Origin of the sequence: Streptomyces sp. NPDC085937, assembly GCF_044540535.1 — a bacterium.
GTDB lineage: Bacteria > Actinomycetota > Actinomycetes > Streptomycetales > Streptomycetaceae > Streptomyces.
Genome location: NZ_JBITSH010000008.1, coordinates 69,171 through 126,841, shown reverse-complemented (window position 1 = coordinate 126,841; position 57,671 = coordinate 69,171). Strand labels below are relative to the sequence as shown.

At 72.1% G+C, this 57,671-nt stretch carries 46 protein-coding genes, 1 tRNA gene and 1 pseudogene (1 of these 48 only partly in view); 39 read left to right on the top strand and 9 right to left on the bottom strand.

The window, feature by feature from the left end:
• Positions 1 to 83: the 3' portion of an oxidoreductase gene (locus tag ACIF8S_RS18765; RefSeq protein ID WP_400000154.1), read on the top strand. 742 nt of this gene lie to the left of the window's left edge; only the last 83 of its 825 coding nucleotides appear in the window; its start codon lies beyond the left edge, outside the window; its stop codon occupies positions 81 to 83.
• A 409-nt stretch (positions 84 to 492) separates the two neighbouring features.
• Here ACIF8S_RS18765 and ACIF8S_RS18760 read toward each other — a convergent pair whose 3' ends face one another.
• The gene (locus ACIF8S_RS18760; protein ID WP_400000153.1) at positions 493 to 1,326 is read right to left on the bottom strand and encodes an HAD family hydrolase; all 834 of its coding nucleotides are present in this window, start codon (positions 1,324 to 1,326) and stop codon (positions 493 to 495) included.
• Positions 1,327 to 1,903: 577 nt separating this feature from the next.
• Between ACIF8S_RS18760 and ssd the strand changes: the two genes are divergently transcribed.
• The 7 genes from ssd (at position 1,904) to ACIF8S_RS18725 (ending at position 7,062) form a co-directional block, all read left to right on the top strand.
• A complete protein-coding gene (gene ssd / locus ACIF8S_RS18755; protein ID WP_400000152.1) occupies positions 1,904 to 3,010 on the top strand; it encodes a septum site-determining protein Ssd in 1,107 nt (368 codons plus the stop codon).
• On the top strand, positions 3,007 to 4,224 hold the full coding sequence (locus tag ACIF8S_RS18750; RefSeq protein WP_400000151.1) for a TadA family conjugal transfer-associated ATPase: 1,218 nt from the start codon (positions 3,007 to 3,009) through the stop codon (positions 4,222 to 4,224). Before ssd ends, ACIF8S_RS18750 begins: the two co-directional genes overlap by 4 nt.
• 20 nt (positions 4,225 to 4,244) lie before the next feature.
• Positions 4,245 to 5,168: a type II secretion system F family protein gene (locus ACIF8S_RS18745; protein ID WP_400000372.1), complete on the top strand. Its 924-nt coding sequence runs from the start codon at positions 4,245 to 4,247 to the stop codon at positions 5,166 to 5,168.
• Positions 5,165 to 5,956: a type II secretion system F family protein gene (locus ACIF8S_RS18740; protein WP_400000150.1), complete on the top strand. Its 792-nt coding sequence runs from the start codon at positions 5,165 to 5,167 to the stop codon at positions 5,954 to 5,956. The genes ACIF8S_RS18745 and ACIF8S_RS18740 overlap by 4 nt, the downstream gene beginning before the upstream one ends.
• A 104-nt stretch (positions 5,957 to 6,060) precedes the next feature.
• Positions 6,061 to 6,270 carry a DUF4244 domain-containing protein gene (locus ACIF8S_RS18735; RefSeq protein WP_024885803.1) on the top strand — a complete coding sequence of 70 codons (210 nt, stop codon included), beginning with the start codon at positions 6,061 to 6,063 and terminating at the stop codon, positions 6,268 to 6,270.
• Positions 6,257 to 6,643, top strand: a complete 387-nt coding sequence (locus ACIF8S_RS18730) for a TadE family type IV pilus minor pilin (RefSeq protein WP_400000149.1) — start codon at positions 6,257 to 6,259, stop codon at positions 6,641 to 6,643. Before ACIF8S_RS18735 ends, ACIF8S_RS18730 begins: the two co-directional genes overlap by 14 nt.
• The gene (locus ACIF8S_RS18725) at positions 6,640 to 7,062 is read left to right on the top strand and encodes an Rv3654c family TadE-like protein (RefSeq protein WP_400000148.1); all 423 of its coding nucleotides are present in this window, start codon (positions 6,640 to 6,642) and stop codon (positions 7,060 to 7,062) included. Before ACIF8S_RS18730 ends, ACIF8S_RS18725 begins: the two co-directional genes overlap by 4 nt.
• On the opposite strand, the gene ACIF8S_RS18720 is transcribed toward ACIF8S_RS18725, so the two are convergent.
• Positions 7,028 to 9,742 (bottom strand): DEAD/DEAH box helicase, encoded by a 2,715-nt coding sequence (locus ACIF8S_RS18720; RefSeq protein WP_400000147.1) that lies wholly within the window; start codon positions 9,740 to 9,742, stop codon positions 7,028 to 7,030. The two genes, ACIF8S_RS18725 and ACIF8S_RS18720, sit on opposite strands and share 35 nt — an antisense overlap.
• A 79-nt stretch (positions 9,743 to 9,821) precedes the next feature.
• On the opposite strand from ACIF8S_RS18720, the gene bldG reads away from it, so the two are divergent.
• The 11 genes from bldG (at position 9,822) to ACIF8S_RS18665 (ending at position 26,398) form a co-directional block, all read left to right on the top strand.
• Positions 9,822 to 10,163 carry an anti-sigma factor antagonist BldG gene (gene bldG, locus ACIF8S_RS18715; RefSeq protein WP_024885807.1) on the top strand — a complete coding sequence of 114 codons (342 nt, stop codon included), beginning with the start codon at positions 9,822 to 9,824 and terminating at the stop codon, positions 10,161 to 10,163.
• 110 nt (positions 10,164 to 10,273) lie between these two features.
• Complete coding sequence (locus ACIF8S_RS18710; RefSeq protein ID WP_215211483.1) at positions 10,274 to 10,711, top strand: ATP-binding protein; 438 nt, start codon at positions 10,274 to 10,276, stop codon at positions 10,709 to 10,711.
• Between the two features lie 322 nt (positions 10,712 to 11,033).
• A complete protein-coding gene (locus tag ACIF8S_RS18705) occupies positions 11,034 to 13,442 on the top strand; it encodes a sodium-translocating pyrophosphatase (protein WP_400000146.1) in 2,409 nt (802 codons plus the stop codon).
• 183 nt (positions 13,443 to 13,625) lie between these two features.
• Positions 13,626 to 14,216: a small secreted protein gene (locus ACIF8S_RS18700; RefSeq protein WP_400000145.1), complete on the top strand. Its 591-nt coding sequence runs from the start codon at positions 13,626 to 13,628 to the stop codon at positions 14,214 to 14,216.
• An 85-nt stretch (positions 14,217 to 14,301) separates the two neighbouring features.
• Positions 14,302 to 15,822 (top strand): methyltransferase, encoded by a 1,521-nt coding sequence (locus tag ACIF8S_RS18695; protein ID WP_400000144.1) that lies wholly within the window; start codon positions 14,302 to 14,304, stop codon positions 15,820 to 15,822.
• Positions 15,823 to 16,398: 576 nt separating this feature from the next.
• Complete coding sequence (locus ACIF8S_RS18690) at positions 16,399 to 16,596, top strand: hypothetical protein (protein WP_400000143.1); 198 nt, start codon at positions 16,399 to 16,401, stop codon at positions 16,594 to 16,596.
• A gap of 245 nt (positions 16,597 to 16,841) precedes the next feature.
• Positions 16,842 to 19,691 carry a type I DNA topoisomerase gene (gene topA / locus ACIF8S_RS18685; RefSeq protein ID WP_400000142.1) on the top strand — a complete coding sequence of 950 codons (2,850 nt, stop codon included), beginning with the start codon at positions 16,842 to 16,844 and terminating at the stop codon, positions 19,689 to 19,691.
• Between the two features lie 133 nt (positions 19,692 to 19,824).
• Positions 19,825 to 23,013: a dTMP kinase gene (tmk, locus tag ACIF8S_RS18680; RefSeq protein WP_400000141.1), complete on the top strand. Its 3,189-nt coding sequence runs from the start codon at positions 19,825 to 19,827 to the stop codon at positions 23,011 to 23,013.
• A 162-nt stretch (positions 23,014 to 23,175) separates the two neighbouring features.
• On the top strand, positions 23,176 to 24,381 hold the full coding sequence (locus tag ACIF8S_RS18675) for a DNA polymerase III subunit delta' (RefSeq protein WP_400000140.1): 1,206 nt from the start codon (positions 23,176 to 23,178) through the stop codon (positions 24,379 to 24,381).
• 237 nt (positions 24,382 to 24,618) lie between these two features.
• Positions 24,619 to 26,205 (top strand): alpha/beta hydrolase, encoded by a 1,587-nt coding sequence (locus tag ACIF8S_RS18670; RefSeq protein ID WP_400000139.1) that lies wholly within the window; start codon positions 24,619 to 24,621, stop codon positions 26,203 to 26,205.
• Between the two features lie 119 nt (positions 26,206 to 26,324).
• A tRNA-Thr gene (locus tag ACIF8S_RS18665) sits at positions 26,325 to 26,398 on the top strand.
• 461 nt (positions 26,399 to 26,859) lie between these two features.
• Here ACIF8S_RS18665 and ACIF8S_RS18660 read toward each other — a convergent pair.
• Entirely contained in the window at positions 26,860 to 27,582 is a 723-nt protein-coding gene (locus ACIF8S_RS18660) for a hypothetical protein (protein WP_400000138.1), read from the bottom strand.
• 137 nt (positions 27,583 to 27,719) lie between these two features.
• Between ACIF8S_RS18660 and ACIF8S_RS18655 the strand changes: the two genes are divergently transcribed.
• From ACIF8S_RS18655 to ACIF8S_RS18600, 12 genes and pseudogenes are all read left to right on the top strand, one after another.
• A complete protein-coding gene (locus ACIF8S_RS18655) occupies positions 27,720 to 28,979 on the top strand; it encodes an ATP-grasp domain-containing protein (RefSeq protein ID WP_400000137.1) in 1,260 nt (419 codons plus the stop codon).
• A gap of 47 nt (positions 28,980 to 29,026) precedes the next feature.
• The gene (locus tag ACIF8S_RS18650) at positions 29,027 to 30,199 is read left to right on the top strand and encodes an ATP-grasp domain-containing protein (RefSeq protein WP_400000136.1); all 1,173 of its coding nucleotides are present in this window, start codon (positions 29,027 to 29,029) and stop codon (positions 30,197 to 30,199) included.
• Positions 30,200 to 30,207: 8 nt separating this feature from the next.
• Positions 30,208 to 31,629, top strand: coding sequence for a coproporphyrinogen-III oxidase family protein (locus tag ACIF8S_RS18645; RefSeq protein WP_400000135.1), 1,422 nt, complete (start codon positions 30,208 to 30,210; stop codon positions 31,627 to 31,629).
• Positions 31,626 to 32,855 carry an MFS transporter gene (locus tag ACIF8S_RS18640; RefSeq protein ID WP_400000134.1) on the top strand — a complete coding sequence of 410 codons (1,230 nt, stop codon included), beginning with the start codon at positions 31,626 to 31,628 and terminating at the stop codon, positions 32,853 to 32,855. The genes ACIF8S_RS18645 and ACIF8S_RS18640 overlap by 4 nt, the downstream gene beginning before the upstream one ends.
• Positions 32,842 to 34,056 (top strand): acetyl-CoA carboxylase biotin carboxylase subunit family protein, encoded by a 1,215-nt coding sequence (locus tag ACIF8S_RS18635; protein ID WP_400000133.1) that lies wholly within the window; start codon positions 32,842 to 32,844, stop codon positions 34,054 to 34,056. The genes ACIF8S_RS18640 and ACIF8S_RS18635 overlap by 14 nt, the downstream gene beginning before the upstream one ends.
• On the top strand, positions 34,053 to 34,442 hold the full coding sequence (gene speD, locus ACIF8S_RS18630; protein ID WP_400000132.1) for an adenosylmethionine decarboxylase: 390 nt from the start codon (positions 34,053 to 34,055) through the stop codon (positions 34,440 to 34,442). The genes ACIF8S_RS18635 and speD overlap by 4 nt, the downstream gene beginning before the upstream one ends.
• Positions 34,439 to 35,749: a hypothetical protein gene (locus ACIF8S_RS18625; RefSeq protein WP_400000131.1), complete on the top strand. Its 1,311-nt coding sequence runs from the start codon at positions 34,439 to 34,441 to the stop codon at positions 35,747 to 35,749. Before speD ends, ACIF8S_RS18625 begins: the two co-directional genes overlap by 4 nt.
• A complete protein-coding gene (locus ACIF8S_RS18620) occupies positions 35,746 to 36,759 on the top strand; it encodes a methyltransferase (protein WP_400000130.1) in 1,014 nt (337 codons plus the stop codon). The genes ACIF8S_RS18625 and ACIF8S_RS18620 overlap by 4 nt, the downstream gene beginning before the upstream one ends.
• Before the next feature lie 4 nt (positions 36,760 to 36,763).
• Positions 36,764 to 38,416: an amidohydrolase gene (locus ACIF8S_RS18615; RefSeq protein WP_400000129.1), complete on the top strand. Its 1,653-nt coding sequence runs from the start codon at positions 36,764 to 36,766 to the stop codon at positions 38,414 to 38,416.
• Positions 38,417 to 38,531: 115 nt separating this feature from the next.
• A complete protein-coding gene (locus ACIF8S_RS18610; RefSeq protein ID WP_400000128.1) occupies positions 38,532 to 39,692 on the top strand; it encodes a hypothetical protein in 1,161 nt (386 codons plus the stop codon).
• Positions 39,693 to 39,846: 154 nt separating this feature from the next.
• Positions 39,847 to 40,059 (top strand): annotated as a pseudogene (locus ACIF8S_RS18605) (hypothetical protein); the annotation flags it as partial.
• An 897-nt stretch (positions 40,060 to 40,956) separates the two neighbouring features.
• Positions 40,957 to 42,900 carry a BTAD domain-containing putative transcriptional regulator gene (locus ACIF8S_RS18600; protein WP_400000127.1) on the top strand — a complete coding sequence of 648 codons (1,944 nt, stop codon included), beginning with the start codon at positions 40,957 to 40,959 and terminating at the stop codon, positions 42,898 to 42,900.
• Positions 42,901 to 42,936: 36 nt separating this feature from the next.
• On the opposite strand, the gene ACIF8S_RS18595 is transcribed toward ACIF8S_RS18600, so the two are convergent.
• Together ACIF8S_RS18595 and ACIF8S_RS18590 are read right to left on the bottom strand one after the other, a co-directional pair.
• Positions 42,937 to 44,637 (bottom strand): bifunctional 3'-5' exonuclease/DNA polymerase, encoded by a 1,701-nt coding sequence (locus ACIF8S_RS18595; RefSeq protein WP_400000126.1) that lies wholly within the window; start codon positions 44,635 to 44,637, stop codon positions 42,937 to 42,939.
• 63 nt (positions 44,638 to 44,700) lie between these two features.
• Positions 44,701 to 45,450, bottom strand: coding sequence for a Clp protease N-terminal domain-containing protein (locus ACIF8S_RS18590; protein ID WP_400000125.1), 750 nt, complete (start codon positions 45,448 to 45,450; stop codon positions 44,701 to 44,703).
• Between the two features lie 88 nt (positions 45,451 to 45,538).
• Between ACIF8S_RS18590 and ACIF8S_RS18585 the strand changes: the two genes are divergently transcribed.
• Positions 45,539 to 46,654: a DUF2786 domain-containing protein gene (locus ACIF8S_RS18585; protein ID WP_400000124.1), complete on the top strand. Its 1,116-nt coding sequence runs from the start codon at positions 45,539 to 45,541 to the stop codon at positions 46,652 to 46,654.
• Between the two features lie 66 nt (positions 46,655 to 46,720).
• Here ACIF8S_RS18585 and ACIF8S_RS18580 read toward each other — a convergent pair whose 3' ends face one another.
• On the bottom strand, positions 46,721 to 47,287 hold the full coding sequence (locus ACIF8S_RS18580; protein ID WP_400000123.1) for a hypothetical protein: 567 nt from the start codon (positions 47,285 to 47,287) through the stop codon (positions 46,721 to 46,723).
• Between the two features lie 378 nt (positions 47,288 to 47,665).
• On the opposite strand from ACIF8S_RS18580, the gene ACIF8S_RS18575 reads away from it, so the two are divergent.
• The gene (locus ACIF8S_RS18575; protein WP_145829282.1) at positions 47,666 to 47,950 is read left to right on the top strand and encodes a DUF397 domain-containing protein; all 285 of its coding nucleotides are present in this window, start codon (positions 47,666 to 47,668) and stop codon (positions 47,948 to 47,950) included.
• A gap of 124 nt (positions 47,951 to 48,074) precedes the next feature.
• Here the strand turns inward: ACIF8S_RS18575 and ACIF8S_RS18570 are convergent, their stop codons facing one another.
• Positions 48,075 to 48,584, bottom strand: coding sequence for an ATP-binding protein (locus ACIF8S_RS18570; RefSeq protein ID WP_400000122.1), 510 nt, complete (start codon positions 48,582 to 48,584; stop codon positions 48,075 to 48,077).
• Positions 48,585 to 48,970: 386 nt separating this feature from the next.
• Here ACIF8S_RS18570 and ACIF8S_RS18565 point away from each other — a divergent pair, with 386 nt between their 5' ends.
• The 5 genes from ACIF8S_RS18565 to ACIF8S_RS18545 all read left to right on the top strand — a co-directional run bounded on the left by ACIF8S_RS18565 (position 48,971) and on the right by ACIF8S_RS18545 (position 53,914).
• Entirely contained in the window at positions 48,971 to 49,795 is an 825-nt protein-coding gene (locus ACIF8S_RS18565; RefSeq protein WP_400000369.1) for a helix-turn-helix domain-containing protein, read from the top strand.
• Positions 49,796 to 49,919: 124 nt separating this feature from the next.
• Complete coding sequence (locus ACIF8S_RS18560) at positions 49,920 to 51,380, top strand: aldehyde dehydrogenase family protein (RefSeq protein WP_400000121.1); 1,461 nt, start codon at positions 49,920 to 49,922, stop codon at positions 51,378 to 51,380.
• Between the two features lie 82 nt (positions 51,381 to 51,462).
• On the top strand, positions 51,463 to 52,104 hold the full coding sequence (locus tag ACIF8S_RS18555; protein WP_400000120.1) for a PadR family transcriptional regulator: 642 nt from the start codon (positions 51,463 to 51,465) through the stop codon (positions 52,102 to 52,104).
• Between the two features lie 74 nt (positions 52,105 to 52,178).
• Positions 52,179 to 53,150 carry an ATP-binding cassette domain-containing protein gene (locus ACIF8S_RS18550; RefSeq protein ID WP_400000119.1) on the top strand — a complete coding sequence of 324 codons (972 nt, stop codon included), beginning with the start codon at positions 52,179 to 52,181 and terminating at the stop codon, positions 53,148 to 53,150.
• Between the two features lie 35 nt (positions 53,151 to 53,185).
• Complete coding sequence (locus tag ACIF8S_RS18545; protein ID WP_400000368.1) at positions 53,186 to 53,914, top strand: ABC transporter permease; 729 nt, start codon at positions 53,186 to 53,188, stop codon at positions 53,912 to 53,914.
• 42 nt (positions 53,915 to 53,956) lie between these two features.
• On the opposite strand, the gene ACIF8S_RS18540 is transcribed toward ACIF8S_RS18545, so the two are convergent.
• Positions 53,957 to 55,366: a glutamate decarboxylase gene (locus ACIF8S_RS18540; RefSeq protein ID WP_400000118.1), complete on the bottom strand. Its 1,410-nt coding sequence runs from the start codon at positions 55,364 to 55,366 to the stop codon at positions 53,957 to 53,959.
• Positions 55,367 to 55,427: 61 nt separating this feature from the next.
• A complete protein-coding gene (locus ACIF8S_RS18535) occupies positions 55,428 to 56,714 on the bottom strand; it encodes an ion channel protein (RefSeq protein WP_400000117.1) in 1,287 nt (428 codons plus the stop codon).
• A gap of 101 nt (positions 56,715 to 56,815) precedes the next feature.
• Between ACIF8S_RS18535 and ACIF8S_RS18530 the strand changes: the two genes are divergently transcribed.
• Positions 56,816 to 57,577 (top strand): MerR family transcriptional regulator, encoded by a 762-nt coding sequence (locus ACIF8S_RS18530; RefSeq protein ID WP_400000116.1) that lies wholly within the window; start codon positions 56,816 to 56,818, stop codon positions 57,575 to 57,577.
• Positions 57,578 to 57,671 lie beyond the last annotated feature (94 nt).

Here is a 57,671-nt window from a genome sequence, read left to right as displayed (position 1 = left end):
TCACCCACTGCGGGCGCGCGGTCGAGCTGGGCGCGCGCGAGTCGACGGCGGTGTGCGAGGCGCTGCAGCGCGGAGCGGCCTGAGCGGCGGGACGGATCGCGCGGGCCGGGAAGTCTGTCCTCACGCAGAGATGCGGCGGTACGAATACTCGTACCGCCGCTGGCATGTCCACCGCGTTACCAAGCGTCCTCGATATGTGCCCATCAGGTCGGGGTCTTTGCCCGTCACCTGGTGCGGCTGGCCCGTAATCGACGGGTCGACGTCGCGTGGGTGCGCGGTGTCCATGCTCGGTCCGTGGGGCCAAAAGCGTTCAGAAGGTGATCCTCGCGGATGTCCTTGGTCTCGCGGGCCGCTTAGCTCCTTTGTACTCCGGCTTCCCGGAGAGGGGAAGTCCTGGCCGCGCTTCTTTACTTTTGGGTTCAAAGACGCAGTAAACGGACGTCGACATGCCGGGCTGGACCGGCGGAGGCCACGCGCTACGGAAAAGTGCGTTCAGGCAACCGTGGTGCGGCGCCTGCTGGCGTACCAGACGAGGCCCGCCGTGGCCGCCGCCGCACCTATCGCGGCCGCCGCGACGAGAGCGGGGCGCGGCGGGACGGAGAACGCCGGGAACCGCTGCTTCAACCGCACCGGGCGGTGGAAGTCGAGGATCGGCCACTCGCGTGCCAGCGCCTCCCGGCGCAGCGCCCGGTCCGGGTTCACGGCGTGCGGATGCCCCACGGCCTCCAGCATCGGGACGTCGGTCACCGAGTCGCTGTAGGCGTAGCAGCGCGCCAGGTCGTAGCCCTCGGACGCGGCGAGCTGGCGGACGGCCTCCGCCTTGGTCGGTCCGTACGCGTAGTACTCCACCTCGCCGGTGAAGCACCCGTCGCCGCCCACCACCATGCGGGTGGCCACGACCCGGTCGGCGCCGAGCAGTTCACCGATCGGCTCCACCACCTCGGCGCCCGAGGTCGACACGATCACGACGTCCCGGCCGGCGGTGTGGTGCTGCTCGATGAGCGTGGCGGCCTCGTCGTAGATGATCGGGTCGATCAGGTCGTGCAGCGTCTCGGCGACGATCTCCTTGACCTGCTGGACGTTCCACCCGCGGCACAGCGCGGACAGGTACTTGCGCATGCGCTCCATCTGGTCGTGATCCGCGCCGCCGGCGAGGAACACGAACTGCGCGTACGCGGTCCGCAGTACGGCCCTGCGGTTGATCAGGCCGCCTTGGTAGAACGACTTGCTGAAGGTGAGTGTGCTCGACTTCGCAATGACCGTCTTGTCCAGGTCGAAGAAGGCCGCTGTACGGGGCAACAAGTGGTTTTCCACGTCCCTGAGCATAGGCGCAGCCCATTCGGCGTAAGGTGTGGCGCGTGGGTTTGCCTGAGAGGGCCCTCGGGTACACCATGGAAGTCACGGATCGTTCGCGACCGTGCTAACCCGGTCCGACTCCTCCCCCCCCGAGTCGGCCGTGGGGACGACCCCCGCTCTCCCCCCCGGCGGGGGTCGTCGCATGTCCGGACGCGTTTTGCCCCCTTTCCCCTGGCGTTGGAATGCCGCGGTTCGACGTGCGCGAGTGCTTTGTCATGACCCTGATTGACAACTGTGTGTAACGGTCGGACTGCTCTGCGGTAATCGCACAGAAGGTATGGCGACCTCACCGGTATGGGTGACCGCGATATTCACAGGCATCGCCCCGTCCACAGTTTTCCACCAAGATCCCCACGATTTCCGGGAGCGCTGCACTGTCATTCCCGCGCACCCCGCTCGCCGTGAGTTCACGGCGGTTCTCTTTGCCGGGATGCGTACGGCCGGTTTTCGCCGGCCGTCCGACGGGAGGCCGCGCCGCGGCTCTCCCCACAGCTGGGACGAGCGGGGCCCGAGGGCCTCCGCGAAAGAGGGAGCACAGGGGGACGCCATGACCGGATCCATCACGCACGACCCGCCGCCGACGCCCGCAGGGAACCGGCCGGCCGTACCGCTGATCCTCACCGAGGACACCGGGCTCCTCGACGACCTGCTGCGCCTGTGCGCCGCCGCCGGAGCCACACCGGAGGTCCACCACGGACTGCCCGGGCCGCGCGGAAGCTGGGAAGCCGCACCGCTGGTCCTGGTCGGCGACGACGCCGCGCGCCGGGTCCGCTCCACGCCCCGCAGGCCGGGAGTGGTCCTGGTCGGCCGCGACCAGGACGACCCCGGGATCTGGCGGCGGGCCGTCGAGATCGGCGCCGACCACGTGCTGATGCTGCCCGACGGCGAGCAGTGGCTGGTCGACCGCATCGCCGACGTCGCCGAAGGTGTCGGACGGCCCGCCCTGACCGTCGGGGTCATCGGCGGCCGGGGCGGCGCTGGAGCCTCCACCCTCGCCTGCGCGCTCGCCGTCACCTCCGCCCGCGAAGGACTGCGCACCCTCCTCGTGGACGCCGATCCACTGGGCGGAGGGCTCGACGTGGCGCTCGGCGGCGAGACGGCGAAAGGACTGCGCTGGCCCGCCTTCGCCGCGTCGCACGGCCGGGTCGGAGGCGGAGCACTGGAGGAGTCGCTGCCGGAACTGCACGCGCTGCGGGTGCTCAGCTGGGACCGCGGCGACTGTCTCGCGGTGCCGCCCCGAGCCGTGCGCGCGGTGCTCGCCGCGGCCCGGCGCGGAGGGGGAACCGTCGTGGTCGACCTGCCGCGACGCGTCGACGAGGGCGTCGCCGAGGTCCTCGCCCAGCTCGACCTGGCGCTGCTCGTGGTCCCCGCGGAACTGCGTGCCGTCGCCGCGGCGGGCCGCGTCGCCTCCGCCGTGGGCATGGTCCTGCGCGACCTGCGTGTCGCGGTCCGCGGACCGTACGCGCCCGGCCTGGACGACCGTGCGGTGGCCCGGCTGCTCGGGCTGCCCCTCGTCGGGGAGGTTCCCGTCGAAGCGGCACTGCAGCGCCCGTACGGGGCCGGGCGGCCGCCCGGCGTGTCCGGCCGGGGCCCGCTGGCCCGCTTCTGCAAGGAGTTCTGGGAGCGCGCGCTGGTGGAGGCGAGGGCGGCATGAGCGGTGCGGAGACGACCGGTGCGGGGATGCCGCCCGGTCTGCTGGACGGAGTGCGGCGGTGGCTGGCGGAGAGCGGGGCCGAGCCGACGCCCGCGCGGGTGGCGCAGGCACTGCGGGAACAGGGCCGGGTGCTCGGTGACGCGGAAGTGCTCGGGGCGGCCGAGCAATTGCGGTCCGAGCTGGTCGGCAGTGGACCGCTGGAGCGGCTGCTGTCCGACCCCACGGTGACGGATGTGCTGGTGTCGGCACCGGACCGGGTGTGGGTGGACCGGGGCGGGGGCCTGGTGCTCACCACGGTCGCCTTCCCGGACGAGACGTCCGTGCGGCGTCTGGCGCAGCGGCTCGCCGCGGTGGCCGGGCGGCGCCTCGACGACGCGCGGCCCTGGGTGGACGCCAGGCTCCCCGACGGAACCCGGTTGCACGCGGTGCTCCCGCCGGTCGCGGTGGGCGGCACCTGCCTGTCCCTGCGGGTCGTGCGGCCGCGCGCCTTCACGCTCGACGAGCTGGTGGCGGCGGGGACGGTGCCGCCGGGCGGCGACCGGATGCTGCGGGCCCTGATGGACGCGCGGCTCTCCTTCCTGGTGAGCGGGGGCACGGGCACCGGCAAGACGACCTTGCTGAGCGCCCTGCTGGGGCTGGTCCGGCACGACGAGCGGATCGTGCTGGCGGAGGACTCGGCCGAGCTGCGGCCCGACCACCCCCACGTCGTGCGCCTGGAGACCAGGTCCGCCAACCAGGAGGGCGCGGGACTGGTCACCCTCGAGGACCTGGTGCGCCAGGCCCTGCGGATGAGGCCGGACCGTCTGGTCGTGGGCGAGGTGCGCGGTCCCGAGGTGGTCCATCTGCTCGCCGCTCTCAACACAGGTCATGAAGGCGGCTCGGGAACTGTCCACGCCAATGCGGCGAGTGACGTGCCCGCCCGGCTGGAAGCGCTCGGTACGGCCGCGGGGCTCGACCGGTTCGCCCTGCACAGCCAGCTGGCGGCGGCGCTGTCGGTGGTGCTGCACCTCGTACGCGACCGGAGCGGCCGGCGCCGGATCGCCGAGGTGCACGTGCTGGAACGGGACGTCTCGGGGCTGGTGCGGACGGCACCGGCGCTGCGGTGGGGGCCGGAGACCTTCGTCGCCCAACCGGGATGGCCGCGCCTGCGGGAGCTGCTGCGCGCCGCGCACGACGACGAGGCACGGGCACCGCGAGAGGCGGTCGGCTCGTGAACGGGGCGACCGGGACGTCGATGGGCGCGGCGGCGGCGTGCCTGGGCGCCGCGGCCTTGTTACTGGGCGGCGGGCAGGCGGAGGCCGGACGGGCGCGGGCGCTCTGCGCCGGTGGGAGCGCTGTCCGCGGTGGGAGTGCGGTCACCGGTGGAAGGGCGGTCGCAGGCGAGGGTGCGGTGGTCGGTGAGGGCGTGGGGGACGCCGGGCCTCCGGGATGGTCCCGGGTCGTGCGCGCGGGAGACCGGCTGCGGCGGCGGCTGACCGTCGAGTGGGCCTCGTTGGCCGCCGGGCTGGTGCTGGCGGTCCTGGGCGCGTCGGTGCTGCCGGTCGTCGCGGGGGCGGCCGGGGTTCCGGTGCTGCGGAGAGTGCGGCGCGCCGCCGCCGACCGCAAGCGCCGGGATCACCGGGCGGACGCGGTGATCGCGCTCTGCGGGGCGCTCGCCGGGGAACTGCGGGCCGGGCGGCAGCCCGGTGAGGCGCTGCTGTCGGCCGCCCGGGACTCCGCAGGACTCGGCGGCATGCAGGCGGCCGTGCTGGCGGCGGCGCGGTTCGGCGGGGACGTGCCGGACGCGCTGGCGGCGGCGGCCGGGCGGACGGGCGCCGAGGGACTGCGCGGTCTCGCCGCCTGCTGGCGCGTGGCGGTGGACCAGGGCGCGGGCCTCGCGGACGGGCTCGACCGGCTGGAGGCGGCGCTGCGTGCCGAACGGGACCAGCGTGCCGACCTGCGCGCCCAGTTGGCCGGAGCCCGGGCCACAGCGGTGATGCTCGCGGGGCTCCCGGCCGTGGGGCTGGCGCTCGGCGCAGCCCTGGGCGCCGATCCGCTGCACGTCCTGCTGCACACCCCGTCGGGGTCGGTCTGTCTGGCGGCCGGCGGGGTGCTGGAGGGGCTGGGCCTGTGGTGGGCCCTCCGCATCATGCGGGGCGCCGAGGAGGCGGCGTCATGAACGGAGACGTCATCCACAGGCTGGGGACAGTGGTGGGGACGCTGGCGGTGCTCGCGTGGGCGGCGGCGTGGTGGCACCGGGCCCGGTACGAGAGGCGGGCACGGCGGCGACTGGACGCGCTGGCGGCAAGGGAGCACAAGAAGGCGGTGGTGCACCTCCCGCTCCTGCGGGCGGCACGCGACCGGCTGCCGTACGTGGGCCTCGCGGGCGCCGGGTGGGTGCTGGTGGGTGGCCTCACCGGGTTGGGGCTGGGTCTGGCGGTGGCGGCCGGGCTGTGGCGTCGGCACCGGCGGCAGACGGCGGCGGCCGCGCAGGCACGCGAGCTCGACACCGTGGAGGCGGTGCGCCAACTGCCGCTCGCGGCCGACCTCCTGTCCGCCTGCATCGCGGCGGGTGCCGGACCGGTACCGGCGGCGCAGGCCGTCGGCGAGACCCTGGGCGGCCCCGTCGGGGACGCCCTGGCCCGGGGCGCGGCGGAGGTACGGCTCGGCGGTGAACCGGGCGAGGCCTGGCGCCGGCTGGCCGCACTGCCCGGCGCGGTTCCGCTGGCCCGGCTGCTGGAGCGGGCCGACGTGTCCGGGCTGCCCCTGGCCGCCCCGGTGGGCCGGCTGGCCGCCGAGGCACGGGCCGGGTGGAACCGCGCGGCGACGGCACGGGCCCGACGGGCGGCCGTCCTGGTCAGCGCCCCGGTGGGGCTGTGCTTCCTGCCCGCCTTCATCGCCGTCGGCGTCCTGCCCGTGGTCATCGGCCTCGCGGGCGGGGTGCTCGGAGCGGGAGGGGGTGGGTGAGGGGACGGGCGGAGCGCGGCAGGACCGGCACGGGTGACGGATGACGGATGGCGCAGGACGAAGGACGAAGGACGGCAACGGACATGGCACGCAGGGAGGTTCGGATGTACCGGGTGGTGCGGGCGCGGCTGCGTGCCCTGGTGGTCAGGGCACGCGGGGCGCGGAGGGACGCAGGGATGGTGACCTCGGAGTACGCGATGGGCATCGTGGCGGCGGTGGCGTTCGCCGTGGTGCTCTACAAGGTGGTCAACAGCGGGCCGGTCAGTACGGCCCTGCGGAACATCGTGCAGCAGGCTCTCGATGGCCGGATGTGACAGGCGTGGCGACCGTGGGTTCGTGACGGCGGAGTCGGCGCTGGTGCTGCCCGTGCTGGTGCTGTTCGTGACGGCGCTGGTCTGGGGGCTGCTGGTGGTGTCCGCGCAGATCCAGTGCGTGGACGCGGCCCGGGCGGGTGCCCGGGCGGCGGCCCGCCAGGATCCGCCCGACGCGGTGGTCGAGGTGGCCCGCGAGGCGGCACCGGCCGGCGCGAGGGTCACGGTCAGCCGGGACGCCGATCAGGTCCGGGTGACCGTCGCGGCCAGGGCGCCGATGCTGAGGGGACTGCCCTTCGAGCTGAGGGAGGAGGCCGTCGCGGCGGCGGAGGAGGCGGTGGCGATGGCGCCGGGGGCCGGGGGGAGGAGGACGTGAACGGGAAGTGGGGCCGTGACGGGCGGGGGCGCGCGAGATCGCCGGCGGTTCGCCTCACCTCCCGGCGGTGCTCGGACCGAGGGCGGTGCTCGGACCGGGGGTCGGCGTCCGTGTGGAGCGTCGGTGCGATCGCCGTGCTGTGTGTGGTGTTCGGTGTCGTGCTCGCCCTGGGGCACGCCGTGGTGGTCCGGCACCGGGCGGCGGGCGGCGCGGACCTCGCGGCACTCGCCGCCGCGGACCACTGGGGGCAGGGCGCGGCGGAGGCATGCGCCCGGGCGGAGCGGGTGGCCCGGGCCCAGGACGCCCGGCTCGTGCGGTGCGCGATGACCGGCGAGGTGTCGGACGTGTCGGTGGCGTCCGGCCACGGACCGTTCACCGTGGAGGTCAGGGCGCGGGCGGGACCCGCCGGTCCGCCGTAGCCGGGTCGCCCTCACCCGGCCCGCTGACGTCGTCGGCAGCCGCCGCAGCCGGGACCTCGCCGGCAGCCTCCGCACCCGCCCGGGCGCCCGCGTCCGCCGGCTCCTCCGCGGCCTCGGCCTCGGACGCCGTCGCGACCTCCGGCATCCTCGGGTCCGCCGCCGCCCCCGGCACCTCCGCGTGCCCCGCCCCCTCCTCCTGCTTCTCGTCCTGCTCCTCGTCCGGCTTCTCGGGCGGCGCGCCTTCCAGCAGGACGGTGAGCAGCCGGACGGCGCCCCGCTTGTGCAGAGGGTCGTTGCCGTTGCCGCACTTCGGGGACTGGATGCAGGAGGGGCAGCCGGCCTCGCACTCGCAGGAGGCGATGGCCTGGCGGGTGGCCGTGAGCCAGGAGCGGGCGGTGTGGAAGGCGCGTTCCGCGAAGCCCGCGCCGCCCGGGTGGCCGTCGTAGACGAACACCGTGGGCAGCAGGGTGTCGGGGTGCAGCGGGACCGAGACGCCGCCGATGTCCCAGCGGTCGCAGGTGGCGAAGAGCGGCAGCATGCCGATCGACGCGTGCTCGGCGGCGTGCAGGGCGCCGCCGAGGATCTCCGGGTCGATCCGCGCCCGGTCCAGCTGGTCCTCGGTGACCGTCCACCACACGGCCCGGGTGCGCAGCGTACGAGGAGGGAGGTCGAGTTTTGTCTCGCCGAGCACTTCGCCGGTGATGACCCGCCGCCGCAGGAAGGAGACCACCTGGTTGGTGACCTCGACGGAGCCGAAGCACAGCCGCCCGTCGCCCCACGGGATCTCGGTGTCCGTCTCCAGCACGGAGATGGAGGTCGTGTCCCGGGCCACGGTCGTGTAGGCAGGGCTCGCCTGCTCGACCAGGGCGACGGAGTCCTCCAGGTCGAGGGAGCGGACGACGTAGGTGCGGCCCTGGTGCAGGTGGACGGCGCCCTCGTGGACGCTGGTGTGCGCCGCGCCCGCGTCGACCGTGCCCAGCAGCCTGCCCGTCCCCGCCTCGACGACCTGGACCGGCCGGCCGCCCTCCCCACGGATGTCGGTGAGGTCGGCGGCCCGCTCGCGGCGGGTCCAGTGCCAGGCCCGCGTGCGTCGGCGCAGCAGCTTCGCGGCCTCCAGCTGCGGCAGCAGGTCCTCGGCCGCGGGGCCGAAGAGGGCGAGGTCGTCGTCCGTCAGGGGCAGTTCCTCGGCCGCGGCGCACAGGTGCGGGGCGAGCACGTAGGGGTTGTCGGGGTCGAGGACGGTGGACTCCACGGGCCGGTCGAAGAGCGCCTCGGGATGGTGGACGAGGAAGGTGTCCAGGGGGTCGTCGCGGGCGACGAGGACGGCGAGGGCGCCCTGCCCGGACCGTCCGGCGCGGCCGGCCTGCTGCCACAGGGAGGCGCGGGTGCCCGGATAGCCGGCGATGACCACGGCGTCCAGGCCGGAGATGTCCATGCCGAGTTCGAGGGCGTTGGTGGCGGCGAGGCCGAGCAGCTCACCGGAGTGCAGGGCCCGTTCCAGGGCCCGGCGCTCCTCGGGGAGGTAGCCGCCCCGGTAGGCCGCGACCCGCCCGGCCAGCGACCGGTCGACCTCGGCGAGACGTTCCTGGGCGATCACGGAGATCAGCTCGGCGCCGCGCCGGGAGCGGACGAAGGTGACCGAGCGGACGCCCTGCACGGTCAGGTCGGTCAGCAGGTCGGCGGCCTCGGCGGTGGCGGTGCGGCGCACCGGGGCGCCCCGCTCGCCGTGCAGTTCGGTCAGCGGCGGCTCCCAGAGGGCGAACACCAGTTCACCGCGGGGTGAGGCGTCGTCGGCCACCTCGACCACCGGCAGCCCGGTGAGGCGGCGGGCGGCGACGGCCGGCTCGGCGGCGGTCGCCGAGGCCAGCAGGAACACGGGCGACGAGCCGTAGCGGGCACACAGCCGCCGCAGCCGGCGCAGCACCTGGGCGACGTGCGAGCCGAACACGCCCCGGTAGGTGTGGCACTCGTCGACGACGACGTACTTCAGCGATTTGAGGAAGGAGGACCAGCGGGGATGGGACGGCAGGATGCTGCGGTGCAGCATGTCCGGGTTGGTCAGCACGTAGTTGGCGTACTGGCGGATCCACTCGCGTTCCTCGAACGGCGTGTCGCCGTCGTGGACCGCCGCGCGCACCGAATGGCCCAGTGGCTGTGAAAGTTCCTTCACGGACCGGAGCTGGTCCGCGGCGAGGGCCTTGGTGGGGGAGAGGTACAGCGCGGTGGCGCCCCTGCCGTTCGGGGCCTCGGCGCCGTCCAGCAGCGTGGACAGGACGGGCGTCAGATACGCCAGGGACTTCCCCGAGGCCGTGCCGGTCGCCACGACCACGGACTCGCCGTCCAGGGCGTGCTCGGCGGCCCGTGCCTGGTGGGCCCAGGGGTGCTCGATGCCCGCGGCCCGCACCGCGGCCACGACCTCGGCGCGGATCCGGTCCGGCCAGACGGCATGCCGACCCGCGCGCGGGGGCAAGTGCTCCGTATGAGTAATGCGCGAAGCCCGGCTCGGTCCGGACGCGAGCCGGTCCAGGACGGTGCCCGGCGCGGCGGTCCTGGATCGCTTGTCCGTCGGGGGTCGATCGGATCGGTGATTCTTGGCCATCGGCACCGAGTGTGTCACTGGCGTGACGGACAATGGGGCCAAGGCGTCGTGCACGCCTGCCGGTAAGTGATTGAATGCCATGGCGGCTGGCGAACCGTCCAGGGGGCTGAGCCGAGATGTCCCAAGGGCGACCGCTCGATAGCTAGGTGCTGGAGGATCCGTGGACCTGTCCTTGTCGACCGAGACCATCGGCGATCGCACGATCGTCAGGGTCGGTGGCGAAATCGACGTATATACCGCGCCCAAGCTGCGCGAGCAGCTGGTCGAGCTGGTGAACGACGGCAGTTTCCACCTTGTCGTCGACATGGAAGGTGTGGACTTCCTCGACTCCACCGGACTCGGCGTGCTGGTCGGCGGCCTGAAGCGGGTGCGTGCCCATGAGGGCTCGCTGCGCCTGGTCTGCAACCAGGAGCGCATTTTGAAGATCTTCCGCATCACCGGCCTCACCAAGGTGTTCCCGATTCACACCTCGGTCGAGGAAGCGGTGGCGGCGACCGACTGACCACCCGCTCCCGGGCCGTCGTGCCCGGGCAGCACGAGACACCACGAAGGGGGCCGGGCTTTCGGCAGCCCGGCCTCCTCACCGCACGCCCGTAGTCGCGAGGGGGATGCATGGCCACCGTCGAACTCCGCTTCAGCGCGCTGCCCGAGCACGTCCGGACCGCCCGCCTCGTGGCGGCGGCGGTGGCGCGCAGGGCCGGAGTCGACGAGGCCGTCCTCGACGAGGTCAGGCTCGCCGTGGGCGAGGCCTGCACCCGGGCCGTCGGCCTGCACCAGCACGGCGGCATCTCGGCGCCCGTGAAGGTGCTGCTGATCGAGGAGGAGAAGCAGTTCTCCATCGAGGTCGGCGACGAGGCGCCCCATGCCCCCGCCGGAGCCCGTGCGGCCGGTGCCGCGCCCGGTGACGCGGACGCGGAGACCGAGGAGGACGAGATGGGCCTCGCGGTCATCAGCGGCCTCGTCGACGACGTCGAGGTGAGTGCGGGGGAGAGCGGCGGATCGATCCGCATGAGGTGGCCCACCACGCCGCCGGCCGCGCTGTTCACCTGACCGGTTCACCCGTACGCCGACCGTTTTCCGAAGGGCCCCCTGCTCGGGGGCCCTTCGGCATGTGCGGGTTCCGCTCAGCGCGCCTACAGTGGTCCCCGAGCGGTTGATCGCGTGAATTCGTTCACTATCCTCAGGCGCTCTGGAATTTCGATCACCGGAATGCCTCAAGGGCATTACCGATTTCGGGCCGATGGCCTCCCGGTGATCAATGGGAAAGAGTGCATGCAGGCCATTTACATTTCTCGCGGTCTGTTTTGATCAGGTTCCGGTACCTACAATCCCGTCCACATCTTGAGCTCAGCCCAAGCGTCAAGGAGGACGAATGGCGGGGCTTTCCATCTCATACGAGTCGGGCCAACCCACATCCCTCGCAGCCGCCGTGCTGACCGACGAGAACCGCGTGCTCGTGGTGACCATCGGCATCGTGGCCCTGGCGGCGCTGGCGGTCGCGGCGGTCCTGGTACGCCAGGTACTCGCGGCCGGCGAGGGCACCGACAGCATGAAGAAGATCGCAGCCGCGGTACAGGAGGGCGCCAACGCCTATCTGGCCCGCCAGCTGCGCACCCTCGGCGTATTCGCCGTGGTCGTGTTCTTCCTGCTCATGCTGCTGCCCGCGGACGACTGGAATCAGCGTGCCGGGCGGTCGGTGTTCTTCTTGATCGGAGCGGCGTTCTCGGCGGCCACCGGTTATATCGGCATGTGGCTTGCCGTGCGCAGTAATGTCCGGGTCGCCGCGGCGGCCCGCGAAGCCACTCCGGCCGAGGGCGAGCCGGAAAAGGATCTCACCGCCGTCTCGCACAAAGCGATGAAGATCGCTTTCCGTACGGGCGGTGTCGTCGGCATGTTCACGGTGGGGCTGGGGCTGCTCGGCGCCGCCTGTGTCGTGCTGGTGTACGCGGCCGACGCGCCGAAGGTGCTCGAGGGCTTCGGCCTCGGGGCCGCGCTGATCGCAATGTTCATGCGCGTCGGCGGCGGCATCTTCACCAAGGCCGCCGACGTCGGCGCCGACCTGGTCGGCAAGGTCGAGCAGGGCATTCCGGAGGACGATCCGCGCAATGCCGCGACCATCGCCGACAACGTGGGCGACAACGTCGGCGACTGCGCGGGCATGGCGGCCGACCTCTTCGAGTCGTACGCGGTGACGCTGGTGGCGGCGCTGATCCTCGGTTCGGCGGCGTTCGGCGACGCGGGGCTGGCGTTCCCGCTGCTGGTCCCCGCGATCGGGGTGATCACCGCGATGGCCGGCATCTTCGCGGTGGCGCCGAGGCGCGCCGACCGCAGCGGCATGAGCGCGATCAACCGCGGGTTCTTCATCTCCGCCGCGATCTCGCTCGTGCTGGTCGCGATCGCCGTGTTCGTCTACCTGCCGTCGTCGTACGCCGACCTGAACGGGGTGACCGACGAGGCGATCCTCGGGAAGAGCGGCGACCCGCGGATCCTCGCGCTCGTCGCGGTGGCCATCGGCATCGTGCTCGCCGCCCTGATCCAGCAGCTCACCGGCTACTTCACCGAGACCACCCGGCGCCCCGTGCGGGACATCGGGAAGACGTCGCTCACCGGCCCGGCCACCGTCGTCCTCGCCGGTATCTCCGTCGGTCTCGAATCGGCCGTCTACACCGCCCTGCTGATCGGCCTCGGCGTGTACGGGGCGTTCCTGCTCGGCGGCACGTCGATCATGCTGGCGCTGTTCGCGGTGGCGCTGGCCGGCACCGGCCTGCTCACCACGGTCGGGGTGATCGTCGCGATGGACACCTTCGGTCCCGTCTCCGACAACGCCCAGGGCATCGCCGAGATGTCCGGCGACGTCGAGGGCGCGGGCGCCCAGGTGCTCACCAACCTGGACGCGGTCGGCAACACCACCAAGGCCATCACCAAGGGCATCGCCATCGCCACGGCCGTGCTCGCGGCGGCGGCGCTGTTCGGCTCCTACCGGGACGCCATCACCACGGGCGCCAGAGACGTGGGCGAGCGGCTCACCGGTGAGGGGGCGCCGCTGAGTCTGATGATGGACATCTCGCAGCCCAACAACCTCGTCGGGCTGATCGCCGGCGCGGCGGTCGTCTTCCTCTTCTCGGGGCTGGCGATCAACGCGGTGTCGCGGTCGGCGGGTTCGGTGGTCTACGAGGTGCGGCGGCAGTTCCGCGAGAAGCCCGGGATCATGGACCACAGCGAGACACCGGAGTACGGCAAGGTCGTCGACATCTGCACCAAGGACGCCCTGCGGGAGCTCGCCACGCCCGGTCTGCTCGCCGTGACGGCGCCCATCTTCATCGGGTTCACGCTCGGTGTGGGCGCGCTGGGCGCCTTCCTCGCGGGTGCGATCGGCACCGGCACGCTGATGGCGGTGTTCCTCGCCAACTCCGGTGGCGCGTGGGACAACGCGAAGAAGCTCGTCGAGGACGGCCACCACGGCGGCAAGGGCAGCGAAGCCCACGCGGCCACCGTCATCGGCGACACGGTCGGCGACCCGTTCAAGGACACCGCCGGTCCCGCGATCAACCCCCTGCTGAAGGTGATGAACCTGGTGGCGCTGCTCATCGCGCCCGCGGTCATCAAGTTCTCCTACGGCGCGGACAAAAGCGTGGGGATGCGGGTGCTCATCGCGGTGCTGTCCGCGCTGGTCATCATCGCCGCGGTCTACGTGTCCAAGCGGCGCGGGATCGCCGTGGACGACGAGGACGACGCCGGACCCAGGCCCAAGTCGCCGGATCCGGCGGTGGTTTCCGGGTAGCGGCCTTCGGGCACCCGATCAAGCTGCGGGCGGGCGGCGTGGATTGACGCGTCGCCCGCCCGCGGTGTCCGCGTACTCGTGAGCCTTCTCTCGCCTGGTGCAAATGGCTTTAAAAAGGGGGGTACCGGACGTTCGACGGGTGGGTGTAGGCCATCCGGCGTGTATGTTCCGGGGCCGAAGGCCATGGAAGGGACCAATCCGGTGAACAAGAAGCTCGCGGCCGCGCTGTCCGGCGGTGCGGTACTGGTACTGGCGCTGACGGGATGCGGCGGCGACGACAGCGACGAGAAGCTCGACGCATGGGCGAAGGAGGTCTGCGACTCGGTGCAGCCGCAGGCCGCCAAGATCAAGGCCGCCAACACCGCGATCCAGAAGGAGACCTCGGACAACAGCACGCCGCAGGCGGTCCAGCAGGCCGACTCGAAGGCCTTCCAGGACATGTCCGACGCCTACAAGGCGATCGGCGCGGCCGTGAACAAGGCCGGGGCGCCGGACGTCGACAACGGCGAGCAGAAGCAGCAGGACGCGGTCAAGGAGCTCAACAGCATCTCCGCGTCCTACGCCACCCTGAGGAAGCAGGTCGACGCCCTCAACACCAAGGACCAGGCGAAGTTCGCCGACGGTCTGAAGGACATCGCGGCCGAGCTGGACAAGCTGAGCAAGAGCGGCAGCGACGCCCTCAGCACGCTGGAGGAAGGCAAGGTCGGCGAGGCGATGTCCCGGCAGGCCAGCTGCCAGACCGCCACCGCGTCGGCGGGAGCGACCAAGAGCTGAGCCGCGCGGGGCGGCGGGTCCCGAGCTGACGCCGGTTCAGCGGGCGCGGTGCGCGCCGGGCCGGGGCGGCGGCCACAATGGGGGCGTGAGTGACGCCAGCCTGCCGCCCCTGCCCTCGTCCGACCGCCCCGACGCCGCCGCCCGGCTGCGGGAGGCGCTGCTCGGCGCTTCCTTCACCGCCGACGGACTGCTCGACCTGCTCGGCGCCCCCGCGTACACGGCGCTGGCCCGCAGCGAGACCGTGCCCGCGCTCCGCGCCACCCGCGGGGACACCCCGCTGGAGCTGCTCGTACGGCTGTTCCTGCTCCAGCAGCCCGTGCCGCGTGCGGGCGTGGCCGGGGTACTGCCCGTCGACACCTGCCTGGAGAGCGGGTGGCTCCGGAGCGCCGGCCCGGACACGCTGACCGCGACCGTGGACGTACGGCCGTACGGCGGGCCGGGCGGCGAGGACTGGTTCGTCGTGTCGGACCTCGGGTGCGCGGTCGGCGGCGCCGGGGGCATCGGCAGCCGGGACGCGGGCGTGGTGCTCGGCGTCGGCGGCGCCTCCACCACCCTGGCCGGCATCACCGTCCGTACGCCCGTGGCGTCCGCGCTCGACGTCGGCACGGGCTCCGGCATCCAGGCGCTGCACGCCGCGCGGCACGCCACACGCGTGACGGCCACCGACCTGAACCCGCGCGCCCTGCACATCTCCGCGCTCACCCTCGCGCTCTCCGGGGTCCCCGCCGCCGACCTGCGCGAGGGTTCGCTGTTCGAACCGCTCCGGGACGACGAGACGTACGACCTGATCGTGTCCAACCCGCCGTTCGTGATCTCCCCCGGCGCCCGGCTCACCTACCGCGACGGCGGGATGGGCGGGGACGACCTGTGCCGCACGCTCGTCGCCGAGGCGGGGGAGCGGTTGAACGAGGGCGGGTTCGCCCAGTTCCTCGCCAACTGGCAGCACGTGGAGGGGGAGGACTGGCAGGACCGGCTCAGGTCGTGGGTGCCCCGCGGCTGCGACGCGTGGATCGTGCAGCGAGAGGTGCAGGACGTCACGCAGTACGCCGAGCTGTGGCTGCGGGACGCGGGCGACCACCGCGGGGACGAGGCGGAGTACCGGGCGCGGTACGACGCGTGGCTGGACGAGTTCGAGGCGCGGAAGGTGAAGGCCGTCGGCTTCGGCTGGATCACCCTGCGCAGGTCGGACGCGGCCGTGCCGTCGGTCACGGTGGAGGAGTGGCCGCACCCGGTGGAGCAGCCGCTCGGCGACGCGGTCCGGGCGCACTTCGAGCGGCTCGACTACCTGCGGGCCCACGACGACGCGGCGCTGCTGGAGGCGCGCTTCGAGCTGGCGCCCGAGGTGGTGCAGGAGCAGGTCGGGCTGCCCGGCGCCGAGGACCCGGAGCATGTCGTGCTGCGGCAGAACCGGGGGATGCGGCGGGCGACCAAGGTCGACACGATCGGCGCGGGCTTCGCGGGCGTGTGCGACGGCACCATGACCGCGGGCCGGATCCTGGACGCCATCGCCCAGCTGCTCGGCGAGGACCCCGTGCCGCTGCGTGACCGGACGCCGGCCCAGATCCGGCTGCTGGTGGAACAGGGCTTCCTGAACCCGGCGGGCTGAGGCGGCGCGGAGGCCGGGCGCCCCGCGACGGTTGCGGGGCGCCCCGCAACGATCGGGTGCCACCCGCCAGGCTCGCGGGCCACCCCGTCCCGTTCCCAGGTCACCCCTTCCCGCTACCGGGCCCAGTTTCCGGCCCCAGGCCAGTCCGCCCCGATTCGGAGCCGCCCGTCACGAGCGGGGGTCGCACCATCACGAGCGCCAGGCACCCCCTCACGAGCGCCAGGCACCCCCTCACGAGCGCCAGGCACCCTCACGCTCCCGGGGCGCCCGGCCGGCCCCGCTCCCACACCCCAGCCGTCACTCGGGTCACGGTGACGAACACCCGTGCGCCGTTGTGTCTTCAGCCGCATCTTTCACGCCCATGTCGGGCGTCGACCCGGGTCGTCCGGATCGGTCGACCCGGGTCGTCCGGATCGGTCGGATTTTTTCGGAAGCGCCCCGTACGGGCCCGCTCCCCGCTTCCTCGCTCCTCCCCCGAGCCCTGACGTTCACCTCCGGTTCGTCCCGGTGCCGCCCGGGCGTGGCAGCGTCCCACCAGGGCGGTACACGGACGGGTAAGAGGGGGCGCGGGCGACGATGGAGAGCGGACCGGCGATCTTCACGGGGGCGGTGTTCTGCCTGTTCGGCGCCGGTTTGCTGGCCTGGACCGTGACCCGCGCGCGGCACCGCCGGCCGGTCTCCCTCGGTGTGAGCCCTGTCGCATCGGTCACCGTCGCCGCCGGTGTCGCGGTCGCCTCCCTTTCCCTCGGCGCCTGGTGCTTCACCCGCCTGTGAGAAACGGCCGCAACCGGCCGCCGCCGGTAACCGTAAGATCGCGCTCCGCATATGGGCGGGCGGAGTCTGGACACTCCGGGCGGCAGGAACGGTGGTAGTCGGGTTACCGTTCGAGTGGCCGTTGCGGGCTTTTCCCGTTTGACACGGGGGCGGGATGTACCGTCACACTCCGCAGCGTCACCATGACCCGACCCCGGGGAGCAGCGCCTGGGGAGGTCCGAGCGTCGACGGAGAGAAGAGCGAAGTTGTCCCCGACCAGCGAGACCGCGAACGGCGGCCGCCGACTCGTCATCGTCGAGTCGCCTGCCAAGGCGAAGACGATCAAGGGCTATCTCGGCCCTGGCTACATCGTCGAGGCGAGCGTCGGGCACATTCGCGACCTTCCCAACGGCGCTGCCGAGGTTCCGGAGAAGTACACCGGCGAGGTGCGCCGCCTCGGTGTGGACGTCGACCATGACTTCCAGCCGATCTATGTGGTCAACGCGGACAAGAAGGCCCAGGTCAAGAAGCTCAAGGACCTGCTGAAGGAGTCCGACGAACTCTTCCTCGCCACCGATGAGGACCGCGAGGGCGAGGCCATCGCGTGGCACCTCCAGGAAGTGCTCAAGCCGAAGATCCCGGTCAAGCGCATGGTGTTCCACGAGATCACCAAGGACGCGATCCGGGCGGCCGTGGCCAACCCGCGCGAGCTCAACCAGAAGCTGGTCGACGCCCAGGAGACCCGCCGCATCCTCGACCGTCTCTACGGCTACGAGGTCTCGCCGGTCCTGTGGAAGAAGGTCATGCCGCGCCTGTCGGCGGGCCGCGTCCAGTCCGTGGCCACCCGGCTCGTGGTGGAGCGGGAGCGTGAGCGCATGGCGTTCCGCACCGCCGAGTACTGGGACCTGACCGGCACCTTCTCCACCGGCCGCGCCGGTGACGCGAGCGACCCGTCGACGCTGGTCGCCCGGCTGCAGACGGTCGACGGACGCCGGGTCGCGCAGGGCCGCGACTTCGACTCGCTGGGGCAGCTGAAGGGCGCCAACACCCTCCACCTCGACGAGGCGAACGCCCGCGCGCTGGCCGCCGCCCTGGCGGACACGCGGTTCGCGGTCCGCTCGGTCGAGTCCAAGCCGTACCGCCGCTCGCCGTACGCGCCGTTCCGTACGACGACGCTGCAGCAGGAGGCGAGCCGCAAGCTCGGCTTCGGCGCCAAGGCCACCATGCAGGTCGCGCAGAAGCTGTACGAGAACGGCTACATCACTTACATGCGTACGGACTCGACGACCCTGAGCGAGACGGCGGTCGCCGCCGCCCGCGCCCAGGTCACGCAGCTGTACGGAGCCGACTACCTGCCGCCCCAGCCGCGCACCTACGCGGGCAAGGTGAAGAACGCGCAGGAGGCGCACGAGGCGATCCGTCCTTCGGGGGACCGCTTCCGCACGCCCGCCGAGACCGGGCTGACCGGCGACCAGTTCAAGCTGTACGAGCTGATCTGGAAGCGGACCGTCGCCTCGCAGATGAAGGACGCGACCGGCAACTCCGTCACCGTGAAGATCGGCGGCGCGGCTGCCGACGGCCGGGACGTCGAGTTCAGCGCGTCCGGCAAGACCATCACCTTCCACGGCTTCCTCAAGGCCTACGTCGAGGGCGCCGACGACCCGAACGCCGAGCTCGACGACCGTGAGCGCCGGCTGCCGCAGGTCGCCGAGGGCGACGCGCTGAGTGCCGAGGAGATCTCGGTCGACGGGCACGCCACCAAGCCCCCGGCCCGCTACACCGAGGCCTCGCTGGTCAAGGAGCTGGAGGAGCGGGAGATCGGCCGCCCGTCGACGTACGCGTCGATCATCGGCACGATCCTCGACCGCGGCTACGTCTTCAAGAAGGGCACGGCCCTGGTGCCGTCCTTCCTTTCCTTCGCCGTGGTCAACCTGCTGGAGAAGCACTTCGGCCGGCTCGTCGACTACGACTTCACCGCGCGCATGGAGGACGACCTCGACCGCATCGCGCGCGGCGAGGCCCGCGCCGTGCCGTGGCTGAAGCGGTTCTACTTCGGCGAAGGCGACGACGCGGGCAACGGCGGCGCCGCCGACGCGGGCAACGGCGACGGGGACCACCTCGGCGGCCTCAAGGAGCTGGTGACCGACCTGGGCGCCATCGACGCGCGCGAGGTGTCGTCGTTCCCGGTGGGCAACGGCATCGTGCTGCGGGTCGGCCGCTACGGCCCGTACATCGAGCGCGGCGAGAAGGACACCGAGCAGCACCAGCGCGCCGACATCCCGGAGGACCTGGCCCCCGACGAGCTGAACGTCGAGCTCGCCGAGGAACTGCTCGCCAAGCCGAGCGGCGACTTCGAGCTGGGCACCGACCCGGCGACCGGTCACACGATCGTCGCCAAGGACGGCCGCTACGGTCCGTACGTCACCGAGGTCCTCCCCGAGGGCACCCCGAAGACCGGCAAGAACGCGGTCAAGCCGCGCACGGCCTCCCTCTTCAAGTCGATGTCCCTGGACACGGTGACGCTCGACGACGCGCTGAAGCTGATGTCCCTGCCGCGTGTGGTCGGCGTCGATCCGGAGGGCCAGGAGATCACCGCGCAGAACGGCCGCTACGGTCCCTACCTGAAGAAGGGGACGGACTCGCGGTCGCTGCAGACGGAGGAGCAGCTCTTCACCATCACGCTGGAGGAGGCGCTGGCGATCTACGCCCAGCCCAAGCAGCGTGGCCGGGCCGCGGCCAAGCCGCCGCTGAAGGAGCTGGGCACCGACCCGGTCAGCGAGAAGCCGGTCGTGGTGAAGGACGGCCGCTTCGGCCCGTACGTGACGGACGGCGAGACGAACGCCACGCTGCGCTCGGGCGACAGTGTGGAGACGATCACGCCGGAGCGCGGTTTCGAGCTGCTCGCCGAGAAGCGGGCCAAGGGTCCCGCCAAGAAGACGGCGAAGAAGACCGCCAAGAAGACGACGGCCAAGAAGACGACGGCCAAGAAGGCGCCCGCGAAGAAGACGGCGGCCGCCAAGACGACCGCGGCGAAGAAGACCACGGCGGCCAAGAAGACGACGGCGAAGAAGACCGCCGCCAAGAAGGCGACCGCGGCGAACGGCGCGGAGGACTGACCCCCGTCCGGTGACGCCGGGTTCCACCACCGGCGTTCGGAATGCGAACGTCCCGGCACGGTTCCGTGTCGGGACGTGTGCATGTCAGGCGCGTCGGCCCCGGGGTGTCCTCCCGGGCCGATAGGCTGAACGCATGACGCGAGCCGAGCAGCCCACGGCCCCTCAACCGGCCCCCGACGACGCCCTTGTCGCGGACTCCCGCGAGCGTGCCGTCCGCGCCCTGCTGCGCCGACCGCAGGTGAAACGGCTGTGGAGCGCGCAGCTCGTGGGCGGGGTCGGCGACGTCCTCGCCCTCCTCGTGCTGGTGCTCCTCACCCTTCAAGCCTCGGTCGCCGAGCAGGCGTTCGGCGGCGGGTACCGCGGAGCGGCGTTCGCAGTGGCGACCGTTTTCGGCGTGCGCATCCTCGCGACGCTGCTGTTCGGCGCCGTGCTCCTCGGCCCGCTCACCTCGCTCACCTCGCAGGACGGGCCGCTGGACCGCCGCTGGACCATGGTCGGCGCGGACGGACTGCGGGCCGCGCTGCTCATCGTGGCGCCGCTGTGGATCGACTGGACCCCGGACAACGCCCTGGCGATCCTCCTGGTCACCGCGTTCGTGGCCGGCGTCGCCGAGCGGTTCTGGACGGTGTGCCGCGAGAGCGCCGCGCCCGCCCTGCTGCCCGGGCCGCCGCCCGAGGGCGCCAGCATCCGGCCGCTGCCCGACCACCTGGACGCCCTGCGCCGGCTGTCCCTGCGCACCGGCTTCGTGGCGATACCGCTCGCCGCCCTGACGCTCGTCGTCGCCGCCCTGTGCAACAACCTCCTGGGCACGGGCATCGAGTGGTTCGGCGAGCACCAGGCGGCGCTCGCCTCGTACGTCGCGGCCGGGCTGTTCGCCGCGTCGCTGTCCGTCGTCACCTTCCTCGAGCTGCCCGGCACCCGCACGCCCCGCCCGCGCTCGCCGCTGGAGGGCCTGCGCCGCCCGCGGGTCGCCGCAGGACCCGACAAGGGCCGCACCGGCGTGCTGCCGCTGCTGGTGCTCGCGGGCGCGTCCGTCGCCGGCGCGGTGGCGGCCGCCGTCGCCGTGTCGGTGCTGCACGCCAAGGACCTGGGCGGCGGACCCGTGCTCTTCGGCCTCATGGTGGGCGCGCTGACCGGCGGCGTGGTCGTCGGCATCCGTACCGCGCCGCTGCTGATGCCGTCCCTGTCCCGGCGCCGGATGCTCGCCCTCACGCTCGCCTTCACGGGCGTCGCCCTGCTGGCCGCCGGACTCGTGCCGGACGTCACCAGCGTGCTGCTGATCCTCGCGCTGGCCGGCGCCGGCGCGGGCATGGCCGCCAACATCGGGCACACCCTGCTCGACCAGGAGACCGAGGAGCAGCGCCGGGCCCGGGTCACCGAACACCTGCACGCGGTCGTCCGCGTGTACGTGGCGCTCGGCGCGGTCGTCGCCCCCGTGGTGGCGGCGGCGATCGGCCCGCACCGCCTGGAGAACGGCAAGTTCGTCTTCGCGCACGGCGGCGCCGCCTTCACGCTCATGCTGGTCGGCGCGCTGCTGCTGCCGGTGGCCGCGCTGGTGCTGGCCAAGGTCGACGACCGCTCCGGCGTCCCGCTGCGGCAGGACCTGCGCGACGCGCTGCTCGGCGGCGACGACCCCGCGCCCACGTCCGCCGCCTCCGGCTTCTTCATCGCCCTGGAGGGCGGCGACGGCGCCGGGAAGTCCACCCAGGCCGAGGCACTCGCCGAGTGGATCCGCTCCAAGGGCCACGAGGTCGTCCTGACCCGTGAGCCGGGGGCGACCCCGGTCGGCAAGCGGCTGCGCTCCATCCTGCTGGACGTCTCCAGCGCCGGCCTCTCGCACCGCGCCGAGGCCCTGCTGTACGCCGCCGACCGCGCGGAGCACGTCGACACCGTCGTGCGCCCGGCCCTGGAGCGCGGCGCCGTGGTCATCAGCGACCGGTACATCGACTCCTCCGTCGCCTACCAGGGCGCCGGGCGGGACCTGTCGCCCACCGAGATCGCCCGCATCAACCGCTGGGCCACCGACGGACTCGTACCGCATCTGACGGTGCTGCTCGACGTGTCGCCGGAGGCCGCGCGGGAGCGTTTCACCGAGGCGCCCGACCGGCTGGAGTCGGAGCCCGCGGAGTTCCACGCGCGCGTGCGCTCCGGCTTCCTCACGCTGGCCGCCGCCGACCCCGGCCGCTACCTGGTGGTCGACGCCGGGCAGGAGCCCGAGGCGGTCACCACGGTGATCCGGCACCGGCTCGACCGGGTGCTGCCGCTGTCCGAGGCCGAGATCGCGGCGCGCGAGGAGGCGCGCCGCAAGGCCGAGGAGGAGGCCCGCCGCAAGGCGGAGGAGGAGGCCGCCCGCAAGGCCGAGGAGGAGCGCCTCGAGCGGGAGCGCCAGGCGCAGCTCGCCAAGCTGCGCGCCGAGGAGGAGGAGCGCAAGCGGCGCGAGCTCGAGGAGGCGCAGCGGCGTGAGGCCGAGCGGCAGGCGGAGGAGGCCCGGCAGCGCGCCGAGGAGGCCCGTCGGCGTGCCGAAGAGGAGCGTCAGCGGCTGCTCGCCGAGGAGAAGGCGCGTGCCGAGGAGGAGGCGCGCCGCAAGGCCGAGGAGGAGCGCCGCCGCAAGCAGGCGGAGGAAGAGGCGCGGCTGCGCGCCGAGGCGGAGGCGCAGCGCCTGGAGAAGCAGCGCAAGGCTGAGGAAGCCCTGCTGCGCGCGGAGCAGGCCCGGCAGCTCGCCGAGCGTGCGGCGGCCGCGGCGGAGGCGGGGCCGCGCAACACCGTGACGCCTTCCGAGGCCCCGGCCCGGCCCTCCGAGGCCCCGGCCCGGCCTTCCGCGGGCCCGGAGGCCGACGAGGCCCTGACCGTGCCGACGCCGGTGGTGACGCCGACGAACGCGACGGGCGGACCGGTGGACGAGACGGCCGTACTGCCCCGGGTGCGGGACGAGGACGGCACGCGGGAGCCGGCCCGGCCCGCGCCGGCCGACACCGAGGTGACGACGGAACTGCCCCTGCCGCAGGTGCCGCCGGGCGCGGCGGACGACACGGCGGTGCTGCCCCCGGTCCCGCCGGGCGCGGCCGACGAAACGGCGGTGCTGCCCCCGGTGCGAGGCGGCGAGACCGGTTCGGGCCGTGGCGCGGAGGAGCCCGAGGACCGTACGCGTGAGCTGCCCCAGGTGGACGCCGAAGGCGCCCCGCGCCGCCGGCAGCGGTCCGACTGGGCCGAGGAGACCCCGCTGGACGACCTGCCGTCGCTGGCCGACGAACTGCTCGGCCCGCACGACGACGACCAGGGCGACGACGAGGGCCGTGGCGGCGGGCGGTGGCGTCGGCGCTGAGGGGCGCGTACCTCACGGGTGTGTGGGTGCCGGGCGGGCCTTCGGGCGCGCCCGGCACTGTCGTCGGCGGCGGACGGGACGCCCGCCGGGACGGGTGTGTCGGTGCCGACCCGCACAATGGATCCGGCAAGGCACCGATGTGACGGAAGGGCGGGCTGACCCATGACCGTGTGGGACGACCTCGTCGGGCAGGAGCGGGTGAGCGAACAGCTCGCCGCCGCCGCCCGGGACGCGGACGCGTTCGTCACCGCCGCGTCGAGCGACGCGCCACCGCCCGAGGCGTCCCGCATGACGCACGCGTGGCTGTTCACCGGCCCGCCCGGCGCCGGCCGCAACCAGGCGGCGCGGGCCTTCGCCGCCGCGCTGCAGTGCGTCAGCCCGGACCGGGCCCTCGGTGGGGCCCCCGGCTGCGGCTTCTGCGACGGCTGCCACACCGCGCTGGTCGGCACCCACGCCGACGTCTCCACGGTCGCCGCCGTCGGCGCGGAGATCCTGGTCAGGCATATGCGCGACACCGTCCGCAAGTCGTTCACCGCCCCGGCGAACGGCCGCTGGCAGGTGATCCTCGTCGAGGACGCCGAGCGGCTCAACGAGAGGTCGGCCAACGCCGTCCTCAAGGCCGTCGAGGAGCCCGCCCCCCGTACGGTGTGGCTGCTGTGCGCGCCCTCCGTCGAGGACGTCCTGCCGACGATCCGCTCCCGCTGCCGCCACCTCGTCCTGAGCACGCCGTCGGTGGACGCCGTCACCGACATGCTGATCCGGCGCGAGGGCATCGAACCGGACGTCGCCGCCTCCGTCGCCCGCGCCACCCAGGGCCACGTCGACCGGGCACGCCGTCTGGCCACCGACCCGGCCGCCCGCGCCCGCCGCGCCTCCGTGCTGAAGCTGCCGCTGCGGGTCGAGGACGTCGGCGGGGCGCTGAAAGCCGCGCAGGAACTCGTCGACGCGGCGGCCGAGGACGCCAAGCAGCTGGCCGAGGAGATGGACGGCAAGGAGACCGAGGACCTGAAGGCGGCGCTCGGCGCGGTCCAGGGCAGCCGGCTGCCACGCGGCACGGCGGGCGTGGTCAAGGACCTGGAGGAGATGCAGAAGCGGCGCAGGACGCGGACCCAGCGCGACAGCCTCGACGTCGCCCTGGCCGACCTCACCAGCTTCTACCGGGACGTGCTGGCCCTGCAGCTCGGCTCCCGCATCGCCCTCGCCAACACGGACGCCGAGGACGCGCTGGAGCGACTGGCCCGGAGCAGCACCCCGGAGGCCACCTTGCGCCGGATCGAGGCGATCGCCGCCTGCGGTGAGGCCCTGGACCGCAACGTGGCGCCGCTGCTCGCGGTGGAGGCGATGACGATGGCGCTGAGGGCGGGCTGAGCCACCGTCATCGAGGGCGGGCCGAGCGACCCTCATCGGGGGCGGGCTGAGCGACTGTCATCGAGGGCGGACCGAGCCGCCGTTACCGGGACCGGTCGGGCCACCGTGCCCGAGGGCCGGCTCGACTGCCGCCACCGGCGCCCCGGTCGAGGTACCGCGCCCGTGACGCCGTAACTCGTACGGGGAACGGTGTGTGCACAGCGCATTCGTCCGGTCGCTCACCGTTACGCTCGCTGCATGCACACAAGGCGCACCCCACGCAGGACCCGTACCGCAGCCGCCCTGCTCGCCACGGCCGCGCTGCTGCTCGCGGGCTGCTCCTCCGGAAGTTCGACGAGCAGGGCCAGTACGCCGGTGGCGGGAGCGGCCGCCGCCCTCGCCCCCCTGCCCGGTCCCACGCCGTCGGCCCTCGCGCCGTACTACAAGCAGAAACCGGCCTGGCGGGACTGCGGTGCCCCCGGCTTCCAGTGCGCCACGCTCAAGGCCCCGCTCGACTACGCCGAACCGTCCGCGGGGGACGTGCGCCTCGCCGTCTCCCGCAAGAAGGCCACGGGTCCCGGCAAGCGGCTCGGTTCGCTGCTGGTCAACCCCGGCGGGCCGGGCGGCTCGGCGGTGGGCTACCTCCAGGCGTACGCGGGCATCGGTTACCCGGCCGACGTGCGCGCCCGGTACGACGTCGTCGCCGTCGACCCGCGGGGCGTCGCCCGCAGCGAGCCCGTCGAGTGCCTGGACGGGCCGGCGATGGACGCGTACACCCGCGTCGACACCACGCCGGACGACGAGAAGGAGACCGAGGCGCTCGTCGCGGCGTACCGGACGTTCGCCGAGGGGTGCGGGGCGGGCGCGCCGAAGCTGCTGCGCCATGTGTCGACCGTCGAGGCGGCCCGGGACATGGACATCGTGCGCGCGGCGCTGGGCGACGAGAAGCTGACGTACGTCGGCGCCTCGTACGGCACCCTGCTCGGCGCGACGTACGCGGGGCTGTTCCCGGACCGGACCGGTCGGCTGGTGCTGGACGGCGCGATGGACCCCTCGCTGTCCGCCCGGCAGCTCAACCTGGAGCAGACGGAGGGCTTCGGTACGGCGTTCACCGCCTTCGCCGAGGACTGCGTGCGGCAGAGCGACTGCCCGCTCGGCGGCAAGGGGACGTCCCCGGCGCGGGTCGGCGAGAACCTGAGGACGTTCTTCGACGCGCTCGACGCCCGCCCGCTCGCCACCGGTGACGCCGACGGCCGCAGGCTGACCGAGTCGCTGGCGACGATGGGCGTGATCGCCGCCATGTACGACGAGGCGGCCTGGCCGCAGCTGCGCGAGTCGCTGACGGCGGCGATGAAGGAGAAGGACGGCGCCGGGCTCCTCTTCCTCTCCGACAGCTACTACGAGCGGGACGCGAAGGGGACCTACAGCAACCTGATGTTCGCCAACGCGGCCGTGAACTGCCTCGACCTGCCGCCCGCCTTCGAGGGCCCGGACCAGGTGCGGCAGGCGCTCCCCGCCTTCAGGAAGGCGTCCCCGGTGTTCGGCGAGGGGCTCGCCTGGGCGTCGCTGAACTGCGCGTACTGGCCGGTGCGGGCCACGGGCGAGGCGCAGCGGATCGAGGCGAAGGGCGCGGCCCCGATCGTCGTCGTCGGCACCACCCGGGACCCGGCGACCCCGTACCGCTGGGCGGAGGCCCTGGCCGGCCAGCTCGACTCGGCCCGCCTCCTCACCTACGAGGGCGACGGCCACACGGCCTTCGGCCGCGGCAGCTCCTGCATCGACTCCGCGATCAACACCTACCTGATCGACGGCACCCCTCCGAAGGACGGAAAGCGCTGCTCGTAGACGGTGCGGACACCCCCGGAGGCGGTGGCTCGGGCCCGCCTCCGGGGCCGGTACGAAGCACCCTCGGAAACTGTGTAGACTTACCGACGTCGCTGATCGCACCATGGTGCACACGGCGCGCCGCCTTAGCTCAGATGGCCAGAGCAACGCACTCGTAATGCGTAGGTCTCGGGTTCGAATCCCGAAGGCGGCTCAGAGAAACCCCAGGTCACACAGCCCGTGACCTGGGGTTTTCTGTTGCTGGGGGCATGGCGGGACACGCGGCTGAAGTGCCGCAGGTTTGCGTGCGTGAGCGATGCGTGAGCGGAGGGGCCGTCAGCCCTTCTTGGCGGCCTTCTTGGCCTTGCCCTTCTTCCTCCCCCTGGCCTTCGCTTTCGCGGCCCGCTTGGCCTCCTTGGCGGCCTTGCTGGCCTGCGCTTCCTGCTCGGCCTTGCGCTGGAGGGGGACCAGCTTCGCGGTGGCCTCGGCGGCGCTCTAGCCGACGTGGGGGAGCACGCTCTGGTAGATGTCGCGCGTGATCCGGGTGTCAGAATGACCACCGGCCGCTGCGCTGTACGTGCCTCCCCGCAGAAGAGGGGCAGACACGGACGCCATTGGTTTTCCGGCGCCGGGTCGGCACTGCGGATCCCGGACGGTGAGACGTCGTCCCGCGCCTCAGGACTCCAAGGCCACAACCGCCCTTTCACGCGACCATCCGAAGGCGCGGCACAGAGTAGCGGGCTTCGCCTCGACCATCGTATCCACGAATCGGGCCGCCGCCCGCGCGTCGCGCTCGGCGCGGCTGCCGTGCGACGGCACGGAAAAGGCCCGCGCGGTCAACTCGATGACGCAGCTGGCCCAGCCGGGGCCCTCCTCGACACCGTAGTTGGTGATCAGCAGGTGACGGCCCAGCTCGGTCAGCACCTGGTCGAACTTCTTGCCAGTCACTCCGACGGCATCGCGCAGCGCGCGGGTCGCCATCGGCCCCTCGTCCAGCAGGAGGCCCGCCAGTCGGTCGGCCTCCTCGGAGAGCCCGGTCACCGACAGGACGTCGTCCTCCTTGCCCTCGAACTCGTAGAGGTCCGCCAGAAGTTGGCTGGAGAGCAGGGTCTGCTTGCCGGACAGGTAGCGGCCCAGCCAGGCGTGGCCCTGGACGGGGAGCGTGTCCTTCCAGGTCCACATCGCCTCCAGGTCCTCTCCCCATCCGGAGGGGAGGCGGGGGAGGGACTCGTCGCGCGAGGCCTCGCGGAGCGACGGGTAGCGAGCGGCGCCTCCACCGAAGAGCAGCGAGATGCCGACATCCTCGATGTACTCCTGCGCCTCTTCCAGGGAGCGCAGCGGGGTGCCGTCCTGCCACCAGCGTTCCCGGCGCGCCTCGGTGACGGTGACGCCTGCCACTCGTGATCTCCCCCTCACGCGGTCCGTTCCGGAGTTCCCGCCACCACGTTGGCGTCCACGATTTGGACACTTGCGGTCTCAACCTACGCGCCACGCCGAGGCAAAACAAGCCTTGCTTGTCGGCTCGGAGTTGATGAATGATCGGGCCCGCCGTGGTCCGCAAGACCCAACAACTGGGGGAGTTCATGGGGGAGTTGCTGATGGTTGGGTGCGGCTGGATGGGCCGCCCCTATCTGGGTCGGGCCCATGCGCGTGGGCTGGACGTGTCGGTTCTGGACACCTCCGCTGCACTAGGGTGGGAGGAGACCAAGGCCGCTCTGGGCCCGGGCGACCGGGGGTACCCGGTGACGGCGACGGACGACGAGGGCTGGCTGGCGGCGGCGACCACCGCCCTGGCCGATGGGCCGGTGGCCGGCGTACTGGGCTTCTCGGAGCCGCACATCGTCGCGGCCGCGATGCTGGCCGAGGAGCTGGGTCTGCCGGGGCCCGGGGTGCGGGCCGCGGCCATTTCCCGCAACAAGCTCATGCAGCGCGAGGTGTTCGGCCGGGCCGGCCTCAACCAGCCCGAGTACCTGCACGCTCGGGACGCGGCGGCGGCCGAGTCGTTCGCTGCCGGCCGCTACCCGGTGGTGCTGAAACCTTTGTCCAGCATGGGCAGTCTGGGCGTGCGGATCGCCGCCGACCACCACGAACTGCACGCCTGGGCGAACAAGCAGCCCGCGAATGCCTCGTTCCTGATCGAGGAGTACCTCGACGGTCCGGAGTTCAGCGTCGAGGCCCTGATCGTCGACGGCGCTCCGGTCTTCGAAAGCGTCACCGCGAAGACCACCACGGTGGCGCCCTATCGGGTCGAGCTGGCCCACCACGTCCCCGCCGGTCTCGACGCGGCGGACCGGCAGGCGATCTCGACACTGTTGCGCCAGGTGATCGGGGCGCTGGGCATGCGTACCGGCGTCGTGCATTTCGAGCTCATCCTGCGTTCCGACGGTCCGCACATCGTGGAGATCGCCACCCGCACGCCCGGCGACTACCTGATGGACGTCATCCAGGCCGCCACTGACGTCGACCTGTACGACGCTGCGGTCGCGGCGGCCTGTGGACTCCCGCTCAACCTCCCGTCCGGCGCGACCGGGACCCCGCCGCCACGGATGGCCTCGGTCTGGTTCCCGACGCCTCCGGCCGGCACGGTGAGCGCCGTCGAGGGCGTGGAGCGGGTGGCGAAGCTCCCCGGCGTGGTGAAGATCGAAATCGATGTGGCGCCCGGCGACGAGGTCCACGAGCTGCGCTCCTCGATGGACCGCGTCGGCATGGTGGTCTACCAGGCCCCCGACCGGCGGGAACTCGATGCGGTGCTGGCCCGTGTGCGCGACGAACTGCGCATCGCGGTGACGGCGTGAGCCGGTCCTCGGCTCACGGGGGAAGCGTCGTTCTGGTGGATCCGGCCATGACCGGGCACCCGTTCAAGGACGCCTGCCGCCGTCGAGCTCTGCCGACCATCTCGCTGTACACCCTGGACGAGACGCTCCTCGCGTCCTACGACCAAGACTACCGGCGGGACGACGAGCAGGTCGTGCACGCCGCCGACGCGGATGAGGCCGCCCGGCGGCTGACAGGGCAGGTCCGCGCGGTCGTCCCGACCACCGAGCCGTCGGTGGAGGTCGGGGACCGGCTGAGCGAGCTGTTAGGGGTGCCGGGGAATCCGGCGGTCACCGCGTCGGCCCGGCGCTCCAAGGCGGCGATGCGAAGACACGCCGTGGCGTCGGGCATCCGGGTTCCGGCCTTCGAGGTCGTCTCCCGGGACCGGGTCGCCGAGGCGGCGTCGCGGATCGGCTTACCGGCCATCGCCAAGCCGCAGCGCGGTGCGGGCTCGCACGGGGTGACGGTCCTGCCGGATCCGGCAGCCGTGGGCGACCTTCCGGCCCGCGACCTGTTCGGTGGCGCGAACGAGAAATGGCTGGTCGAGGAGTACGTGCGCGGCCGGGAGATCGCCGTCAACTGCTTCAGCCAGGACGGCCGCCACCGGGTGCTGGACATGTGGGAGTACCGGCAGCCGGACAGCGGCGACTACGACCAGCCGTACTGGGACCTGGTCCAGCTCGGCCCCGACGACCCTGACTGGCCGGCCGCGGAGCGCTTCGTCCTTCAGGCGCTGGACGCCTACCGGGTGCGGCTGGGTCCCAGCCACACCGAGATCAAGACGGATGCCGCCGGACCCTGTCTGATGGAGCTGGCCAGTCGGCTTCCCGGCGCGCACATGACGGACCACTGGCGTCTGCACAGCACCATCCGCCCCTACGACGACACCCTCGCCGCGTATCTGGGCGAGGACACGGGACTGCTCTCCCGCGACCTCGGATTCGACGCGGCGCTGGGCATCTGCTGCCTGCGCAACGACGACCGGCCCGGGGTGCTCAAGGAGCTGGCCGGCCTGGAGGAGATCCGGTCGACCGCCGGGGTCGACGCCGTCTTCCCCTGTGCCGCTCCCGGCGACTTCGTGCCCCTCACCCGCGATCTGGGATCCCTCACCGCTTTCGTGCTCGTCCACGGCCGGGACGCGGCCGAGGTCGACGCGCTGCTCCGCACTGTCCGCCAAAGCGTGCGATTGGAACTCGAATGATCAACCTCATGCCCGGCAAGACCCTGATGAAGTTCGACCGCCAGCTCCCCTTCTACAACTGGCTCTACCCGATGAAGGGCCAGGAGCTGGACACGGTCACGCACCACGAATTCCACTCCGGGATGCGGACGGAGGGGGTGCGCTCTCGCGCGCTCTACTTCCATGTACCGTTCTGCGACACGATATGTACCTTCTGTACCCTCAACCGGGGCCTGGGGAGCACCGGGGACGAGCAGATCGAGACGTACGTCCAGGCCCTGCTCAAGGAAATCGCGCTCAAGGGCCGTTACGCCGAGGCCACTTCGATACCGATCCGGGCGATCTTCTTCGGCGGCGGTACCCCGACCACGCTGACCGCCGGCCAGATCACCCGTATCGGCCAGGCCGTGCGCGACCACTTCGACCTCTCCCAGCTCCAGGAGTTCACGTTCGAGGCCGAGGTCAAGAGCGTGACCGAGGAGAAGTGCGCGGCGATGCGGGACATCGGGGTGAACAAGGTCCGGTTCGGCCTGCAGAGCTTCGACCCGCTGTACCGCGAGCTGTTCAACATCACCGCGACGATCGAGCAGGAGTACGCCGCGGTCGAGCTCTTCAAGAAGTACTTCGAGTACACGAGCTTCGACATGATCTACGGGATGCACGGCCAGACCTTCGAGCAGTTCTCCCGTGACATCGAATACGCCACGAGCATGGGCACCCCGACGATGGAGCTGTACCCCATCAGCAACGTCGTCACCCAGGCACCGCTCCACCACTCGTACGCGAGCCGCGGCCTGAAGCCGCTGAGCTTCATCGACAAGATGGCCATGACCATCTACCTGAACCAGTACATGCGCGCCTCGGGGTTCCAGCAGCACAACGGGCACGGCTATCTCCGCCTGCCGGAGGGGCAGAGGCCGACGACGCCCTTCATCTCGCGCGACTACCTCAACCTGTACAACACCCACACCTGGTCGTACCACGACGACGAGCTGATCGGGCTGGGCAACAGCGCCATCTCGCAGGTCGCCAACTACACCGTGATGAACGACGAGAACCGCGCCACGTACGTCAAGAACCTGCTGGAGAACGACGATGTGAAGATCAACATCACCGTTGGTGACGGCATCCCCTATGAGCGGGGAATCATCCTGCACCTGCCCTACTTCGGCTATCTCGACAAGAGCCGCATCGCCTGGGAGCACATCCCCACCGAACTCACCGACAAGCTCGCCCTGTTGGTCTCCGAGGGAATGCTGGAGGAGGACGCGGAGGAGTTCCGGATCACCGAGCTGGGCTGGGTCTGGTACGCCAACATGATGTACTACCTCTCGCCGGCCTCGGACCAGAAGGTGCTCGACGAGTTCACCGCTCTCAAGCGCAGGACCAAGGGCCTCACCGACGGCGACGACCGCATGCTTCCCCTGCTCCCGATGGCGTCGGCCCGGTGAGCGAGCCCGCGGACAAGAAGGCTCCGCCACTGTGGCGGCTCGACGGTCTGCAGGCGCTGCTCGCGGCCGGCTCGCTGCTCAACGCCATTGCGTTCTTCGCGGCCATGCCCTTCGCATCGATCTATCTGGCCTCCCGCACCTCGCTGTCCGAGGTGGCCATCGGAGCTGTCGTCGGATCGATCGCGCTCATCGCCTCGGTCGGCGGCGTGGTGGGCGGGACACTCGTCGACCGCTTCGGCACCGTGCCCATGATGGTCCTGGGGCTCTCCGCGTACGTGGGCATCTACGCGGGACTCACCGTGGCGGACGGGGCGCCCGCGATCGTCTCCCTGCTCCTCGGGCTTGGCCTGGCCCGGCTCTTCGTCGAGCCCGGCGGCAAGAAGCTGATGTCGCTGGCGGCGGACGAGGACGGCCGTATCTTCCGCGTGCGCTACATGATCCTGTGCTTCGGCGGCATAGTCGGTCCGGCGATCGGCGGAGTTCTCTACAGCATCAGCGCGGTCGCGTTCTTCGCCGTTCCGGCCCTGTTCTACACGGGTTACCTGACGCTGATCCTGGCTCGCCGCAAGCGGCTGGCGGCACTGGAGGGCGGCGCGGAGGAGAGAGGTCCGCGCTTCCCGCTCCGTGCCGCGCTGCGCGACCGGCTGCTGCTCGCCGCGACGGCCGCCGGGCTGGTCATCTTCTTCGTGTTCTCCCAGCTGGAGTCGATGATTCCGCTGTACATGGCGGACGAGTGGGGCGGGGACGCGGTCCGCCTCTTCGCAGGCCTCTTCATCGCCAACGCCGTCTTGGCGCTACTGCTCCAGGTGCCCATCGTCTGGCTGTCCCGGAAGGTGCGGCCCAACCTCATGGTCGTCATCGGCTGCGTTGGGTTCGCCCTGTCGTTCCTGTGCTTCTACGCCGCCGCCGACGAAGGCCTGTTCATGCTCTACCTGGGCATCGTCTTCTGGACCGTCGGTGAGGGCGTGCTGTTGCCACTGCCTGACATCGCCGTCCACGAGATCGCGAGCGACGACCGCAAGGGCACCTACTTCGGGATCGCCGAGATCCGCTACCTCGGGTTCTTCGCTGGCCCCTTCGTCGGCGGACTGCTGCTTGGTGGTGACGTCGCCTACTTCGTCGTGATGGCCCTGTCGATATTCGTGTGCGCGCCACTGCTGATGTCCAGACGCAAGAGCGTGGCGAGCAACGGACGAACGGAGGTGACCGTCGGTGCGGAAGCATGACGACGGCCTGATCCTGCTGGCGCACCGGATCCCAGCCCAGGTCACGCCGGTGGGCGAGTGGCTGGCCGAGGTGGCGGACCGGGTCGTGCTCATCACCAGCGAGGAGGCCGGGCCCGGATACGCCGGCCAGTTCGGCGAGGTGATACCGGTCGCCGACTACTCCGGTTCCGATGCCGTGATCGCCCATGTCGACCGGCTGTGCACCGAGCGCACGGTGTCCGCGATCGTCCACGGGACCGAGGACGACATCCTGCGGCTTGCCCGGGGCCGCGACCGGCACGGGATCGCCGGACTCTCCGGCGCGGACGCGCTGGTGTTCCGGGACAAGCACGCCATGAAGGCCGCCGTGGCCGCGGCCGTGCCGACGCCGCGGTTCCTCGCCCCCGCCGGGCGCGCCGATGCCGAGGAGTTCGCGGAGCGGGCCGGCTGGCCGGTGGTCGTCAAGCCGCGGCTGGGCTACGGATCGCGTGGCGTCGTAGTGGTCCACGACGTCGGCGAGCTGACGGCCCAGCTGTCCAACCGCGATCCGGACGATGTTCTGATCGAGGCCTACCTGCCGGGCGCCGTCCACCATGTCGACGGCTTCATGCGGGAGGGCGAGGTGCTCTTCGCCCTCCCCTCACGCTATGTCAACTCGTGTCTGTCGTTCGCGGACGGAGAAAGCCTGGGCAGTGCCCAGCTCGACGAGCACGACCCGCTCGGGAAGCGCCTCGTCGATTTCGCCGAGAGAGCCGTCGCCGCTCTGCCCCCGACCGGGTTCAGCCCCTTCCACCTCGAGGTGTTCCTCCACGAGGACACGGAGGAGCTGTACTTCTGTGAGATCGGGGCGCGCCTGGGCGGCGGGCACGTGTACGAGACGCTCACCCTCAGCACAGGAGTCAACCCCGTCGAGCTCTGGTTCCGGGACCAGGCCGGACTGAGCTGCGGCGACGTCCCCGTCTCCCGCGGTCCCGAGTGCTACGGCTGGCTCCTCGTGCCCCCACGCCGTGGCACTTTGGAGGAGATCACGGATATGCGCCTGCCCGATTCGGCGGTGCAGCACCGCTTGCCTGACGAACTCCCCGCCGCCTACGCCGCGGCCACGGCGTCGACGGACGCGGTCGTGTCGTTCGTCGTACGCGGCATCGACAGCGCGGCGGTGGAAGCCGCTCTGCACGAGTGTGCCCAATGGGCCTCGGACGCTCTGAGGTGGTCGGTGTGAGCGTGTACGCCTTCTCCGGAACCCATGTGCTGTGCGACATCGTGGGCATAGCCGCCGAACGGATCACCGACAACGAGCTGATACTCGAGGCCATCAGGAAGGGCATCGAGGCCAGTGGGGCGGAACTGTGCGGGGTGCAGACCAAGGAGTTCGAACCGGTCGGCGTCACGGCGGTGTTCGTCCTGGCCGAGTCGCACGTGTCGGTGCACACCTATCCCGAGCAGGGATCATTGTTTCTGGACGCCTTCACCTGCGGCACGCGCTGTGATCCGCAGCGCATTGTGGACGTGGTCCTCGAAGCGCTCGGGCCCTGCGAGCACCGCACCAGTGTGCTGAGCCGTGGGGAACCGGTCCGCGTCCTTGCTTCCGCGGGATACGCCGCATGATCGGCGAGGAGGTCCGGGCGGCACACGAGCAACTCGTCCGGCGCGGCACGGGTGTGGGGGCCTCCTCCGCGGCCGCCTCGGACGCCACCAGCCGGCAGCGGGTCGGCTCGGACGCGCATGCGGCCCTGGACACCTGGGAGAGTCGTTCCTGCTCGTTATTCCCCTACCTGGAAGTGGTCGCGCACTTCCAGGCGGTGGGGCGCAGCCAGGCGGATCCGGCCTTGGTGCGGCGGCTCTCCTCGGTCCCCGCCGACCGGCAGGACGCTTTCCTGGCGGCTTGGCTCCCGATGACCTGTGACCAGGAGACCGGAGGGTACGTCACCTACGCGGGCCTGCATCCGCACCTGCTGGCGGCAGGAGCCGACCAGGGTGAGGACGCCGATACGACCGCACACGGGAGCGGGCGGGACCGGCTCCGTTCCCGCCTCGACGAACTCACCGTGGCGGTCCTGGGCGACCTCCTCCGCACGGAGGCAGCCACGGCTGGCCTGGACTCGCCGGCGCCCGCGGTCCGCACCCGCCTCCGGGCGACGGCGCGACTGCTGGTCCTGTCCGGCGACCTCGCCCCCCGTCACCGGCTTGACCCATCCGTCACCACTGACGTGGCCGCGGCTCTGACCCGGACGCAGGACCCTCTGGACTCGCTCGCCGAGGCATCGGAACGCGCCGCGAAGACCGTCCTGGAGCTGGTGTCCCCCTCGGTGGCGCAGACCGTCTTCCGCTCCTTGCTTCCGGTCACCCGACTGCACGACGAGATCATGTTCATCCGCTCCATCCAGGTCTTCGAGGCGCTGTACGAGCAGATCGGACTTGCCGTCGCCGAATCGCGCGACGCCCTCCTCGAGGAGCACCTCGACAAGGCGGTCGACGTCCTGGCCGCGGTCACTGACCGGATGACCGTGCTCCCGGCCCTGTTCCGGCTGCTGGGCACCATGCCGGTCAAGGCGTTCGCGGTGATCCGCGGGTACACCAGCGGCCGCAGTGCCGTCCAGTCCCGCTCCTACCGGCGCATCGAGGCCGCGTGCGCGCCCCTCCCGCCGTCCGGTGTCGTGGACGCCCCGTGGACCGGACCGACCCTTCAAGAGGCCTGGAGCGACGTCCGCACCCGCCCCGGCGCGGACCTGCTCACCGAGCAACTGAGGCGTCTGGACACGTTGTGGCGTGGGATGAAGCGCAGCCACTGGGGCATCACGCTGCGCATCATCGGCGAGGTCCCCGGCACCGGCGGCACCGCCGGGGCCTCCTACCTGAAGACCACCTCCGAGACACCGCTGTTCCCGGCGCTGACGGGGAAGGGAGAACGTTGACAACGGAAGACGCAACCGCGGCCCGGCACAACGAGCTGCTCCGCCGCAAGATCATGGGATACCTGGTGTCCCGGTCCGTCTCCGCCGTCTGCGAACTCGGCGTCCCCGACCGCCTCGCGGACGGACCGTTGCCGGTGGCCGAACTCGCGCGGGCGGTGGGCGCGCATCCCGGAGCACTCGGCCGGTTCCTCCGGGTGCTCGCCGGAGAGGACCTGTTCGACGAGGTGGCGCCGGACGTCTTCGGCCTCACCCCGCTCGGCACCCTGCTGTGCGCGAACACCCCGGGCTCGCTGCGCCAGTTGGTGGAGCTGATGGGCGGCGAGGCCTACCGGGTCTGGGAGGCCGCGGAGCATTCGCTGCGCACTGGGGACGCCGCGTTCCCTCAAGTCTTCGGGCAGCCCTACTTCGAGTGGCTCATGGAGCACCCCGACGCCGCCAAGCGTTTCGACGAGGGACAGGCCGGACTCGTCGAGCTGCGGCTGCTGCCGCTGCTGGGCCTCGACTGGTCCGGTGTCGGCACCGTCGTGGACATCGGAGGGGGCACCGGGGCTCTGCTGAGCCGGCTGCTGACCGGCAACGCCCATCTCCGGGGGACGGTGTTCGACCTGCCGCATGTGGTGGCCGGCGCGGCCCCGGCGCTGGCCGACGCAGGAGTCGCCGACCGGGCCACCATCGCCGAGGGCAACTTCTTCGAGCGGATCCCATCGGGCGCCGACGTCTATGTCCTGTCGCAGATCCTGCACGACTGGGCGGACCACGACGCCGTGCGCATCCTGCAAAGGTGCAGCGAGGCCATGAGCGCCGACTCTCGCCTGCTGATTGTCGAGCATGTGCTTCCGGAGGACGCTGGGGCCGGCGCCGCGGGGCTGCTCGATCTGCACATGCTGGTGCTGCTCGGCGGCCAGGAGCGGACTCGGCTCCAGTGGGAGAACCTGCTGGAACGCGGTGGATTCCGTCTCGCATCCATCACCGACGGACCTAGGTCCTCGGTACTGGAAGCAAGGGCATGACGTGATGGACATCGTTCTCACGGGCGGCCGGGTGCTTGGTCACGACCACGCGGACACCATCGTCCTGCGCGAGGACCGCGTGCTCGCGACCGGCTCGGCCCGGGACGTGCTCAACGTGGTGGGCGAGGACGCCCAAGTAGTGCGTACCGAGGGCCGGTTGGTCATGCCCGGCTTCCAGGACGCCCATGTGCATCCGATGGCGGCCGGACTGCTCGAGTCCTGGTGCGACCTCAGCGACTCCGCCGGCCTCGACGACGCGCTGATGCGAGTCGGTGCGTACGCCCGGCGGCACCCGGATCTTCCGTGGGTCGTCGGGGGCGGCCTCACCTCGGCGTTCCTGCCCCATGGCACACCAGTGGCCGAACTGCTCGACGCGGTCGTGCCGGACCGGCCCGTTCATCTCCTGGGCTCGGACCTGCACGACGCGTGCGTGAACAGCGCGGCTCTGGCTCGGGCCGGTGTCAGTGCGCACACGCCGGACCCGCCGTTCGGCACCATCGGCAGGGGCCTCGGCGGCCGGCCGACGGGCCTGCTGCACGAGGCGGCGGCCGAACTGGTGGGCCGGCACGTCCCCCCGCCGGACCGGGCGGCGCAGGAGAACGCGCTGCTCACGGCCCACCGTCTACTGCACCGGCACGGCATCACCGCATGGCAGGACGCCCTGGTCGGCCCCTACCTCGGCCTGCCCGACCCGCTCCCCGCCTACCTGCGGCTGGCCGGCCGGGGCGAGGTGACCGGCGCCGTGTCGCTGGCTCTGTGGTGGGACCCGCGCCGCGGGCCCGAGCAGATCGAGGACCTGCGGGAACGTCGAGCGCAGGCCCGCGCCGTGGGGCTTCCCGCCGATCATGTGAAGATCATGCAGGACGGCATCTGCGAGAACGGCTGGGCGGCACTGCTCTCGCCGTATCTCGACAGATCCGTCACCCCGCCCGGCCGACTGGACGCCACGGAGCTGAGTGAGGCCGTGACCGCGCTGGTCCGGGCGGAGTTCTCCGTGCACTTCCACGCCGTGGGGGACAGGGCGGTGCGCGAGTGCCTCGACGCCGTCGAGGCGGCCGGCTGCTCCTCGGGGCAGCGGCACCACATCGCCCACGTACAACTCGTCGACGACGCCGACCTGCCCAGGTTCGCCGAGCTCGACGTGACGGCGAACGTGCAGCCGCTGTGGGCGGCGGAGATCCCGCACATGCGAGAGGCGTACGAGCCGATGCTCGGCCCCCGCCGAGTGGATCGGCAGTACCCCTTCGCCGGTCTGACGCGGGCCGGCGCACGGCTGGCGGCCGGCAGCGACTGGCCCGTCAGCAGTCCGAACCCGCTCTGGGGCGCCTACGTCGCGGCCACCCGGCTGCCGGCTCTGGCCAGCGCCCCCTGGATGGGACCGGACTACCGGCCCGATCCGTTCAATCCGCAGGAGCGGATCGGCCTGCCGGAGATCCTCCGTGCGTACACGGCCGGCTCGGGCCATCTGCACCTGCGTCCGGCCACCCTGGCGCCGGGTTCCCCTGCCGACGTCGTGGTCCTCGACGTCGATGTGCTGCGGGAGGGGCCGGACGCCTTGTGCGAGGCGCAGGTGGACCTCGCGATCGCCGGCGGCCTGCCCGTGCACGACCGGCTGGGCGAGGCGGAAGCAACGCCGGTGGGCGCGCGGGGCCGCTGAGCGGTCGAACAGTACGAAGAACTCCCTGACTTGACGCGATGAGTCCGTCCTGCCGGGCGCCGCTCGCTCTGAGCGCTGCTCCGCGGGACCGTACATCTGGAGAGGAAAAGCAGTCATGACGACGTCTCAACTCAGTGTCGTTCCGTCCCCCATGGCCGGCGTCAGCACCCGGGTCGAGGGGTGGCATTGCGGGCTGGTCACCCCGGAAATCGTCTGGAAGGGAGTGATCGGTGCCGTGCGCGCCGTCATGGCGGGCGACGACCAGCGCGAGTTGATCAAGATCACCGTGGGCGGCGACGTGCTCTCCGACCATGCCCTGATGCCGGCTCCGGACGGCAGCGAGTCGCCGGACGAGTGGTTGACCAGGATGCAGCAGAAGTTCGGCGCGGAGACCCCGATTCTGCTCTACGCGCGAGAACTGCCCTCGCACGAGAGGAGTCTGTTCGACCTGCTGGTGTCCGCCTTTGGCCGCCCGGTTTTCGAGGGGCACGGGCTGGTCCGCGGAAACATAGACATCGAGGTGTTCCTGGGCGAGTACCGCGCCACCCCTGGCGGCATACACCGCGAGCAGTGCGGCAACAGCCACTTCGTGCTCCAGGGGCGCAAGTACATGCATTTCTGGCACGGCGAGGACTGGATCCCCAAGACCGCCGACTGGCGGGCGGCCGAGGGCGACAACGCCATCGACCCGGAGGAGTACCTGCCCTCCCTGCAGGTGCCCGAGGTGGTCGACCGCGGCACGTCACTGATCGCCTCAGCCGGTGAGTTCTTCACCTGGGACCCTGGCACCTGGCATGTGGCCGAGACGGTCGGCCCGGCCTTCGCCGTCAACATCGCGCGCTACACGAGGTCCTTCGTTCCCGGGGAGGGGACCTATCCCTTCGTCGCGGAGCCCGACGGCCGGGTGAGCACCGAGTGGCTCGAGGGCTACCGTGACTTCCTCGGTGGCGAGGCCGACCTGGCCTCGACGCTGGCCTCCGCCTCCGCCTACGGCCTCGCGGGGGCGGATCCGGAGCACAAGGAGACCGTTGATCCGCGCCGGGTGGCGATCTCCAGCCATGCGCGCCGCCTGTGGCACGAGTCGCAGGGCTCCGTGCAGGTGGCCGCCCACGGGAGGAGCGGCGTCTTTCCCGCCTCCGTACTGCCCTGGCTGGTCGGTCTCGCCGACCTGCCGTACGACGCGGAATGCGACGTGCCCGACGACCCGGACACCCGGGCTCTCGCCCGGTTCCTGGTGGAGAACCACTCCTTGCGAGCTGTCCAGGGCTTCAAGTAAAGCCGGGCGGCCGGGCCCTGGTGCGAGGTCTGGCCGAGGCGGCCGGTGCGGAAACGAAGGGGACCGTGCGGCTCTGAAGTCGCACCCCCCGGGGAGTTCGCGTCCTGCTGGTCGGAGACAGGTGGCGGATTGCCTCGCTGGGTACAGATCCTCTGTGATCACCAAACGCGACGATGCGACCCGTGGGCTGACGCGCGAGGAACTGCTCGCGCTGCCTGCAGCCGTGGACCTGGAGACGGCGAACCGTGCGCTGTCCCTCAGCCGTACTACGGGGTATGACCTTGCCAAGCGCGGCCGGTATCCGTGCACGGTCCTGCGGCTCGGCAACGCCTACCGGATCGTCACCGCCGATCTCCTCAAACTACTCCACATCGACGTACGGGAGCCCGCGGGTGTCGACGAGCCGACGGCTGTCATGCCCGAGGCGGAAGGAAGCCGCCCTCCGTCGACCTGCTGTTGTTGCTGTGGGTGCCGCTGTGCTCGTCGGCGTCAGGCGTGTGGGTGGGAAGACCACGGATGATGGCGATCGGTCTCGTATGTGGGATCTCGACAAGCCGTGCGAGCATGGTGTCGCCACCGAGTTTGTAGGCCGGTTCATCGCCCTGCCGAAGGGACGGGAGCGCAAGGGGAGCGCGGACGCCTGTGGACGGTGCGACACGGCGTAAGAGCAGCGGGACCGTGATCAGTGCCCTGATCTGCGGAAACTGGACCTGATGCGATCGCGGGGCACGACTCGTCATGATCGATATCGCCCTCGTAATGCGTAGGTCGCGGGTTCGAATCCCGAAGGCGGCTCCACTGAAACCCCAGCTCGGAGAGCATCCGACCTGGGGTTTTGTCGTTCCGTAGGGCGGCAGGCGTCGGGCGCTCGCATCTTGGGCGGATGGCGCGACTGCGTGGCATCGTCTTCGACTGCCCGGCCCGCGGGCGACGGTTGTTCCGCCATGCATCGATGCTCGACGCCACGCCCCCGTCATACCTTGACGACCTCGACGGCCGGTCCGCGGAGCGGGCTCAAGTCGTCCACGTGCCCGAGGGTGGCGGTCATCGGGAAAAGAACGAGGCCCCGGTCGTTCACCTCTGGCGACCGGGGGTCCTCGTGGGTCGGATCGGGCCGCGGCGGCGACACTCCCCCGAGTTGCGCGGCTGACGCGCGCACCCCCGGGCCGGATCCGATGTAGTGATCACATCAAACCTTGCCAACGGATGGCTAACATGTGGCCAATGGATTCCCGTTCGGTCACCCGGAAGGCAGTGGTGCGGCGTGACACGGCGCGGGCTGCGTTTCGGACTGCTCGGAACACCCGTCCTCTACGACGGTGAGCGGGCCGGCGAGCAGGGTGACGCCCCGGTGCTCACCGTGACCGGGCCCAAGCTGCGCACCCTGCTGGCCGTCCTGTTGCTCGACGCCGGGCGGGTCGTCTCCGTCGAGGCGCTGAAGGAGGCCCTGTGGGGCGCCACGCCGCCCCTCTCGGCGCTGCCCTCGCTGCACAACCACGTGGCCCGGCTGCGGCGGCTGCTCGACGAGCCGGACCGGCTGGTCACCGTCCCCACCGGGTACGTGCTCCGCGTCGACGAGGGCGAGCTGGACGTCCAGGTCTTCGACGCCCACACCGCCGCCGCCCGCGCCGCCTACGTCGAGGGTGACTGGGAGCGGGTGCGCTTCGCCTGCCAGGGCGCGCTCGCGCTGTGGCGGGGGAGTCCGCTGGCCGGGCTGCCGCAGGAGGTGGGCGGGTACGCCCTGGTGCGGCGGCTGGAGGAGGCGCGGCTGCTCCTCCTGGAGTGGCGCCACGACGCCGAACTCGCCCTGGGCGGTGACCATCTCGCCGACCTCCTCCCCGAACTGGCGGCGCTGGCCGCCGAACATCCGCTGCGGGAGGCGTACCACCGGCAGCTGATGCTCGCCCTGCACCGCACCGGCCGTCAGGTGGAGGCCCTCGTGGTCCACCGCGATCTGCGCGCCCGCCTGGCCGACGAACTCGGTGTCGAGCCGGGGCGGGGGGTCCGCGAGGCCCACGTGGAGGTGCTGCGGGGGAGCGTGGCCCGGCCACGGCGGCCGGACCGTTCGGATCGCTCAGACCCCTCGGATCGCTCCGATCGCTCGGATGCGCCGGGCGACGGTGAGGGCATCGGGCGGGTGCGACCCGCTCAACTTCCGCCCTCACCCGCCTATTTCACCGGCAGGACCGAGGTGCGGGCGGGCATGCGGCAGGTGCTCGCCGGTGCGTCGGGCACGAGCGGGGGTGCCGCCGTCGTCGTCCTCAGCGGGACCGCCGGGGTCGGCAAGAGCGCCCTCGCGCTCCACGCCGCCCATACCCTGGCGGAACGTTTCAGCAGTGGTCAGCTGTACGTCGCCCTCCAGGGCTCGGTACCCGGTACCGCGCCCCTGACCGCCGCCCAGGCGCTCACCGTGCTTCTGCGTGACCTCGGTGTCTCACCCTGCGACATCCCCGAACACCCGGAAGCCGCGTCCGCGTTGCTGCGGTCCCTGCTCGCACCCACCCGCACGCTCCTGGTGCTCGACGACGCCGCGAGCGCCGCCCAGGTACGCCCGCTGCTGCCGGCGGGAGGCGGCTGTGCCGTGATCGTCACCAGCCGCTCACCCCTCACCGCCCTCGACGGCGTGGCGCGCTTCCCCCTCGGTCCGCTGACCGGCGAGGAGAGCGCCGAGCTGCTCCGCGCCGCCTCCGGGCGGGACGGCCTGTCCGCCGGCCATCCGCTGGTCGCGCTCACCGGGCGCCTTCCGCTGGCGCTGCGGGTGGCCGCGGCCCGGCTCGCCGCGCGCGCGGCCCTCACCCCGGACGTGCTCGCCGCGCAACTGGAGGCGGCCGGCAGCAGGTTGTCCCACCTGGAGTACGACGACCTCAGCGTCCGCCGCTCGCTGGCCGTCACCCACGACGCGCTCGCCGCCTCCGAGCGCCGCGTCGACCGGGACGCGGCCCTCGCCCTGTGCCACCTCGGCGCCCAGGACCTGCCGTCCTGCACCGCCCCGGTGCTGGCGCGGCTCGCCGGAATCGACGAGACCCGGGCCGAGGCGGCGCTGGACCGGCTCGTGGACGTGGCCCTGCTGGAGGAGACCGCGTACGGGCACTACGTGCCGTACGAGCTGGTCCGTGACTTCGCCCGTGAACGCGCGGCGGGAGCCGCGGCGCCCGGGGCCGAGAGCGACGACGGGGCAAGGGACGGGAACGGGGACGGTCAGGTCTGACAGCCGCGGCCGGTCAGGTCTGACAGCGGCGGCCGGTCACTTCGCGTCGGCGTAGCACTCCACCACCGCCGTGCCGAACGGGAACCGCACCGGCGTCTCGCCGAAGGCGATCCTGCCCGCCGCGTCGGCCGACCCGCGGATCGCCGCCACCACCGCTTCCGCCTCCTCCTCGGGGCAGTGGACGATCACCTCGTCGTGCTGGAAGAACACCAGCTCGGCCGCCATCCCGGTCAGCGCCTGGCGTAGTCCCGCGAGCAGCAGCAGCGCCCAGTCGGCCGCGCTGCCCTGGACCACGAAGTTACGGGCGAAGCGGCCGCGGGCGCGGGCGTCGGTCGAGGCGTACCCGGGGACCCACACACGGGCGTCGGAGGCGCGGTCCTCGTCCCCGGCCGGTCCGACCGGGATGCCCGCCTCCTCCGTCGCGTCGTCGGTCGTCCGGGCGGCCGGAGGGCAGGTGCGGCCCAGCCACGTCCGCACCAGCCGGCCCTCCTCGCCCGCGCGGGCGGCCTCGTCGACGTACGCGACGGCCTTGGGGAAGCGGCGGCGCAGCGCGGCGAGGTTCTTCAGGCCGTCGCCGGAGGTCTGGCCGTAGACCGCGCCGAGCACGGCGATCTTGGCGCGGTCACGGTCGCCGGAGAAGGCCCGCTCGGACACCGCCTGGTAGAGGTCGCTCTCGCGCCCGGCCACCTCCATCAGCCCGGGGTCGCGGGAGATGGCCGCCAGCACCCGCGGCTCCATCTGGTCGGCGTCGGCGACGACGAGCCGCCAGCCGGGGTCGGCGACGGCCGCGCGGCGGATCACCTTGGGGATCTGCAGGGCGCCCCCGCCGTTGGTCACCCAGCGGCCGGTCACCGTGCCGCCGGCGAGGAACTCCGGGCGGAAGCGGCCGTCACGCACCCAGTCCTGGAGCCAGGACCAGCCGTGGGCGACCCAGATCCGGTACAGCTTCTTGTACTCCAGGAGCGGCTCGACCGCGGGGTGGTCGACCGAGTGGAGTTCCCAGCGGCGGGTGGAGGTCACCTTGATCCCGGCCTGTGCGAACGCCTTGACCACGTCGGCCGGCAGGTCGGGCCGCACCCGGCGGCCGAAGGCGGTGGACACCTCGTCGGCCAGCTCGGCCAGCCGGCGCGGCTCACCCCCGCCCGCGTACCGCTCGCCGAGCAGGTCGTGCAGCAGCGCGCGGTGCACGTCGGCCCGCCAGGGCAGCCCCGCGCGGTTCATCTCGGCGGCGACCAGCGTGCCCGCGGACTCGGCGGCGGTCAGCAGCCGCATCCGGTCCGGATGCGCGGTGGCGTCGGTGCGCCGCTGCTGCTCCGCGTAGACCGCGAGCAGGTCGGCCAGCGGCAGCGGAGTCGCCTGCGGGTCGAACAGCGGGGACTGCGCGCCCGGTTCGGCGTGCCGCTGCGGCGGATCGGGCGGTACGGGGCCGCCGCGCAGCCGAGCCAGCGCGGCGGCGGCCGAGTGCGGCTCCCCGTACCGCCCCTCGTGGCCGAGGAGCAGGGTCTCGGCGGCCTGGATGTCGTAGGCCCGCTCCACCCGCACCCCCGTGGCGAGCAGACGCGGATACACCTCGGCGGTGGACCGCCACACCCACCGGGCCACGCCCGGCCGGCTCCGCACGGCTTCGGCGAGGTCCGCCTCGCGCCGCACCGGACCGGAGGGCAGCCCGCCCGGGCCGAGGGGGGCGACGTCCACGCCACCGTCCTCGGCCGGAGCGAGCGCCCAGCGGCCGGTCATGTACGCGAGTGTCGCAGGGAGGTCTGACAACGGCCTGGTGGGAGGCGTCGCCCAGCCCGACGGTCAGTCCTCCGGGGCCGGCTCCTCCTCCGTCTTCGTCTCGACGTACTGCGCGAGCATCTCGGCGAGGTACCGCTCGGTGGCGGCCTTGTCGACGCCGAGGCCGCTGAGCACCCCGGTGCCGTTCTCGTGCTCGAGGAGCGCGAGCAGGATGTGCTCGGTGCCGATGTAGTTGTGGCCGAGGCGGAGCGCCTCGCGGAACGTGAGCTCCAGGACCTTCTTGGCCGCCGGGCCGTACGGCACCAGCTCGGGGGCGTCCTCGACGGCCGCGGGCAGCGCGGCGCGGGCGGCCTCACGGACCGCGTCGACCGTGACGCCCTGCTCGGTGATCGCCTTGACGGCCAGGCCCTGAGGTTCGGCCAGCAGGCCGAGGACCAGGTGCTCGGGGAGGCCCTCGGCGTTGCGGGCGGCCTGGGCCTCGTTGTGGGCGGCCATGACCGTGTTGCGGGCGCGGGGGGTGTAGCGGTTGAAGCCCTGGCTCGGGTCGAGGTCGTTGCCCTCCTTCGGCACGAAGCGCTTCTGGGCGGCCTGCCGGGTGACGCCCATGCTCTTGCCGATGTCCGTCCAGGAGGCGCCGGAGCGCCGGGCCTGGTCGACGAAGTGGCCGATCAGGTGGTCGGCGACGTCACCGAGGTGCTCGCCGGCGAGCACCGCGTCCTGGAGCTGTTCGAGCGGTTCGTCGTGGACCGTCTTGATGGCCGCGATGAGGTCGTCGAGACGGACGGATGACTTGATGGCTTTGTTCGTCGTCATGGTGTCAACCGTAAGTTGACAGTGGAGGGGTGTCAACCCATGGTTGACACTTTCGGGTGACCTTCCGAGGCGTGGCACGATCGGCTGTGTGAGTACGTCCGGCACCGTCGACCGCGCCTTCCGTTCCGCCCTCTACGACACGGGCGACGACGCCCTGGACTCGGCTGCCTCGCTGCTCGCCGCCGACCCGGCCGCCGACGCCGAACTGGCGCGGCGTGGCCAGGAGTTCGTGGCGAGCGTCTGGCAGCGCGGCTGGCAGCCCGCCGATGTGGTCCGGGTGGTGCGCCGCGAACTGGAGGAGGTCCACGTACGCCTGGCCGCCTCCCTGATCCGGGCCCAGGCGCCGCGCGAGGACCGGCCGCGCGGGCCGCGCTGGAAGGCCCAGCTCGACGATTTGCCGGCGGACACCGGCCCGCGCGGCGACCGCTTCTCGTACGCCACCGCCGTCCTGGAGCTGTACCGCCTGCTGCTGCGGCTGCCCGCGCTGGAACCGCTGGACGACGTGACGGTGCCCGGCGGACGGGACCGGCGGCCCGAGTCGCGCGTGCTCGGGCGCATCCGGGCGCTGCTGGCGAAGGCGGAGGGGACGGGGTTCCCGGAGGAGGCGGAGGCGCTCAGCGCCAAGGCACAGGAACTGATGGCACGGCACAGCATCGACGAGGCGCTGCTCGCCACGCGGGCGCCCGCCGCCCGGACCCCGGACGCCTTCCGGATCGGCGTGGAGCCGCCGTACGAGCAGGCCAAGGCGGTGCTGCTGGACGCGGTCGCCACGGCGAACCACTGCCGGGCGGTGTGGAACGAACCGTTCGGATTCTCCACGGTGGTCGGCTTCGCCTCCGACCTGGAGGCGGTCGAGCTGCTGTACACCTCGCTGCTGGTTCAGGCGACCACCGCCATGACCAGGGCGGAGGCCGAGCAGCGCAAGGGCGGCCGCAAGCGGACCAAGACCTTCCGGCAGTCCTTCCTCGCCGCGTACGCGCACCGCGTGGGCGCGCGGCTCGCGGCGGCGGCCGAGGCGCAGGTGAGCGACGACCTGCTGCCCGTCCTGGCCTCGCGGGAGGTCGCGGTCACCGAGCGGACGGACCGGCTGTTCCCGCAGACGACCACCACGCGCCTGCGCGGCGTGAGTGACGCGGCGGGCTGGGAACAGGGCGCCCGCGCGGCGGACGAGGCGCAGGTGCGGGGGCGGCCGCGCCTGCCCTGAGCCCGCCGGGCCGCACGCGAGCCCGGAAGACGGCTGCCGGCCCCCGTCGAACCCGGTGAACGGGACCTAGGAGCCCAGGCCCTCCGTCGGCAGCCCCGGAGGCAGCGAGCCGCCCTCCGCCTTGGTGTACGTCTCCGTGCCCGCGCCGCCCGTCCAGGCGATCGTGAGGGACGTCGCGTCGACCGACTCCACCGTGCCCTTCGTGCGGTCCCCGTCGCCGGCCGGGCACTTCAGGCTGATCGAGCCGCCCCCGTCACTCTCCGTCGCAGTTCCGCTGCACACGGTGCCGCCCGTGGCGAACAGCGCCGCCTCCCCGCCGGTGACCATGAGGACCACCGCGTTGCCGTCCGCGGTGGTCAGCCAGCTGCCCTGAAGCCCCCCGGCCGGGGCCTCGCTCGCACCGGAGCCTCCCGTGCCGGCCCCGTCGTCCGGGGTCCGGGTGGCCGGCGGCGTGGAGGCGGACGGGGGGTCGTCCGAGCCGCCGTCGCCGCATGCCGTGAGGGTGAACGCGCCGGCCAGGCCCACGGCCGCGGCGGCGATCCGCGCGCGCCGGGAACGGGATCCGCGCCGTGTCCGCCCGTACGCCGCCGGACCGGCCCGGTCCGCCGCACCCACCGAAGCCTTCGAAGTCACTGTGAGCCCCCTCCCTGTAGCCGGCCCTGACGGCCGGACGACCGCAGCCAGCTAACAGGAACCGCCCGGTCACCGGCCAGACCCGCGTGACGGACCTCGCACCATCGGTGCCGGCTCACCGGAGACACGTCACCCACCTCCCACCAGAACGGCACACGAGGGAACACGAAGGCGCTCGATTGCGTCTTTGAAGCAGCGAGGTTCGGTAAAGCGTCCGTCAAAGCGGACATCGGGGGGCCGGTGGGGCTGTAATCGCGGGAACACCCCGCGTGCACGTGCATCTGCCCATGCATATGCAGGTGAACGGAGCTATGATCCGGGTCAGTTGACTACTGCATCAATGGCCACACCAGCCAGTGCACCAGCGGGGAGCGACCTGTGGACCACGACGTGTACGACGGTGACGGGCACGACGGTGCCGGCGCGTCCGGCGTGTACAACGGCATGGCGGCCACCCGGTTGGACGGTGTGGCCTGGCAGAAGAGCCGGCACAGCAACTCGCAGGGTTCCTGCGTGGAGTTCGCCCGGCTGCCGGGCGGGGACGTGGCGGTGCGCAACTCCCGTTTTCCCGAGGGGCCCGCGCTCGTCTACACGCGTGCGGAGATCGAGGCCATGCTGCTGGGTGTGAAGGACGGCGAGTTCGACCACCTGGTCGCGGGCTGACGTCGTCCGGGCGGCCGGAGTGCGGTGAAGACGACTGCCGCCCGGTGACCTCGTCCCGCGGGGGCCGGCCCCCGCATACGGTGACGCGCGTAGATTTGCCGCACGCATATGCGCCCGGAAGGGATCAGAGGCCGGGCGCCGGCCGGTCCGCCGCACTCGGGTGCCGGAACAGCGCCCACACCACCTTGCCGCTGAGCGCTCCCGCCAGCGGGTGCCAGCCCCAGCTGTCGCTGAACGAGTCGACCAGGAACAGCCCGCGTCCCGACTCGGCGGAGCAGTCGTCGGACAGGTCCTCGGGGTCCCGGGTGACCGGACTGTCGTCGCTCGGGTCGCGCACCGCGCACACCAGTCGCCCGGTCCACCGCATCAGGTGCAGCCGGACCGGCGGTTCCGGGGCGGCCGGCCGCGGGGCGCCGGCCGGCAGGGCGTGACGCAGGGCGTTGGTGACCAGTTCGGAGACCACCAGGCAGACGTCGTCGAACCGGTCGCCCATGTGCCACCGGTCGAGGGTCGCGCGGGTGAACTGCCGTGCCTCGCGCACCGCTTCGTACCGGGCGTGCAGGGCACAGGAGGCGGCGTCGGAGGCGGCCGCGAGGTTCAGCGGAGGAAGGCCCTGCCGTAACGGCTCGAGCATGGTCGATCCATTCGTCCCCATGCGAGGCACTCCCGAATTCGCGGTCGTAGCGAGGCGGCGGTGGTGCGGAGACCATGGTTTCGGATGCGTACAGCAGATGCAAGGGCAGATGCACGTGCAGCTGACCGAAATCAGCCCCACCGTACGGGTTTGTTGGCCAATTTTTCCGTCATCTCCTCGTTCCTTCCTGGCTGTTCTCTTCTCATCCCGTTGCGCTTCGCCGTCCGTCCCGTGCACCTTCCTGACCGGATCGCTCGACCGGTTTCCGTTTCCGTAACCGGTCGAGTACTGCTCGAAGTGTTTTAGTGGCAGACTGCGGGCCCGGAAGACCGTTGGGGAGGCTGTCGAACGTGAGCGCGGGAGAGCCGGGATCGGTGGTGCGGCGCATGCTGCTCGGATCACAACTCAGGCGACTGCGTGAGGCGCGGGGGATCACGCGCGAGGCCGCGGGCTACTCGATCCGCGCCTCGGAGTCGAAGATCAGCCGGATGGAGCTGGGCCGGGTGAGCTTCAAGACCAGGGATGTGGAAGACCTGCTGACGCTGTACGGCATCACGGACGAGCAGGAGCGGGCCTCGCTGGTCTCCCTCGCCAAGGAGGCCAACGTGGCGGGCTGGTGGCACAGTTACTCGGACGTCCTGCCCAGCTGGTTCCCCACCTACGTGGGCCTGGAGGGCGCGGCCTCGCTGCTGCGCGCCTACGAGGTGCAGTTCGTGCACGGTCTGCTGCAGACCGAGGAGTACGCCCGCGCGGTGGTGCGGCGTGGCATGAAGAGCGCGAGCGACGCCGACGTCGAACGACGGGTGGCGCTGCGCCTGGAGCGGCAGAAGTACCTGGTGTCGGAGAACGCCCCCGAGTTCCACGTCGTGCTCGACGAGGCGGCCCTGCGCCGGCCCTACGGCGACCGCGCGGTGATGCGCGGCCAGCTCCAGCACCTCATCGACATCTCCGAGCGGCCCAACATCCGCCTCCAGGTGGTGCCGTTCAGCCTCGGCGGCCACTCGGGAGAGTCCGGTGCGTTCACCATCCTCAGCTTCCCCGAGTCCGACCTGTCGGACGTCGTGTACCTGGAGCAGCTCACCAGTGCGCTGTACCTGGACAAGTCCGAGGACGTGGCCCAGTACGAGAAGGCGCTCAAGGAGCTGCAGCACGACAGCCCGGGTCCGGCGGAGAGCCGGGACATCCTCCGGGGGCTGCTGCAGCTGTCCTGAAGGCCGCCTGCGGCTGTCCTGACTGGCCCTTCAACTCCCGTGCGGCACAAGTACGATGACGTGTGATCACGCCCCGGTGTGCTGATCGTGTTTCTGCTGACGCAGCAAGGGATCGAGGGATCGCATGTCGTCGTACTTCACCGACCTGGCTCAGCAGTACATCGGCGGTGAGTGGCGCCCGGGCACCGGCTCCTGGGACATCATCGACTTCAACCCGTACGACGACGAGAAGCTCGCGTCGATCACCATCGCCACGGTCGACGAGGTCGACCAGGCGTACCGGTCGGCCGCCCGTGCGCAGAAGGAGTGGGGGGCCACCAACCCCTACGCCCGCCGCGCGGTGTTCGAGAAGGCGCTCCGGCTGGTCGAGGAGCGCGAGGAGGAGATAGCCGAGGCGATCGTCGCCGAGCTGGGCGGCACCCGCCTGAAAGCGGCCTTCGAGCTGCACCTCGCCAAGGAGTTCCTGCGCGAGTCGGTGCACCTGGCGCTGGCCCCCGAGGGCCGGATCATCCCCTCGCCGGTGGACGGCAAGGAGAACCGCGTCTACCGGGTACCGGTCGGCGTGGTGGGCGTGATCAGCCCGTTCAACTTCCCCTTCCTGCTGTCGCTGAAGTCGGTCGCCCCCGCGCTCGCGCTGGGCAACGGCGTGGTGCTCAAGCCGCACCAGAACACGCCGGTCGTCGGCGGCTCCCTGATCGGGAAGATCTTCGAGGACGCCGGACTGCCCGCCGGTCTGCTGAACGTCGTGATCACCGACATCGCGGAGATCGGTGACGCCTTCCTGGAGCACCCGGTCCCGAAGGTCATCTCCTTCACCGGCTCCGACCAGGTCGGCCGGCACGTGGCGACCGTGTGCGCCTCCCTCTTCAAGCGCGCGGTGCTGGAGCTGGGCGGCAACAGCGCGCTGGTCGTCCTCGACGACGCCGACGTGGACTACGCGGTCGACGCGGCCGTGTTCAGCCGGTACGTGCACCAGGGCCAGGTCTGCATGGCCGCCAACCGCATCCTGGTGGACCGCGCGGTGGCCGACGAGTTCACCGAGAAGTTCGTGGCCAAGGTCCGCTCCCTCAAGGCCGGCGACCCGCGCGACCCGGAGACCGTCATCGGCCCGGTGATCAACTCCCGTCAGGCGGACGCCCTCATGGGCGTCGTCGAGCAGGCCCTCGCCGAGGGCGGCACCGCCCTGGTGCACGGCGCCCGCCGCGAGAACCTGGTCGAGCCGTCCGTCGTCACCGGCCTGCCCGCGGACTCCGCCCTGCTGCGCCAGGAGGTCTTCGGCCCCGTCGCCTTCCTCGTCCCGTTCGAGGGCGAGGAGGAGGCCGTACGCATCGTGAACGACACCCCGTACGGGCTCAGCGGTGCCGTGCACACCGGGGACGTCGAGCGGGGCGTGCGGTTCGCCAGGCAGATCGACTCCGGGATGTTCCACGTCAACGACGCCACCGTGCACGACGAGCCGATCGTGCCGTTCGGCGGTGAGAAGCACTCCGGCGTCGGCCGGCTGAACGGCGACACCATGCTCGACGCCTTCACCACCACGAAGTGGATCTCGGTGCAGCACGGCCGCAGTGGTTTCCCGTTCTGAGCCGCACCTCCGCCCCGTACGCACCGCGTATCCCGTAGGCCCGCTCCCCGTCCCCGGCGGAGGCGGGCCTACGCTGGTCCGCATGTCAGTGATCCGTCTTCTCGTGCTCGGCGCGGTGCGCCAGCACGGGCGGGCCCACGGCTACCAGGTGCGCAACGACCTGGAGTACTGGGGCGCGCACGAGTGGTCCAACGCCAAGCCCGGGTCGATCTACCACGCGCTGAAGCAGATGGCCAAGCAGGGACTGCTGCGCGCGCACGAGACCGCACCCTCCACGGCGGGTGGCCCGCCGCGCACGGAGTACGAGGTCACCGAGCAGGGCACCGAGGAGTACTTCCGGCTGCTGCGGGAGGCGCTGACCTCCTACGACCAGAAGCCGGACGTGCTCTCGGCCGGGCTCGGCCTGATGGTCGACCTGGAGCGCGCGGAGGCCCTGGCCCTGCTGGAGCGGCGGCTGGCGTCGATCGGGGAGTGGCGCAAGGCCGTCACGGAGTACTACACGCCCGAGGGCGGCCCCGGTCAGCTCGGTCACATCGGCGAGATCATGGACTTCTGGGTGCACTCGGCGGACACCGGTGCCGCGTGGACCCGCGGCCTCGTCGAACGCATCCGGGGTGGCGCCTACACCTTCGCCGGCGAGGGCGAGCCGTTCGTCGGCGTGCTCGCCGAGGGCGAGGAGAACCCGTACGGGACGGGACAGCGGCATCCGGGGGATGTCGAGTAATCAAGTTTGACGAGTGAGGGGGCCGGGTATTACGGTCAGGGCGCTAGTCAAACTTGACTAATAAGGGGGCTTCAGTGTCCGACGCGGCGATCACCGTCGAGGAAGCACGCAAGACGTACCGGGGCGCCAAGGGCACCGGCACACCCGCACTGGACGGACTCGACCTCACCGTCGCCCGGGGCACGGTCCACGCGGTGCTCGGGCCGAACGGCGCGGGCAAGACCACCCTGGTGCGGGTCCTGTCCACCCTGCTGCGCCCCGACTCCGGCCGGGTCGTGGTGGCGGGGCACGACGTGGTCCGCGAGGCGTACGCGGTACGGCTGCGGATCGGCCTGCTCGGCCAGCACGCGGCACTCGACGAGGAACTCGGCGGCCGGCAGAACCTCGAACTGTTCGGCCGCCTCCACCACCTGGGCGCACGGCGGGCCCGCGCCCGGGCCGAGGAACTGCTGGAGCGCTTCGAGCTCTCCGGCACCGGAGCCAAGGCGGTGCGGCAGTACAGCGGCGGCATGCGGCGCCGGCTGGACCTCGCCGCCTCCCTGATCACCGAACCGGAGGTGCTCTTCCTGGACGAACCGACCACCGGACTCGACCCGCGCGGGCGCGCGGAGGTGTGGAGCGCGGTCCGCTCCCTGGTGGGCGGCGGGACGACGGTCCTGCTCACCACCCAGTACCTGGAGGAGGCCGACCAGCTGGCCGACCGCGTCTCGATGGTGGACTCCGGCCTGGTCGTCGCGGACGGCACGGTCGACGAGCTCAAGGCGGCCACCGGCGGCGACCGCATCGACGTCGTCCTGCGCGACGCCGGACAGCTGGACGCGGCCGCCGCCCTGCTGCCCGTGGAGCGGGAGGCGGTCACCGTGGACGCCGACCGGAGGCTGCTGAGCGCCCCCGTCACCGACCGCATGGCGGCCCTCGCCGCCGTGGTCCGCGCCCTGGACGGCGCCGGTGTCGAGGCCGAGGACATCGCCCTGCGCAGGCCCACCCTCGACGAGGTGTTCCTACGTCTGACCGGGCGCGACGAACGAGTGAAGGAGGCAGCGTGAGCAGCACGGCCTACGCACTGACCGACTCCTGGACCATGACCCGCAGGGAGCTGGCCCGCTGGGGCCGGCAGCCGGTCGCCGTGGTGGTGAACCTGGTCTTCCCGGTGATGCTGCTGCTGATGTTCGGCTACCTGGTCGGCGGCGGCCGGGGAGTCAGCGGCGAGTACCTCGACTTCCTGGTGCCGGGCATGCTCGCGCTCACCATGGCCTTCGGGCTGGAGGGCACGATGATCGCCGTCACCCAGGACATGAACAAGGGGGTTCTCGACCGCTTCCGGTCCATGCCGATGGCGGACGGCGCGGTACTGGTGGGCCGTTCCGCCGCCGACATGCTCCAGTCGGCGCTCGGCCTCGCGGTGCTGTTCGGCGTGGCCGCCGCGCTGGGCTGGCGCACCCACGGCGGACCGGCCGCGTTCCTGGGCGCGGTGGGGCTGCTCCTGCTGTTCCGGTTCGCGATGCTGTGGACCGGCATCCACCTGGCACTGGTGGCGGGCAAACCGGAGATGGTGCAGGCCGTGCAGATCCTGGTCTGGCCGGTCGGCTTCCTCTCCAACGCCTTCGCCACGCCCGAGTCCATGCCCGGCTGGCTGGCCACGGTCGTCGGGTGGAACCCGCTGTCCCACACGGCCACGGCCGTACGGGACCTGTTCGGCGGGCCCGGCGGGGAACCGGGGCACGTGGGGGCGGCGATCGCCTGGCCGCTCGTCCTGCTCGCGGTCTTCTTCCCGCTGGCGGTACGGCGGTTCGCGCGGCTCAGCCGCTGAGAGCGTGGTCCGGCTCCCGTGCGCGCGGGAGCCGGACCCCGGTCAGTGGTGGAACCCGGTCGCCGCGTTCCGGTCCCGGGTGAGCGGGTGCGGCTGGCGGCGCAGCTCCGGCAGCAGCCGGGTCAGGTCCTCGGCGAACAGGTCGGCGAGGTCCTCGGAGAAGCCGTTGCGGCACACCACCCGCAGCACCGCCAGGTCCTCACGGTTCGCCGGGAAGGTGTACGCGGGCACCAGCCAGCCGGTCTCCCGCAGCCGCCGGGCCACGTCGAAGACGTCGTAGGCCGTCACCTCCGGCGCGGTGGTGAAGGCGAACACCGGCAGCTCGTCGCCCCGGGTGAGCAGCCGGAAGTCGCCGAGCGCCTCGATCCGCGAGGACAGCCCCGTGGCCACGTCCCGCGCGGCCTGCTGCACCGCCCGGTAGCCCTCCCGGCCCAGGCGCAGGAACGAGTAGTACTGCGCCACGACCTGGGCGCCCGGGCGGGAGAAGTTCAGCGCGAAGGTGGGCAGGTCGCCGCCCAGGTAGTTCACCCGGAAGACCAGCTCCTCGGGCAGCGCCGTCGCGTCCCGCCACAGCACCCAGCCCACACCCGGGTACACCAGCCCGTACTTGTGCCCGGAGGTGTTGACGGACGCGACCCGCGGCAGGCGGAAGTCCCACTCCAGGTCCTCGTCGAGGAACGGCGCGATCATCGCCCCGGACGCCCCGTCGACATGCACGGGGACGTCCAGACCGGTGCGCTCCTGGAGGTCGTCCAGCGCCGCGCACAGCTCCGCGATCGGCTCGTAGGACCCGTCGAAGGTGGAGCCCAGGATGCCGACGACGCCGATGGTGTTCTCGTCGCACAGCTCGGCGGCCGCCGCCGGGTCGAGGTGGAACCGCTCGCCCTCCATGGGCACCTGACGGGGCTCCACCTCCCAGAAGGTGCAGAACTTGTCCCAGCAGACCTGCACGTTCACGCCCATCACGAGGTTGGGGCGGGCCTCGGGCGAGGGATACCGGCCGGCGTTGCGCAGCGACCAGCGCCGCTTGAGTGCCAGACCGGCCAGCATGCAGGCCTCGCTGGACCCGGTGGTCGAACAGCCCACGGCCTTGCCGGGGTCGGGCGCGTGCCACAGGTCGGCGAGCATCGACACGCAGCGCCGCTCCAGCTCGGCGGTGCGCGGGTACTCGTCCTTGTCGATCATGTTCTTGTCCCGGCACTCCGCCATCAGCAGCCCGGCCTCGGGCTCCATCCAGGTGGTGACGAAGGTGGCCAGGTTCAGCCGGGCGTTGCCGTCCAGCATCAGCTCGTCATGCACCAGCTGATACGCCGTCGACGGCGCCATCGGGTCGTCCGGGAGGCGGTGCTTGGGCGGCGCCTCGGTCATGCCCCCGACCGGGTTCGCCGGTCCGAGGAACGGGTTGACGGACAGCGGGCGCTCGCCGGCCGTCCGGCCTTGGTGCAGCGGCATGGGTCCTCCGTAGGGTGTCGGACGGCCCGGGCGCGGGCCGTTCGGGGCGGGAAGCGGACGGTCACCGGACCGCCGTCCCGTCCGCCCGCAACTGCATGTGCGGGCGGCCGGTGACGAGCAGCCAGGCGGGAAGGGTGGCCAGGCACAGCAGGGTGAGGATGCCGGTGTCGGCGACCAGCACGGCCGCGACGAACAGGCTGACCCAGCCCTGCCGGGTGACGGCCAGCAGCAGGCCCAGGACGCCCGCCGACACGCCGACCGCCGGGTGCACCGCCGGCACCAGCGCGTGGGCGCACAGCCCGAGCGCGGTCCCCGCGAACACCGCGGGGAAGATCCGGCCGCCGCGGAAACCGCTGCAGGTGGCGACGAGCAGCGCGGCCAGCTTCACCACCGTCATCGTGGCGAACTCGCCCGCCGTCCAGCCGTCCGGGTCACGGGCCAGCTCGGCGATCTCGTCGAGCCCCTTGAACAGCGTCAGATGCCCGCCGAGCGCCGCGAGTCCGCCCAGGACCACGCCGCCCGCCGGGAGCACCAGCATCGGGTGCCGCAGCCGCCGGAACGCCCGGTGGACGAAGGGGAAGGCGTACACGGCGCACATGCCGAGCAGCGCGCCCACCGGAGCCACCACGAGGGAAGCCAGCAGGTCGGCCCAGCCGGGCCGCCCGAACGGCGGCAGGTGCAGGTCGAAGCTCGGCTCGGACACCAGCGTGGTGGTGAGGGCGCCGGCCCCGGCGGCGGCCAGCGGGGCGAAGAGGCTGTCCCACAGCTGCCCCTTCACGCGCTGCCCCGCCAGCGCCTCGGAGATCACCAGCGCGGCGGCAACCGGCGTCCCGAACAGCGCGCCGATGGTCCCCGCCTCCGCCAGCGCCACCCACCCGCGCCGCGGCGCCCGGGGGAAGGCCCGGGTGCCGAGTCCGACGGCCAGCGCGACGTTCACCGCGATGATCGGGTTCTCCGGACCCAGGCTGGGCCCGCCGGCCAGGACGAACGCGGTCGCCAGCAGCAGCCCGGGCAGCACCGCGGGCGGCAGCACCGGCGCCTCCAGCCCGGTGGTCGCCGGATCGGGACCCGCGTGCCCGGGGACCTTCCACACCACCAGCCCGACCGCCACCCCCGTGGCGACGAGCACCGTGAACATCCACAGCACGGAGTACCGGCCGACGCCGACCGCGTCCGGCAGGGTCTGCCACAGCACGTCCTGCAGCTCCTCGGCCGCCGCGCTCACCCCGAGCAGGACCAGGCTCGTCACCACGCCCACCAGCAGCGCGGGCACGATGGTCGGCAGGAGGGTGCGTGCCGCGGTCGCCGGGGCGGCGGCGGGAGCCGACTGCGTGCTGTCCTGGGCCACGCGCACACGATAAGCGGGCGAAAGGGATAAACAGGGAACCTGCTTGCACCTCACGTGGCGTGAGGACCCAGGCTGGGGCGCGGAACGGAAGGGGAGCGGAAGTGAGCTACTCCGTAGGACAGGTGGCCGGATTCGCCGGTGTCACGGTGCGCACCCTGCACCACTACGACGCCATCGGCCTGCTGGTGCCGACCGAGCGCAGCCACGCGGGGCACCGCCGGTACGCCGACGCCGACCTCGACCGGCTGCAGCAGATCCTGTTCTACCGCGAACTCGGCTTCCCGCTGGAGGAGGTCGCCGCCCTGCTCGACGACCCGGACGCGGACCCGCGCGCGCACCTGCGCCGCCGGCACGACCTGCTGACCGCCCGGATCGAGAGGCTGCGGAAGATGGCGGCGGCCGTGGAACAGGCCATGGAGGCACGCACGATGGGGATCAACCTGACACCGGAGGAGAAGTTCGAGGTCTTCGGGGACTTCGACCCCGACCAGTACCAGGAGGAGGTCCAGGCGCGCTGGGGCGACACCGACGCCTACCGCCAGTCGCGGGAGCGGACGGCCTCCTACACCAAGGAGGACTGGCAGCGGATCCAGGACGAGGCCGACGAGCTGACCCGCCGGTTCGTCGCCCTGATGGAGGCCGGCGAGCCCGCCGACTCCGAGGCCGCGATGGACGCGGCCGAGGAGCACCGCCAGGGCATCTCCCGCAACCACTACGACTGCGGCCACGAGATGCACACCTGCCTGGGTGAGATGTACGTCGCCGACGAGCGGTTCACGCGGAACATCGACCAGGCCAGGCCCGGTCTGGCCGCGTACATGCGGGACGCGATCCTCGCCAACGCGCTGCGGCACACCGCCTGAGTGGTGGGGGGCCCGGCCCCCCCCGGCCCCCCCCCCCGCCCGCCCCCCCCCCCCCCCCCCGGCCCCGGGCCCCCCCCCCGGCCCCCGGCCGCCC

Bases quoted from the DNA above. Each gene is read 5' to 3' on its own strand.
- ACIF8S_RS18555 (WP_400000120.1), top strand. From the start codon at position 51,463: ATGTCAGTGATCCGTCTTCTCGTGCTCGGCGCGGTGCGCCAGCACGGG.
- ACIF8S_RS18670 (WP_400000139.1), top strand. From the start codon at position 24,619: ATGCACACAAGGCGCACCCCACGCAGGACCCGTACCGCAGCCGCCCTG.
- ACIF8S_RS18565 (WP_400000369.1), top strand. From the start codon at position 48,971: ATGCTGCTCGGATCACAACTCAGGCGACTGCGTGAGGCGCGGGGGATC.
- ACIF8S_RS18745 (WP_400000372.1), top strand. From the start codon at position 4,245: ATGGGCGCGGCGGCGGCGTGCCTGGGCGCCGCGGCCTTGTTACTGGGC.
- ACIF8S_RS18595 (WP_400000126.1), bottom strand. From the start codon at position 44,637: ATGACCGGCCGCTGGGCGCTCGCTCCGGCCGAGGACGGTGGCGTGGAC.
- ACIF8S_RS18545 (WP_400000368.1), top strand. From the start codon at position 53,186: ATGACCCGCAGGGAGCTGGCCCGCTGGGGCCGGCAGCCGGTCGCCGTG.
- ACIF8S_RS18560 (WP_400000121.1), top strand. From the start codon at position 49,920: ATGTCGTCGTACTTCACCGACCTGGCTCAGCAGTACATCGGCGGTGAG.
- ACIF8S_RS18540 (WP_400000118.1), bottom strand. From the start codon at position 55,366: ATGCCGCTGCACCAAGGCCGGACGGCCGGCGAGCGCCCGCTGTCCGTC.
- ACIF8S_RS18705 (WP_400000146.1), top strand. From the start codon at position 11,034: ATGGCGGGGCTTTCCATCTCATACGAGTCGGGCCAACCCACATCCCTC.
- ACIF8S_RS18570 (WP_400000122.1), bottom strand. From the start codon at position 48,584: ATGCTCGAGCCGTTACGGCAGGGCCTTCCTCCGCTGAACCTCGCGGCC.
- ACIF8S_RS18740 (WP_400000150.1), top strand. From the start codon at position 5,165: ATGAACGGAGACGTCATCCACAGGCTGGGGACAGTGGTGGGGACGCTG.
- ACIF8S_RS18700 (WP_400000145.1), top strand. From the start codon at position 13,626: ATGGAAGGGACCAATCCGGTGAACAAGAAGCTCGCGGCCGCGCTGTCC.
- ACIF8S_RS18760 (WP_400000153.1), bottom strand. From the start codon at position 1,326: ATGCTCAGGGACGTGGAAAACCACTTGTTGCCCCGTACAGCGGCCTTC.
- ACIF8S_RS18710 (WP_215211483.1), top strand. From the start codon at position 10,274: ATGGCCACCGTCGAACTCCGCTTCAGCGCGCTGCCCGAGCACGTCCGG.
- tmk (WP_400000141.1), top strand. From the start codon at position 19,825: ATGACGCGAGCCGAGCAGCCCACGGCCCCTCAACCGGCCCCCGACGAC.
- ACIF8S_RS18625 (WP_400000131.1), top strand. From the start codon at position 34,439: ATGATCGGCGAGGAGGTCCGGGCGGCACACGAGCAACTCGTCCGGCGC.
- ACIF8S_RS18730 (WP_400000149.1), top strand. From the start codon at position 6,257: ATGGCCGGATGTGACAGGCGTGGCGACCGTGGGTTCGTGACGGCGGAG.
- ACIF8S_RS18615 (WP_400000129.1), top strand. From the start codon at position 36,764: ATGGACATCGTTCTCACGGGCGGCCGGGTGCTTGGTCACGACCACGCG.
- ACIF8S_RS18690 (WP_400000143.1), top strand. From the start codon at position 16,399: ATGGAGAGCGGACCGGCGATCTTCACGGGGGCGGTGTTCTGCCTGTTC.
- ACIF8S_RS18735 (WP_024885803.1), top strand. From the start codon at position 6,061: ATGTACCGGGTGGTGCGGGCGCGGCTGCGTGCCCTGGTGGTCAGGGCA.
- ACIF8S_RS18590 (WP_400000125.1), bottom strand. From the start codon at position 45,450: ATGACGACGAACAAAGCCATCAAGTCATCCGTCCGTCTCGACGACCTC.
- ACIF8S_RS18655 (WP_400000137.1), top strand. From the start codon at position 27,720: ATGATCGGGCCCGCCGTGGTCCGCAAGACCCAACAACTGGGGGAGTTC.
- ACIF8S_RS18645 (WP_400000135.1), top strand. From the start codon at position 30,208: ATGCCCGGCAAGACCCTGATGAAGTTCGACCGCCAGCTCCCCTTCTAC.
- ACIF8S_RS18675 (WP_400000140.1), top strand. From the start codon at position 23,176: ATGACCGTGTGGGACGACCTCGTCGGGCAGGAGCGGGTGAGCGAACAG.
- ssd (WP_400000152.1), top strand. From the start codon at position 1,904: ATGACCGGATCCATCACGCACGACCCGCCGCCGACGCCCGCAGGGAAC.
- ACIF8S_RS18750 (WP_400000151.1), top strand. From the start codon at position 3,007: ATGAGCGGTGCGGAGACGACCGGTGCGGGGATGCCGCCCGGTCTGCTG.
- ACIF8S_RS18720 (WP_400000147.1), bottom strand. From the start codon at position 9,742: ATGGCATTCAATCACTTACCGGCAGGCGTGCACGACGCCTTGGCCCCA.
- ACIF8S_RS18610 (WP_400000128.1), top strand. From the start codon at position 38,532: ATGACGACGTCTCAACTCAGTGTCGTTCCGTCCCCCATGGCCGGCGTC.
- ACIF8S_RS18650 (WP_400000136.1), top strand. From the start codon at position 29,027: ATGACCGGGCACCCGTTCAAGGACGCCTGCCGCCGTCGAGCTCTGCCG.